The following is a 57,671-nucleotide window of genomic DNA, read 5'->3' as shown; positions in this document are numbered from 1 at the left end:
AACCACGAGCCTGTCAACAGTGCAGGCAGCCGGGCAGAATCCCACGGTATCGTTCAATGCGACACCTGTCAAGTACGCGCAGGTAAACGGGGTAACCCTGGGATACCGGGAGTTCGGGTCCGGCGAACCGCTCCTGATGATCGAAGGGTTCGGCGCGACCATCGACGACTGGAACGAGACGTTCATCGGGATCCTTGCAACGAACTACCATGTCTATACCTACGACAACCGGGGGATGGGATACAGCAGCGACAACAACGCGACACCCACCATTTCCCTGTACTCGGATGACGCTGCCGCTATGATGACCGCCCTTGGCTATGACAGCATGAACGTGTACGGGGCATCCATGGGGTCCTCGATATCCCAGCAGCTGGCAATCGACCACCCCGAACGCGTGCGAAAACTCATCCTGGATTCCAACACCTACAGCGTCCGTATTCCCCAGACACAGAAGCTTCTCGGGACCATTGAATCGGTAGCTGCCGACCCGGCGGCCACCCCGGGCGAACAACGGGAAGCCCAGGCCAACCTCGTGTGGAACGGGTCATGGGCCGGTCTCTCCGGCATCCACAAGGACGTGATGCTTGTCGTGGGCACCAGCGACGTCCTGACACCGGACGCAGTCTCGGTCCAGATGGCCGGGCAGATCAACGGATCGTGGCTCGTGCGGTTCCAGGGGCTCCCCCATACCGGGTACCTTTACGCCCCTGTCCAGTACGGGGAAAATGCGCTCAATTTCCTCGGCATGAACGAGTCGCCACTGGGCCCATAATTTTTTTTGCAGGATACCCGGGCAATACGAGGGTGCCGGATCCGGATTTCGGGAATCGCTCTTTTGAAGATCCGGGGCTCGTTATGCCGGGAGGTACATACACCATCAGGTTTGCAAAAAGTAATTTTCCCGGCATACGGAAACGTTCACTCAAGTATCCAAAACACATTCTTTATCATTCCGCTCAACCATCGGGTGAATATGGCAACAGATGAGAAACCGTATGGTCAGGAACGACGCAGGCACCACCGGCACGGCAGCTACATGCTGATCCCCGCCGGAGTCCTTTTGGGGCTCGGGATCGGGATGCTTGCCGGTTACCCGGGCTCCGGCGTACTGATCGGGCTTGGCCTGGGATTCATCGGGTCGGCAGTACTTGCACAGCAACGATCAGCCCAGGCAGGAGATGAGGAAGCACCCCGGCCCCGCGGGTTCCTTGCCGTTATCGGCGCGTTCCTCGTCATTGTCGGCCTCGGCGTCATCTGGGCACCGCTGAACTTCTGGCCGTACCTCGTGGCGCTATTCCTGATCCTTCTCGGGGTCTGGTTCCTGTACCGGGCCTTCAGCCACCGGTAAAAAGGGTAATTCACATCTCATTTTTCTGCTCTCTTATAGAAAACCCGTTTTTAAATTTGTGCGAGCCCCCCTTTTCGCGCCACCTGTCCCCCCCCCGGGGTGCAGGAAGCACATGCGATGCTCGTATTGCCTGTGCCGGGGGCTTGCCTGAGTACGGGTAATGCGGCACTATCGCAGAAACCGGGGGATGCCACAAGCGTGCGGGGGCGAAGGCAAAAAGTGCCGGAGACCCAAAAAGAAGCGTTCATACAACCTGCTCATGGATTTCTCCAGAGCACATTTTTCCTTACCGCGAACGAAGGCCGGGTTGACCGGCTTTTTTTCGAGAACGAAAAACAAACGGCCGGGGGGGATGGTCCTCCGGCAGGCAGCCGTAATATTATGGCCGGGTACGCGGCCGGAAGAATGCAAACAGGAGGACCGCACCGGCGCAGGCTCCGATCGTCACCGGCACCGGCAGGGGCGTGAGGTTCCCCGGTATCAAAGAGGCAGGCTTTGTGAGCGCAATCGTGCTCGTGACCGGCTGATCCGCGATCACCGTCACTTCGGTCTCGACCGGGACATATCCCGCAAGCGTTGCATTGACCGTGTGGTTGCCGGCAGAGACACCGTATTCTGTGACCGGGGAGAGGCCGACATTCATGCCATCAAGGGTTATATTTGCTCCCTCAGGAGTTGTGTTGATGGAAAGGGTCCCGGTCTTTGGCCGGAGCGTGGCAGTCACTTCCGTGGTCGCACCTGCCTCGACAGTTGCGGTGGTGGAGAGCAAATCGTAATTGAACCGGGAAACATTGACAAGATACGTGCCGGGAGGAAGGCCGGGGATGCTCAGCGGCGCCCGGCCCTGGTAGTTCCCGTTGACGACCACCGATGCATTGTCCGGGACAGAACTGACATTGAGGGTGCCCGGGACTATTACCGGGGCAAACGTGCTGCCGGGAGATGTGGACGCACTCACACTGCCGACACCGGGAACTCCCAGCGTAACGGAAATCGTACTGTACTCGGCATTGCTTAAACCGGACAGGTCGTTTGGACCGTCGACCGCCCAGACCGTGTAGGTACCGGCGTCCAGATTCCCGCCCAGCGAACCCGTGTTCCAGTTGTAAACCCATTGGTCGTTACTATCCACGCTGACCTCGGTAAACCCTCCCTGGTCAGCCCGGCTGTTGATGTTGTCCAGCGCCACACCGTTTGCCGGGAGGTTTGGCCCGGTCAGGAAGAGGTAGACGGTCGGGCTGGTATAGCAGTATCCCGAGAGCCTGACGGTATCGCCAATATACGTCTGTGTCGAACCGGATGCGGCTGCCACACCCGCGAGCATACAGAGCAGGAGCAGTCCTGCATACAGGTTCCGGCGCATCATAAAGGTATAACCCCAAAAAACTTTGTTGGTTTTTTCCCCTGTCGTTCACGCCCCGCACGAACGGGACACCATGACGATATCAGGCAGGTGCACGGTTACCCCATACTGCTCGTCAGGTGTACCGCGTTCGGGTCATTGGATGTTGTGACGTTGGATGTGGTCGCGTTGGATGTTGGGGACTGGGCGGTAACTGTCGTAATCACAGGGATCAGGGTCGGGGTCGGGGTCGGGGTTGCGAGCGCCAACTGCACGTCGATATTTCCATACGGCGTGGTTGTCGATGCCGTTTTTACCGTTTCGCCGTTATTGTAGACAACGACCTTCAACGGGTCGCCCGAACCATCCGATTTCTGGATGGCTATGGCGACCGTCCCGTCGCTCGTAGGAATCCTGTAGAAATGGTCGCCGGTGTCAGTTACCTGCACCTGGTTCCCCGGTGCGCCCACAAGACCGGTGTAGGTCTTGTCGTACGTGATCTCGGCCCAGACGCCGGTCTGCGGGATCACCGCCTGAACGGTCGTGGGCACGGCGATGGTTGTGACAGCGGTGGGAACATGGGTCGGCGTCGCGGTCAGTTTGGGCGTAGCAGTAGTCGGGACCGGGGTAGTGACCGGTGTTGTGACAGCAGTTTTGTTCAGGTTTGTCATCAGCACGAATCCCCCGCCCACAACCGCGAGGATGACGATAATAATAACCGCCACCGCGAGGGTTCTCCTGCTTTTCTTCCGGGGTGTTTCCGGTACAGGGGGGATCGGGGGGACGGGCGGTATGGCCGGTGCCTCCTGTCCTGTCGCTGCGATGGCTGCAGCCGCGGCTGCAAAAGCATCTGCCGGGGATTCGACCGGGGTCGCGGGCGCAGGCGATGGTTCTGCCGGGGGGACCTGTACGGGTTCAGGTACTGCCGGCGCTGCTTCCGTGCGGGGCACCGAGTCCTCGATCAGCGGTTCGATCGAGTGGATGATCTGCTCTATGGGCCGGCCTTTGCGGTCACCCGGCCCGGAAACGGGGGCCATGGCGATCTGCCCCGGTGCAGCAGAAACTGCCGCACCCTCTCCCGGGGCGACCACTTTGGTACCGCACCGGTTGCAGAATGTCGATCCTGGGGGAATCCGGTTCCCGCACCGGCCGCAGAAAGATCCCTCGGGAAGCGACGTGGTCTCGACCGGTTTTGGGGGCAGGTGGCTGGTGTCTACCGTGATCTTTTTTATGGGACGGGCAATCTCGATCTTCTTTTTTGTCCCCGGGGTACCGGTGTGTTCCTGCCTGGCCTCCCCGGTGACCGGCACATCCGTCGCCACATCCGCCGGGTTCGATACTGCTGCGGCGACATATTTTTTGAGGCTTTTCACCCATTCGTCAGCCTCGCGCCTGCGCTCGCCGGCAGTCTGCCGGACAAAGCTCAGCGCCATCTCGCGGGTATCCGCCGTATCGGTCAGGATGGTAAGCGTGATGACCGGGTCGCGGATTGCATTCTCCCCGACAGTAACGTTCCGTATGGTGACAAGAGAGATCTGCTGTGTCGGGACAACATTCTTCTCGCTGTCGATGATAATAAGACGACGATTTGTGAGCACCAGTTCGAACGGCACGGATTTTACCTTGACATGCTGTGCCGTAAGAACAATGGACTCATCGCTTTTCAGATCGGGATAGCCCATAATTACCACGTTCTCTACTATACTCTTGCATTGCCTTTGACAAATAAGTATTTATCAGGTATTTTTATTTTTGATAATAAAAGAGGGGTAAAAGAGAAGCGAACTCAGAGGTACTCACGGTCGTTCATATAGGGCCGGAGCACCTCCGGGACCGTCACCGATCCGTCCTTGTTCTGGTAGTTCTCAAGGATGCACCGCAGCGCCCTCGATGTTGCAATCGCCGTGGAGTTGAGGGTATGGACGAGCTGCTTGGATTCGAAGTTCTCCTTGTCCCGCACCCGGATATTGAGGCTTGCTGCCTGGTACGAGGTGCAGTTGGAGCAGGAGACGACCTCCCTGTACGCGTTTTCCCGGGGCATCCATGCCTCGATATCGTACTTTTTTGCGGCGACTGTCCCGATATCCCCGGTGCAGATATTGACCACATGGTAGGGGAGATTCAGCTTTGTAAAGACCTCTTCGGCATTTGCCAGCAGTTCCTCGTGGATCTGCCACGAGTCTTCGGGTTTGCAGAAGACGAACTGTTCGATCTTCGTGAACTGGTGGACGCGGAAGAGTCCTTTTGTATCCAGACCGTGCGCCCCGATCTCCCTCCGGAAACAGGGCGAGAGGCCGCAAAGGCGCAGCGGCAGGTCTTTTTCCTCGAAGATCTCGTCCTGGTACATTGCGGCGATCGGGTGCTCGCTCGTCGCTATCAGGTACGCATCGTCGCCATCGATTTTATACATGACCTTCTCGAAATCGTCGAGATCGGTCACCCCCTCGTACGAGCTGCGGTTGATCATGAACGGCGGGATGACCGGCATGAACCCTCTCTTTTCGAGAAGATCGAGAGCAAAGCGCTGGAGCACGAGATCCAGGAGGACGAGACTGCCTTTCAGGAAATAGAACCCGGCGCCGGAGATTTTGGCCGCCCGTTCGAAATCCGCCCAGCCCCGGTCGGCGGCCAGCTGCCCGTGGTTTTTAACCTCGAAATCGAACGTGCGTAGTGCGCCGACGCGCCGGATCTCCACGTTTGCGGTATCGTCGTTTCCCTGCGGTACGCTCTCGTGCAGGATGTTGGGGAGGCGCATGAGCCGTGTGCGGATGAGGCTTGTTATCGCATCCTGCTCGGTGTCGTTGTTCTTAATCTTTTGCGGGAGATCGGCCGCTTCTGCCATCAGCGGCGCCGGGTCTTTGCCCGCTTTGCGCGCCTCGTTGATCTCCCGGGCAATGGTGTTTCTCCGGCGCCGCAGCTCGTCGGTCTGTACTTTCAGCTCGCGGGAACGTGCATCTTTTGCCAGGATTTCGTCAACCCACGCGATCTTTTCCGGAGTATTTCGTTTGAGCAGGTCGGCTTTCACGATCTCCGGGCTTGCCCGTACAAACCTGATTTCAAGCATTTCAAGCGCACCTCGACAACAATCCCCTGTTTTTTTTAAAAACGGAGGGATGGATTTTTCCCGCTATGATATTCCTTGTATAAGTGTATCTTGTTGTACCTTATTATGCTTCAATGCACGCGGCCAGCAGGCCCGCGGGCGGGCAGGTGCACGCTGCCGCTTCACCGGGAGTATTTTGGTTTTAAATCGCCCGATCTGGTTTTCGTTTGCGTAAAAGCGGCAAAATTGCGCCAATGCAAAAAATTAATGGCCGATATAATCCCAAAAACCAAAAAAACGCCCGTCTGAAGCGATATTATTATATGAGCCCGGCGTCCATCAATTAGACATCAGGGGAGCAGGGGTTATGCCCGCACCTTTCAACTGCCATTCGGATCGAATGGGGGGATGACTGACACAATGCACTGAATAAAACCATGAGTTCGTAGGTGAGTTATGGATTTTTTATCGAGGTTCTATTTTAACTACCGGAGAATAATCAAGACCATCCAGATATACCTGTTGCTGGCCGGTCCCGGTCTTATCGTCATGATTGCGGACAACGATGCCGGTGGTATCACCACGTACGCCGCGACCGGGGCAAAGTTCGGGTACAACCTTATCTGGTTTTTGATCCTGCTCGGGCCCGTCGCCTATTTTGTCCAGGAGATGACCGTACGGCTGGGGGCCGTGACCAAGCACGGCCATGCCGAGGCGATCTTTTCCGCCTTCGGGTCATTCTGGGGCTGGTTCTCCCTTCTCGACCTGAGTCTCGTGAACTGGCTGACCCTCGTGACAGAATTTATCGGCATGACCGCCGGGCTCTCCATATTCGGCATTCCCCCGTTGCTCACCGTCATTATCGTTGTTGCCATCATGATGGCAATTGTCATCTCCGGCCGGTACTGGACCTGGGAAAAGATCACGATGGCGCTCTGCCTCGTCAACCTCATCTACATTCCCGCGGCATTCCTGGTGCACCCTTCGGTAGACCAGGTTCTCCATAACGGCGTCATCCCCAATTTCCCGGGCGGATTTAACGGGGAGTTGTTCTTCTTTTTAATGGCAAACATCGGGACGACGATTGCACCCTGGATGATCTTCTTCCAGCAGAGCGCGGTCGTGGACAAGCAGATGAAGGAGAAGGATATCCCGTGGGGAAAATTCGACACGGCAGTCGGGGCCGTGTTCACCGTCATTGTCGCGGTCTTCATCATCATCGTGACCGGGACGCTGCTCCACGGCATGGACGTAGAGAGCGCTGCACAGGCAGCAGCGATCATGATGGTCGCGCACCCGTGGGTGGGGACCCTGCTTGCCATCGGCCTCTTTGACGCAGGGTTTTTGGGAGCGCTCTGCATCGCGCTCACGAGCTCGTGGGCATTTGGCGAGGTATTCGGGTGGGCACATTCCCTGAATTACAAGGTAAAGGAAGCCATCTGGTTCTACCTCTTTTACTTCTTCGGACTCGTGACCGCGGCCAGTGTCGTCCTGATCCCCGGGGCGCCCCTCGTGCTCATCACGCTCTTTGTCCAGGTCGTCGCGGTCACCCTGCTCCCGGCGGCGATGGTCTTTTTGATCATCCTCCTCAACAACGAGGAGATCATGGGGAAATACAAAAATACCCTCTTTGACAATATTGCGAATATAACGATAGTCACGTGCATCATCGTCGTCTCCTCGCTGTACGGCATCAGCACGTTGTTCCCGAAACTGTTCGGGTAGGGCGGGTGAAGGTTCATGGCATTCAGTATACAAAACGGCATCATCGAACCGTTAAAGACGGTCTTTGCAAACGGCGCGGCTGCGGTTGTGGCCATCAACAGGAAGTATGCACATCCCAAGATCACCATGTCCCCGGCGGTGAAAGCCGCCCTCCTGCTGCTCCGGCTCTACCTGATCTTTCTCGTGGCGCTGCTCGCATACAAGTTCTATACGATCGTGACGGGGGCCTGAAATGGCGCAGAACGGAACTGCCGCCGGTACGGCAAAGACCACGGACCGGGAGATCTTCCTTTCCGAGATCCTGAATGTCCCGGTCATGATCAGGGGGAAAAAGACCGGCATCTTAAGCGACCTTATTGTCGTGGAAACCGCCCGGATCCCCGAGGTAAAATCGCTGTATGTTACGCGGTCGTTCGGGTACCCCGGCCTGATCATCCCCTGGGAGAACGTAGTGGATCTGGCCGGGCACCGTATCGATATCGATATCCCCGCTCTTGAACCGTACGAGGGAAAGCCGGCCGAGGATGCAATCCTCCTCAAGGACTACGTGATGGACAAGAAAGTCCTCGATCTGGAGGAGAGCGAAGTGGAGGTGGTGTACGATATACGCCTTCTCCAGAGGAACAAAAAACTCTACGTGACTGACGTGGACACGGGAAAGTCCGCACGGCTGAGGCGCTTTGGCCTCGGGAGGCTTGCAAAGATCGTCTCTCCCGATGCCAAGGACGACCAGATGATCTCATGGACCTATATCCAGCCCCTCCCCACGAACATCGGCAGTTTCAAGGGCGACGTGAAGCTCAAGGTCTTAAAAGAGAACCTCGCGGAGATCCACCCGGTCGACCTTGCGGATATCATCGAGGAGCTCGATCACGACCAGCGGGTGGCGGTCTTTGCCTCGCTCGAAAACGAGCACGCGTCAGATACGCTTGAAGAGATCGAGCCCAATGTCCAGCGGGACATCATCGCATCGCTCGATATCGCAAAAGTGGTCCCCCTCATCAGCACCATGACCCCCGGCCAGGCAGCCGATGTCCTCTCTGCCATCCCCCATTCGCAGGCAGAGGATATCCTTGAGGCCCTCAACCCAGATACGGCAAAGAAGGTGCGGGCAATCATGGAGAGGCAGGAGGAAAAGGTGATCCACTACACCACCCAGAAGATCCTCAAATTCCTGCCGGATACCGTGGTCGAGTACGTGCAGAACGATTACCCGAAGCATGCAAGGGGCAAGGATGTCATCATGTACATCTACGTGGTGGACGCAAGCGAACACCTGCTCGGGGTCGTCGACCTCAAGGAGCTGCTGATCGCCGATGACAAGGCATCCCTTGCCTCGATCATGTCCGAGAACGTGATCACCTTAAACACGGGGAGCACGCTCAAGGAGGCCTCGCAGGAGTTCGAGCGCTACGGCTTCCGGGCCCTGCCGGTCACCGATGACGATAACCGTCTTACCGGCGTCATCCCGTACCGCGATGTGATGAACCTGACCCACCACTTCCTCGAATAATTTTTGCCGATCGATGGCGGGGCTGTACAGGGAGGAGAGGGAGCAATTCTCGATGAGCCGGGACCGTGATGCGGACTGCTGGGAGAACGAGTATTCCCGGAAGGGGCGGGTCTGGGGCGGGGCAGTCCACCACCTGCCGCCGCTTGAGTGCGGCATGCACGTGCTCGAACTCGGCTGCGGGAACGGGAAGACCAGCCGCTCCCTTATCGAAAGGGGATGCGATCTGGTCGGGATCGATCTCTCGGCCTCGGCAGTCAGGCTGTGCCGGTCTCCCGCTTCCCGGCGTCCGGGCGGGCAGTTTGCCCTTGCCGATGCCCGGAGCCTGCCGTTTGCGGACGCCTCGTTCGACGCCGTCGTCGCCTTCCACGTGATCGGCCACCTGGCAGCGGAGGGGCGTGCCCGCTGCGCACAAGAGGCTGCCCGGGTGATGAGAACCGGGGGCACCCTGTACTTCTCCGGTTTTTCCGGCGAGGATTTCCGGGCAGGGACCGGGTGCGAAACAGAGCCGGGCACGTTTGAGCGCAGGAACGGGATCGCGACCCACTACTTCTCCGAAGAGGAGGTGCTCGCGCTGTTTTTCGGACTCAAACCCGGAGGGTGCACGACGCGGCGCTGGACGATGACGGTGCGCGGGAGACCGCTCCCCCGGGCCGAGATTTCAGCCACGTTTACAAAAACTCCCTGAAATTCCGGGTTATATTGCCAAATCCCGTTGTATCAAGAAGGAATTATTAAATGGCGCAACGACCTTCTTTTCTTCCTCACATGGAGTGATTGTATGAAGAAGTTATTCCTTCTTGTCCTGTTTGTATGCATCGCGCTGCCCGGCTGTGCCCTGGCAGCCGTAACGGACAGCAACCAGACGGTTGCCGCGAACACAACGACCGCACCCCAGCTCATCGGCGGCGACATGGGCACCTACCTTGTCACGGCTAACGTTGAAGGGGCAAACGTCTCCTTCGATTCGGATTACAAGGGTGTCATTACCGACGGCCAGCTCGCGGTACCCGTGTACACGACCGGCACACCCTACCGCACGGTCACCGTCCAGGCAGCCGGCTATGACGTCTATACGGCAAACATAACGCAGTACCCGGCAGCGAACCAGACCGTGGATATCCCGGTGACCCTTGTACCGCTCGCGGCAGCCGGCACCCCTGCGGTGCAGGGTAATGCGACCGCCCCGGCAGGCACGATGACCGAAATGACGACGGCCGCACCGGTCTCGCCCGCCCCGACCCAGTCAGGCAGCCTTCCGTTTGCCGCCTTTGGCGCCTTTGTCGTGCTCGGCATCTTTGCGATCCGGTCACGGCGCTAAAACATAATCTTTACTTTTTTTTGCTTTTGTAGAATATACACAAACAGACCGGGAAAAAATTGAAAATAATTCACCGTCGTTAAATGTATACATTTGACCAGGTGAACGTGCCCGGACCTTTTGGATTGTTCCCCTCCTCGCGAGACGGGTGTAGCGGTGCCACCCGACGAGCGCGAGGGGGTGGAGGGGGCGAGTCCTCGTTCTTCTGTCGTGTTCCACCACGAGCACGTGCGGGGGCTTTAGCCCCCGGGAGCGTACTTACAAATCACATTTTAGGATTTCTACGGAGCTTTTTTTTTACAAACCGGGTCTTTGGCCGTTTTCAGGTTTGACAGCCTGGCATCATACGGTACGGTGCAGGTCGTTTTTGGACTCCTTGCAAAAACACGCACTATAGGAATAGAAGTTCCCTGTTACGGGCGCCGGTGATGATGCAGCCGTACCCTGCAATTGAAGTCCATCCAGTTTAAAAACCGGATTTTATTTCCTGCGCCGGGCCGCCACGCCGCACCCGGCAAGAGCGACAGCGAAAAACACCGCTCCTGCATCCGGTGCGTTGGCTTTCCTTGTGGGTGTCGCAGCGGCGTCCAGCACTTCCGAAAGCGTCGTCGTTTCACTGGCATTTACCATGACCGTCTTTGTGAGCGTGAGATACCCGTCGGCCTCCAGCATGACCTCGTGCCCGCCCGGCATAATCCCGGTAAACGGTCCCGGACTCTCCCCTGCATAAGTACCATCGATATACACGCGCACGATCTCCGGGGAGGAATTGATCTCTAGTGCGCCCGTGGCCGACGCGTTCATGGCCGATGCGGCGGCTTTTGTTGGATCGATGACCGTGTGGGTAATGCTGGGCAGGACCGAAGAACCGGTGAGCTGGCTGGAATACCCGTCCGGGAAGGTCACCGATATGATCTTCGGTGAAAAATCGGCAGAGATGACCGTACTGACGGCGGAATTCTCAAGGGCGATCTGGGCTTTTTTGAAATCCATGGGAGCAGTCCGGTACTCTGTCCCGGTCGGCACATCGTTTGTTACGGCAAAATTTTTCAGGAGCAGTGTCGCCTCCGACTTGTCAAACGAGATGACCTGCGGCGGATCGGAACTGGTGGCAAGTCCCTTTACCAGCTGGTCCTGGAGGAGGGAGAGGGGGATTGCATTCTCGATCACGCCGTCAAGGGTGAACCGGAAGGAGGCAGTCGCATCGCCATTTGCGGCAACGGTGATGTTGAGGGAATCCGCCGTGAACGCCCCTGCCGGGGCAACGATGAACAATGCTATGCAGATGATGACGCACACCAACGCAGGGTGCAGGGTTCGGGCAGGAAACAGCATGGTGATCACGTGGCGCATAACGGGTACACTGGTACCCGGTTTGGTTTTTTATGATATAGGTTACACCATTGTTTCCCGGCTTTCGGGCAGGAACGAACCCGGCAGTGCCTCATGTTGATATAGGCAGTTTGTCCAATATCTGTACCATTCATGATTCAATCGCTTGTCGGCCTCATTTTTCACCTTGACCAGCACCTGTCTGCCGTAGTGCATGCGTACGGCCTGTGGACGTACCTGCTGCTCTTTGCCATCATCTTTTTTGAGACCGGCTTAGTCGTCACCCCGTTCCTCCCCGGGGACTCCCTGCTCTTTGTTGCCGGGGCGGTCGCGGCAGGCGGCATTTTAAACCTCCACCTCCTGATTGCCGTCTTCATCCTCGGGGCGGTCTGCGGGGACACGGTCAATTACTGGCTGGGCAGCTATATCGGGCTGCATGTTTTCAGGGAACGGTTCCCGAACTTTGTAAAAAAGGAATACCTCGACAAGACGTACTCATTCTACGAGAAGTACGGCGGTGCGACCATCTTTGTCTCCCGGTTCGTACCGGTTGTACGGTCGTTTGCACCGTTCCTTGCCGGTGTCGGGACGATGGAGTACCACCGGTTCCTCTTCTATAACGTGCTCGGCGCTGTCGCATGGACGCTCGCCGTGGTGCTCTCCGGCTATTACCTCGGCCGGCTTCCCATCGTAAAAGAGAACATGAACCTGCTTCTCCTTCTCGTGCTTATCGTGACAGTGGGCACGATCCTCGTCCTTCTCGCCGGGCTCGTCAATGCATACTGGCAGAAGAAAAAAGGCGAAACCCAGTAACGTTTTCGCATTTTTTCCGGGTTGTACCGCCCTGCCATCCCCGGGAAAAGACGGGTGAAAATTCAAAAAAAATGTGCTGGAGAAAACCTGTTTTTACATTTGTGCGAGCCCCCCTCTTCGCGCCACCTGTCCTCCGAGGGGGGCAGGAAGCACATGCGATGCTTCCCTATTACCTGCGTCGGAGGCATGCCTGAGTACGGGTAATACAGTGCTATCACAACCGGGGATGCCACAAGCGTGCGGCGGCGAAGGCAAAAATTGCCGGAGACCTGAAAAGAAGCGTTCATACAACCTGCTCATGGATTTCTCCAGAGAGCAAAAAAAAGCACTTCGGGCCCCCGTGCCTCACGGGGCGCCTAAGCCTGTTTTTCGCAAGGTAACGGTCATGCCGTTGTTGTCGACCTTTGTTGCTATCGCTATTTTGAGACCCAGAGGCGACAGGACCTTCTGGATCTCTTTTTTGGTTCTGGCAGTCACGATCGCAATCGACGGCCCGACCGAGCTCATGCCGACAAACTCGAGGCCGGCCTCGCGGAGCATGCTCATGTACTGGTAGATCCGGTAGCTGTGGTGTTCGACCTCGGCCCGCTTGGAACCCCGGAACTCTATCTCCCAGACGACGTCCCCGATCTTTTTGAGGTCGTTGTGTTCGAGCGCCGGGATAAAATCCATCATAAAGAGGTACGCCTTGAGCTCCCGGTCCCGGTAGTCAAGCGTCCTCGCCCGGTTCATGAGGAGGTCGAACTCCTTCGTGCCGGCCGACGAGATGTCGGTGGGCGGGACAACGATAAAGACGTTCTTTCCTTCCGCGAACGGGTGGTGGTACACGAGCACGAGCTCGTCGCCCATCACCGCCATGCCGCCATGGGTGCTGGCCGCCGGCCCGACCCCGGTCTCGAAGCCAAACGCGATGGTGCCCTCGGCGGTCTCCTCCACATAGTTGTGCCCGATAAGGGCCCGCAGCTCCGCGTTCGTGAGCGGAGAACCGACCGCCTCGTTCAAGGCCGTTGCCGCCGCGATCATCACGGTGCTCGTGGAGCCGAGACCGACATGCTTTCTCTCGTGGTCGGTCGCTTTGATCTTAAAACCGCCGGTGTAGCCGACGGCCTTGTTAAAGACGGCGACAAAGTTCTCGATGATGGCGGACCGGTCGTAATCGATAAAGAGGCCCTGCCGGGTGCATTCCACTTCGGCGGTGCAGTAGCACTGGATGGCAAAGCCGATCCCCCCGCCGCCGGCATGATCCGGGGCGAACCGGTTCATGTCAAGGACGGACAGGTGGATCCGGGCCGGTGCCTTTACCACGACTTTGCCCTTTTTCGGGCGCAGCCGGTAGGTATTTTTCTCAAGGCCGAGCGTTTTTGTGATCTCGCCGGGAAGGAATGTCCGGAACTCGTACTCCACAAGATCGAGATCGCCGCCTCGTATCATCATCACGGGCATTCTACTTCACCGTGCAGGGAATCCCTTCGAAGAAAGTATTCCGGTATCCGTCTTGCGAACAGTTTTGCCAGTTTTATCCAGCGTTGAGCGGCAATACATTTTTACACCCTCGTGGCATTATCCGTAAAACCGATACAACCTTTTTGCCCTCAGGCAAGGAACAACGGGAACCGGTAACACGTACCGGACTGGTATTCTCGCGTTCCCTAATCATAGTTATGGTAAGCAGATTGCCGGGAAAACCGTGGCAAAAGAAGAGCCTGCCGGACAGGAGAACCCGGGAAAGGCTGGTACCTGTCAAAAGGCGATAATGTTTGCTGATCGTAGTGATTTTGCGAGGATGCAGACTATTTCCTATGCCCTTTTCCCGAAGCGCGTATGCCGGAACTGCGGCCAAAATATGGTCGATGGGTTGCCGGATCCTTTTTTTTAGATTCTGATATATTGTTTCATGATGACAGGAGTCCCAAGCACCAACGGATAACGTGGGATTACCACCGTGCACAGGAAAGCGGCATGCCGGACATGAATGTGAAAAAATGTGTTTCATATTTTGAAAATAGTCCCTACCTATATCTGAACAGGGGATTGAGGGGAAAACCAAAATCTTTTCGGAGAGGTACTGCTATGTCTGACGATATAACAACTGCAATGGCGGCGGTCGAGCGGTGGCTTGGAAACCCGGTATCGCTTTCACTTCTGAATTTTGTTGCAACGAACGATGAATGCGGCAACCGCCTGTCAAACGCAATCGATGCATATCTTGGGACAGAAAAAGATCTCTGCTGGAAATGCCGGCTGGCCGGGAAGATCGTGGGGTATACCATACGCAAGAGCAGCCATCTGTTCGGGGTGAACGAGGCCGAAATCAGGCAGGGCCTCGCAGAAACGGTCTTCAAACGCGGACTTGTCAATGTCCTTGGCGGCATCGCGCGATATGGCATAACCCGGCCGCAAATCGTCAACGCACCGTTCCTGGTTGTCTGGGATTTTACCCACATGTGTAACCTGCAGTGCAAGCACTGCTACCAGGATGCGCAGAAGGCACTGCCCGGCGAGCTTACGACACAAGAGGCAAAGAATCTCGTCGATCAATTATCTGATGCAGGGGTAGTCGTTATCGCTTTTTCGGGGGGTGAACCCCTGATGAGAAAAGATTTCTTTGAGATCGCTCTCTATGCCCACCAGCACGATCTCTATGTCGCCCTTGCGAGCAACGGAACCCTTGTCACGCCCGAGGTGGCAAAAAAGCTGCACGATGCCGGTGTCGATTACGTGGAAGTATCCATAGACGGCATGGACGCTGCAAGTCATGACGCCATGAGGGGGATCAGCGGGGCATTCGACCGCAGCGTGGAAGGCATTAAAAATTGCGTGGCCGAGGGGATTTACAGCTGTATTGCAACCACGGTGACCCGTGAAAATTATGACCAGGTCGCCGAGATCCACGAGCTCGCCAAGAAACTCGGCGTGCAGCGTCTCATGTGCTTCAATTTTATCCCGACCGGTCGCGGCATTGAAATGGCCGATAAAGATATCACGCCCTGCCAGCGCGAGGATCTTCTCAGGTTTATCCTGACAAAAGACAAGGACGGGGCGATGCCGGAGATTCTCTCCACCGCACCGCAATTTGCCCGTGTGGCGCTCTCGGACGATGAGAGTAACGGCGTCCCGGTAGGCCATTTCCATTCCGGGAACGGCCTCCAGGGCCGCACGCGGATGCTGGCGGATTTCATCGGGGGATGCGGGGCCGGGAGGCTGTATTGTTCGATCGAACCGGACGGGGATGTGCAGCCGTGCGTTTTCCTGCCGGTTACGGTAGGAAACGTGAAAGAGAAAAAGTTCCTCGAAATCTGGCACGAGGCAGAGGTACTCCAGCAGCTCAGGGACCGCAGTTCCCTCGAGGGGCACTGTGCAACCTGTGAGAACAAGCTGGTATGCGGCGGGTGCCGTGCCCGTGCATGGGCGTACTACGGGAACCTGAACGCCCCGGACCCCGGGTGCATGAATAATCTTTCGTACTGGAATTCGGTCTGCATGCCTGCGCCGGTGCGGCCTTTGTTCGCCCGGCAGGAAGAACATATCCGGGAAACTGTTCCTCTCGCGGTCCAGGCGCGGTAGATCGGGGGATGTATGCCTCTTCTTTTTGATTTTTCACGCAATTTTTCCGTGTCGCATCCGGGGTTAAAAAGCAACTACGGTGCTGTTGTATCTGAGGTCGAGAACCACTCTCTGAAAGTGTACATGTTTTTCAAATCAACTGCTGATGTAACCGTCCAGACCAGATTATTGGCATGAAAGGAAAATACGTCCAAAAGGTGAATCGTCATGAGTTTTGTCGAAGTTGCAACAACAAGCGGGATCCCTCCCGGGACTATGAAACACGTCGAGGCCGGGGGAAAAGAGGTGTGTATCGTAAATGTTAACGGAAAGTTCTACGCAATCGGCGACCGGTGTCCCCATATGAACGCCTCCCTCTCCATGGGGACGCTAAAAGGGACGATCGTCACCTGCCCTCTCCACCTCTCGCAGTTTGATGTCACGACGGGAAAGAAGATCTCCGGGCCGGTTGAGGCTAAGATGGAAGGAGCAGAGAACCTTCCTCCCGAATTCCAGAAAATGATGGCCCGTATCGCGGAGATCATGGCACCGGTAAAAACGTACGATGCGCAGGTATTCCCGGTCAGGATTGACGGCACAGGGCTCTTTGTCAACGTCTGATGACCCCCTGCCTGTTGAAGACGGGATCCGGATTCCGGGCCGGATTTTTCTCAAGCGTTCCGGAGAAACGGGAAACTCCCCTGGAATTCTGGATCATTGCGACATTCCTTTCCGGATAAAAGGAAACCGGGTACATTTTTTGAGCACTAAGGGTGTTTTTATTTTTCAAACACTGCTAAAAATAAACATTTCAGGGGAGATTTGTTTATGTCGGCAGCATATTTTTCGCGGTTAAATGTACCCGCCGGATGCCACCCCGAAGGATCAGGTACCGGGGTTCACGGTTTTTCGCTTCCCCGGTTTGAACATGAAATATTTGACGAAATCATTTACCCCGAAACAGAAGACAACGGACATCCCTATAACCGTCAGGGTATCGATGATCGGAATAGGTTTGAGCCCGGGAATTCCGATGGTGACAAGAAATGTTACCGCGATCATGTCAAGGAGGGTTATGGCAAAAAGCGACATGCTCGGGAATGAGTTCCAGAAATGCCCTCTTTCCCTCACAATAAAGACGGTGAGCATGCCAAAGTAGAAAAGGATGGCAAAGGAGAACGTGTTGAGTGAGTCATAGTCTTTTGCAAGGCCAAGGGGCCCCAACCCGGTAAAAAGAATGGCGAGGGACTCCAGGACAACGAGTACACCCAGTACCAGGGAGGAGGTAACAAGACCCGATATATCCCACGTATCCGGTTTCAGCGACCCTCTTACATTATCCGTAGATATTGAGAGAGTTACGAAATCTATGACGAAGAGCAAAAGTACAACATCGAATACTGAAACGATGAACTGACCTGTCAGCAGAAATGCCACAACGACGAAAACAACTATCTGGAATGTCTTGACGACTTTGTTGAAGATCCACGTCAGTATTCTCTGGTGCATCATCCTTCCCGCGTGGACAAGATCGACAATATTTCCCAGTCCTTCTCCTGTTAAAACGGCACTTGCCGCACCTTTTGCAACATCTGTCGCACTGCTGACGGCTATCCCGACTTCGGCCTGTTTTAACGAGGATGCATCGTTGACACCGTCTCCCGTCATGCCAACGATATGGCCCTGTCTCTGCAGGCTTTTTACTATCGAATATTTATCGTCAGGATATATTTCGGCGAACCCGTCGCTCTTCTCGGCGATCCGTGAGGCCTTGTCCGGATCGGTTTCCAGCGTTTTTTCGAATTCCGCCGAGGTCGTTATGGCATCCGACAGGCCGACCTGCCGTGCAGTTTCTTGTGCTATCGGGAGGGCATCGCCGGTAAGCATCTTGACAGATATCCCGAGATCCCTGAGCTCGCCCAGCAGTTTTTTTGCATCTGGTCGTGGCTGGTCGTACAGTGCGACAAGCCCGACAATCTTTAAGGATTTCTCGTCGTCTCCCGTTGCAACAGCCAGTGTCCTGTACCCCTTCGACGCATATTCGCAGGTCTGCACACTGAGCGCATTCGCATCGGCCCCGGCGAGATCCGCGACAATGCGAACGGCTCCTTTTACAACCCTGAAGGTTTTTTCGCCCTTTTCTTCTACGACCGTTTCTGTCCTTCTCGTTTTCGGATCGAAGGGGGTAAATGACTTCTGGATGAAACCTTCCGTCGAAACGTTGCGACCGGCTGCCGCAGAAATGAACGCAAGATCTATCGGGTCGTGGTTTGCTTCCCGGGAGGCCAGGGCACCGTACTTCAGGACGTCGTTTTCACCATGCCCGTTCATCGGGATAATGCCGGCAACTGAAAGTTTATTCATCGTTATCGTGCCGGTTTTATCGGTGCACAGGGTATCCATCGTGGCAGCGTCTTCCGACGCACTCAGTCGTGTCACCAGCACGCCGCGTTTGACAAGGTCCATCGATCCTATCGCCATACTTATCGTGAACATGGCAGGCAGCGCGACCGGTATGGAAGAAGCCAGGAGCACCAGCGCAAGGGGGACGACATGTAACAGGTTTATCCCTGCCAGTGCAGACACGACGAACGCAACAGCCAGGGATATTCCCACGATGACAAGCAGCCACGTCACAATCTGGGATATGACCTCTTCTGTGTGGAGTCTCGGTCTCGCGAACGAAACGAGTTCTATCGTTTTCCCGAAATACGTTTTGTTTCCCGTCAACACGACAAGTGTATTCGCTTCACCGGATTTGACGACAGAGCCTGAAAAAAGCATACCGGACTTTTCTTTTATAACCGTGAGGGATTCACCGGTCAGGGCCGATTGATCGACTTCGATTTGTCCTTCCAGCAATTTCACATCGGCAGGGACAAAATCCCCGGCCCGTATCCTGACGATATCTCCCGGCACCAGATCTCTCGCAGGTATAATTTGCCAGGTACCATCCCGCAACGCCCGGGCATTTACTCTCAGTTTTTGTTTTAACGTATCTACAGCGCCCGATGCCCGCTGTTCCTGGAAAAAACCGAGTATGGCGTTTAAAAGCAGCAATGCCACGACGATGTATACATCGGGATAATTCCTCAGGACGAGCGAGAGTACCACTACCGCTTCGAGCATCCACGCGGTCGGGCCCCAGAATTTTTTTAAAAAACTGATATAAGGATTGGCTTTTTTCCCGGTTACCTCGTTGTATCCGTATTCCCGGACCCGTTTCCTGTAATCCGCTGCCGATAATCCGTTAGTGATATCTGCGTTCAGGATTTCGACCAGTTCATCGATTCCCATCTTCCGGTAATCGACTTTTGTTTCATGGAATCCTTTTTCTCCCGGCATCAGATCAACTTTTTTCTCAGGGTCTGATGCGTTGCCGGTCAGGATATAATTTATTGAAAGGATGGAAGAACCGATTGCCAGCCGCCCGGCATATCAGAGCCGGAAAGGGGGGAACAGAAAAGAAACGCATTCGGGGTTTTTAAGTTACCTTGCGGGCGGGAGATATAGTTTCCGGTAGATTTCACCCCGGCTTTTGCGATTCCCGTACCGGCCGGATTCCGGGAGAGGGATTGCCGCATCATAAAAATTAATATTCCGGATAACCCTCTTTGGACTATGGCTCCTTTGCATTTCTTTGCTCTGTCGGATCGGGGTGTCAGCGCAACCAACAATGACGCTTTCTGTGCCGAGAAAATTGGGAAATACCATGTCTTTGGGATAGCTGAGGGATTGTCGGATCCTGCCGACGGGGGTTTTGCAGGCGATATCGCTATTTCCAGCCTCAGGCAATCCGTGCAGGCTCAGGGGGATTCTCCGGCAGCAGCCATTATAGCGGCCCTGCATGAGAGCGATGCCAGGATCAGTGCGCATGCAACGACGTCACCGGGACGGTCCATGAACGGTACGTACCTGAGCGCCTGCCTCATCGACGATGCACTGGACTGCACGCTTCTCGATACCGGCGAAGGGTATGCCTGTCTTATCACCCCCGATGGTGTTTTTGCCCCCCGGGATTATCCGTTATCCGGCCGACCGGACGGCCTCGGGGTTCTCCTCGGAGACCCCGGCGAAGAGAGAAAACGGACGAACATGATCTCCCATACTCTGGGGGAACCGCGAATCCTGATGGAGTCTGAATTTGTTGCGGTAAATATGCGGGATATTTTCCTGCTCCTGAGTTCCGGCGGACTTCATGACCTTGTCGGGAAAGAACGGATCGCAGAGATCGTCCACGAGAACGGGGAGAATGTGGAGGCATCCTGTGAGCACCTGATGCAGGAGGCATTATCAGCCGGGAGCGAACAGACCATTACCCTCATTCTCGTTTGTGGCCATCCGAAGTGATCTTTTTTTGGGAAATACGCTCTTGGGGGCTGAAGCCCCCGCCGCTTTGGCATCCCCCGGCTGGCGATAGTCCAGTAGTACCTTCACCACAAAAAGGGAAAGATGGTTGTTTTTTTTTTGCAGGTAATACAAAGGCATCGCTTACGCCCCCGCTCCCCTTTGGGAGCAGGGCTGGCGCAAAGGGGGGCTGTATCTCTTAAAAAAAACGTTTTCTCCAGAGCAGAAAATTACCCTTATTTTTACCAGGTGTTCCAGCCCGGTAAAAAATTAGTCCCATTCCGGTTTACCATACCCGTTCTGGCTTTACCGATACTGTTTTTTCGATCAAACGAAGCGACAATCTTTTTTTCAGGAAAATGTCTGATAAGGTTATCGGACTTTTATAAAAAAGTCCGGCGAGGTTCGTGAAGATTTTGAAGGTATCCAGAAACACGGTTGTTTCAAATTATGTCTCAAAAGATGATAGTCGGGATAAATTCTATGATATGCCATGGTGAGTGCTCAATTGCAGGAGGGCGATTTCTCCCTGCGCAGGATCAATTTCGCATTCGACGAGCCAGTCGTACTTCTCTTAAAAACCCGGTTATTGAAGAGAAGACGACTGCGCCATGTGAAAAAATGGTAAACCTGACATGCATTTCAGGAAGAACCTTAAAAAAACCGGGGCGAAGAATCGTCATTGAAACGATTATTCCTGCTTTGAGTAACCGGAGGAAACTGGATCATGGTCACTGTAAAGAAGAGGGATGGCCGCAAAGAACTGTTCGTAGTTGAAAAGATCGTAGTGAGTGCCATAAAGACCGGTGCATCGCCTGATATTGCACGAACGATCGCCCATGAGATCGAGAAGAATGCCATTGACGGCATCTCGACCCGGGAGATCAAGGGCAAAGTGCTCACGATGCTCAAATCGAAAAATCCCGAATGGGAAAGGAACTGGATGGTCTTTGATACGGCCGTGAAAAAGAGACCGGAGTAAACTGCTGAAGATAAAGAGGAGGGATGATGTATGCCGTACCGATGGAAAACAAAGGTTGATGTGGATGAAGCTGTTGTAGTGATAATGAATGTCCTTGACAAGAACCCGGACCTGCCGAACTGGCTGATTGTCACCATCAATGGTTCCATAGCGGATTCAGACAAGAAAATTGTGAAGTATTTCTTCGAAGAAGTAAAAAACCATGTACCTGCAGCCCTGAAATATTTCGAATCGCGCGAGTAGGGAAAAAAGATCCACCTTCTTTCTCCCGCAAGACGGGGACGGACTGCCGGATAGCCGTCATAAAAACCGGGAGGGCATCCCTTCCCGTAGGTCGTTGAGGGTTTCCGGTGTATTGCCATGGTTTTTCTATGAAAACCAGAGCATATGCTGATGATGGGCCTTTAAAAAAAACGGGCAGATTTGTCGGGGTTTTTTTACGTGAAGAAACCATGAACATCCCGGGAATGCCCCGGGAACAGGAATATTTCATGTCGGGTTAATTCCCTCATGTCGAGGGGTTGTGGGTTATGCAGGACAGGATCAATGTCGGGATAATAGGCACTGGCAGCATGGGGCTGATCCGGAAAGCGATAGCGGAGAAACACCCGGCGCTGAACCTGGTCGCGCTCAGCGATGCCCACCGGCCGAACATACCGCGGACTGAGAACTATAGCTATTACGAAGATTACCGGAAGCTCCTCGATTCCGGTGTCGATGCGGTCTTTGTCGCTCCCCAGAATAAATACCGGCCGAGGGTCGTGATCGATGCCCTGAACCGGGGAAAACACGTCTTTTGCGAGATCCCTCCGGGCAGGTCGGTAAAAGACATGCAGGATATTATCGCGGCGGAAAAAAAGAACAAAGGACTCGTACTCAGGTTCGGGTTCAACCACCGGTTCCACGCGGCCGTGTTGAAAGCAAAAGAAATGACTGAAACCGGTACCTGCGGGAAAATCCTGTGGATGAGAGGAATTTACGGGAAATCCGGCGGCAGGGATTTCGAGAGCATATGGCGGAGCAACCGCGAATGGGCGGGTGGCGGGATCCTGCTCGACCAGGGAATCCACATGATCGACCTGTTCCGGTATTTTGCCGGCGACTTTACCGAAGTAAAGAGCTTCGTGTCCACCTCGTTCTGGAACATTTCCCTGGAAGACAATGCATTTGCCCTGCTGCGCAACCGCCAAAACCAGATCGCGATGGTCCATGCCTCGTCGACGCACTGGAAGGATACGTACACCTTCGAAATCTGTCTTGAGAACGGGTACATTATTGTCGAGGGATCCCTCTCCCCGACCGGCAGGTACGGGCCGGAAGAAAAACTGATCGTTGCGCGGCGGCACTCCGGGAACGGGAACAATGCTACCGGCAGTCCCGATGAATCGATCACCTCTTTTGATACGGATGCCTCGTGGGAACGCGAGGTTGACGATTTTATCGATTGCATCAGGAACGACGCAAAGCCACAAAACGGGACCTCCCACGATGCCTTGCAGGCAATGAAACTTATTGACAGGATATATCGCAATGATGCATCCTGGTATACCCGGTGGAAATCGACCGGCAAGTGACCGGGCCCGTCAAATCCCCGGTTTCTTTTTGTGCTCCGGAGAAATCCATGAACAGATTGTATAATCGCTTCTTTTCAGTTCTCCGGCAATTTTTGCCTTCGCCCCCGCATGCTTGTGGCATCCCCGGTTGTGATAGCGCTGTATTACCCGTACTCAGGCATACCCCTGACCCAGGTACTACGAAAAGCATCGCGTGTGCTTCCTGCCCCCCTCGGGGGACGCATTGGCGCGAAGAGGGGGGCTCGCACAAATGTAAAAACAGGTTTTCTCCAGAGCATTTTTTTTAAGAAACGAACGGGGTTATCCACGCCCGGGGATAGTGCAGTATGAAATTCCGGTGCGCTTATCTTCACCGGCAAAGGAATGCCCGCTTCAAAAAAGAGCTCGTTTTTCCAAAAATGAGAAAATCCATCAGCGGTTGTAGGTTGCGATTGCCTGGCCGCCGTATTGCACCATATGCCCCTTCATTGCATCCATGAGAACTTCCCTCTTTGAACCTGCCGGAATCCCGAGTTTCGCATCGAGCCCGTACACGTTGAAGTAGTAGGTGTGCGTCTCACCGGGAGGCGGACAGGGGCCCCGGTACCCGATCGTGCCGAAATCGTTTGTTCCCTGGACGGCCGGGAATGGCTCGGTGATCTCCGGGGTCTTAGGAATATTTTCCGGTATGAGAGCCCGGGGTTCGATATTCCACATCAGCCAGTGGGTGAAGCGTTCAGAAGGTCCGATCCAGTCATCGATAATGACCGCCAGGTACGCGGAATGGATCCGGTCGATATGGATCTGTGGGGAGATATCTTCACCATCGCAGGTGTTTTTTTTGGGGAAAATGCCCTTGTCAAAATCGATACTGATGAAAAGGTTCTCGTTTTCCATAATGTTGCTCCCGCCCTGATTTCTCAGAGGGCGCGACTGAATGCTGCTGTATCACTACGCTATCGTATAATCCTATGCCGTATTTACATGCACTGTGACAGTGTTTGAAAGATATAATCTCCGGTAACTGCCGGATCCTGTGCAGCCGGACGTATTCCGGGGAATTATTCCTGTCTTGCGGGTCCTGGAAATGTTTACGGGATTGTTTCTTTCTTTTCTTCCAGATAGCAGCGGGACAGCCGGGTCCCGGGCGGGCAATCTGGTTCCGCACGGGACATGGCAGGCGTTTTCATTTTCGTAAAGGCTCGCGTGGTTTGGATTCTGTTAACTTGTTGAGGGATCGTATATTTTTCAGATCATGGAAAAAATGATTGTCCCTGACAAGTTGACAGAGCCGACGGAACCTTAATTCGCACTATATCCCCTGATTGTGAAATTCCCTCCGGATGATAATTTTGATGGGATTGCCCGTGAAGTATTATTGTATACCATGGTTATTGAGAAACCAGGGAATGAACCAATCGGGCCGGTCACTGAACCGATAGTTGCATTATTATCGTCCGTCGATAGCGATGTTGTTCCGAAATCTGCGACCCCGAAATGAGCAAGATCATGCGTTTCTCCAACATAAGAAGGGTTTTCAAGTACCCATTCTGCGCTATCCATAGAGGAATTGTAAAGAAGGGTTCTTTTGTATTGCCAGTTTCGCGTGAGGTCTTTCAGGGATATATTCCATGTCCCTGGCTTTTCTTCATGAATCTCTGCCCGCATGATATCGCCCGGAAAAATAACGAAACCTGATGGGATCGGTTCGGAATAACCCGGGAGAAGTTCGATCCAGCCATAATTGTATTGCATACTATAAAGTCCGCCGAGACTGGACGCTGTTCCTGTCTGGATCAGGCTACTGGCATCTCCCGGAAAAAATCCCCCGATTCCTATCCACTGAAAAACCGACGTCATATCTGAAGTATTACCCGAAAGTTCCGGAACAATCCATGATCCTCCTACAGATGTCACAACTGACCGGGGATCGGTTATATTCGCTGCCGCTATATATCCCGCCCAGGAAGGCTCGAAATGAGAGAATTGAATGTCAATACTCCCCCTGTTAACATCAACCGGGCCGGAAGACGGTATTGCAGACATATTCACAGGTTTTTTCCCGAATTTCACAAGCGGGATTGAATAGGTATAGGATCCACTGATGCCTGAAAAACAAATTTCCGGTGTGGATGATATTTTCTCCAGCCGGGTTCCATCGTTATTAACCATGACAACCGACCAGTTCAAACCCGGTGGAAGTCCTGATTGATTAAAGGTGACAGTATATCTTTCGGCAAGGAACCTTTGCATGAGAGGGGGAACCTGCATCTCATGCAAAGATGGCGGATTTTCAGAATAACCTTGGAAAGGCTGGTTCTCAGCTATTGCCACACGTGTTACAGAAGGGGCGGGTTCGAGAAACAGGTTCGATAACAAGGCCCCCAGGTGTGTCCAGCAGCTGGATCCGGCAGCAACATATCTTTTTTTGAAACTGGTATGCCCCTCGTTATCCGAAATGAAAAGACTAACGGTATAGAGACCAGGTTCTGTATAGGTATGGCCCGGTTCCCGGCTATAGGAAAATGCTCCGTCACCAAACGTCCAGAACCACGTTGAATGGGGTCCTTTTGATAAATCAGTCATCTTTACATCCAGTGGTACAGTTCCTGATTCCGGGGTTATTGAAAAATCTGCGACAGGTAGGAGAACCGCCGGAACAGGATGGCAAAGTACAACTGATGCGAGGAACAGGAACAAAAGATACGATAAATAAGGTAAATATCGGGTCATTTAATTCAGAATCCTGTTTCGTAGAGGGGGTTCTGTTGCATCCGCGGTCGATGCAAAAGAGCAGCTGGCAGATGTAAATCAGATCCTATCAGGGAGGTTCATCCATTTATCAACGTTCGGTTTATCATGAGACGACTTTTTCATCTCGCTCCAGTGAGAAGTCGGAGAGAACAATGCGTTTCTCCGGTTCCTTCTGATGATGCTCCGTCATGACCTCAATCATATCGCGGTCAAGGGAGATGTCGTTTGGTGTCAGTATCCGGTTGAGCGTATAAATTACCGATACAAATTCGTCAGGACCCACTTCGTTTTCTTCACCAAGATTTCCTGGCACCAAGCGGGATATCGCCTGGATCTCATCAATTGATGCTTTGGATATGTATCCCATGATCCGGTAGGATTCGAGCATAATCTCAAGCCGGTCGTGACCGAATTTTCTGACCGACTGCTGAGTCCATTGGAAGAGATGATAGATCTTTTGAAGCCTCAGTGTCTCGTTTGCATAAGGGTATGACAGGGATTCCGGCTTATGAGGGGCGGCAATCCGGGAATTCGGCAGTGCAAACATCCGGTCATCAGGAACCTTCTTATTTCCGTTAACCGGGGGAGCTCCGTGTTCAGGCTGATTTTTCTGTGATTCATTCCGGGTTTCTGCATCCAATTTTGCTTTTGTCGCATCCATCTCCAATTCTTTGGCATCAAGAGCGGCTTCCCGTGCGTTTAATGCAGACTTCCGTGCATCGCTGATATCCACGTCAGGGTCCGGCGCCCCATCCGGGACAACACCGTCACTACCTGAACCGGCCAGGGTATACGGATTTTCGAGATCGTTCATCCGTTCCCGGATATCCATCAGGAGCCGCATGATGGAAGTTTTGATAATGTCAACTTCCTGCTCCAGGTTCTTAAGATTGGCCCCGTGACAGTCTCCGGATGCCGCACGTATCATGTTGTCAACCGGTTCATGAGTTTCCGCCATTGGCGTTACCTCTGTTAATTATTACATTTTACTTTTAATTAATAAATATTCCCATATTAAAAAATGGGTATATAGAACTATATAATGGAATTGACGGGCAAATAATGAGTTTTTCCCAAAGTTTTGCCAACGTATCAGACCACATGCACGAAACCTGCGAAAATCTCACGCTGCCCGAAGAGGGTCAAGCCCACGCCCCACCATTATTCGATCCTCTTAGCTGCTTCGGGGGGTGTATTTTCGTGACCTGCGTACGCATATTACCGAAAACCAATTGCCCGGTACGACAATTTTGAAAAAGAGAGAATTGAGAGAACCTTAACCCGGGAGTTTGTTTCACAAAAACCTGTTTTTTATCGGATGAAATTTACTCACAAGTGTTAGAGATTTGTTGAAAAAACAGCAAGATAGTTCCCTCGCGACTTCTTCAAGAACCCTCTCTTCTAATTTCCGAGCACCGGGTAATCCGTATATCCCTTTTCTTCACCGGTATAATACGTCCCTATGTCTTCCCGGTTCAGCGGGGCCTCCTTCCTGAACCGCTCGGGAAGATCGGGGTTCGCCAGGAACAAAACGCCAAAAGAGATCAGATCGGCAAGGCCGTCTTCAATTGCCGCGTTTCCGCTTCCCGCGTCGTAGCCTCCATTCAGGATGAGTGTCCCTTCAAATTTTTTACGAATGAGAGGGGCCATCGCCATCTCCGGTCGTATTGCTCCCAGCCTGCCCCCGATCGGCTCCACCAGGTGGATATAGCCGATGCCTATCCCGCCCAGTTCCTGTGCCAGGTAGGCAAAGGTTTCCCGGGGATGGGTATCGGACATGGCGTGGAGCAGGAAATGCGGCGAGATCCGGTATCCCACCCTTTTTGCACCCCAGACATCGGCCACTGCTTCGGTCACCATGAGGGGAAGGCGTGCGCGGTTCGCAAGATTTCCGCCATAGTTGTCGGTCCGCCGGTTCGAACCGTCCCTCAGGAACTGGTCCAGCAGGTAACCGTTCGCCCCGTGGACCTCAACACCATCGAAACCTGCTGCCTTTGCGTTTTCTGCCCCTTCCCTGAACTGGCGTATTATTCCCGGGATCTCTGAAAGTTCAAGGGCCCGGGGAACCGGAACCGGTTTTTTGCCCTGGGGCGTATGGATTTCCCCATCGACCGGAAGGGCCGATGGCGCGACCGGGAGAGCACCCCCGAGGAAATCGGGGTGCGACATTCGCCCGACGTGCCAGAGCTGGAGGTAAATTTTCCCCCCCGCACGATGAACTGCACCGGTCACCTCTTTCCAGCCGGAAACCTGTTCGGGATTGTAAATCCCGGGAGTCCGGTAAAAGCCGACACCCTGCGGGCTGACCTGCGAACCCTCGGTAATGATCAAACCGGCCGAGGCTCTCTGGGCATAATACGTAACGGATAACGGACCCGGGACACTGCCTTTAATCGCGCGGCACCGGGTCATGGGCGCCATTACCATCCGGTTCGAGAGCCGGATATCGCTCATATTGTAAGGGGATAATAAGCTCGTTTCGGTTCCTCCTGTTCCATTATCGGCGAAAGCGCCCCAGGTTTTTCCGTGTTTAACCTCACGCCGGATGTGCGGTTCCGGTCTTATCCGCCGACCCGCGCATAGGTGTCCGTCATCCGGTTCGCAATTGGGTCCCAGAGGAACTGCCGGTCCACCTTTGTCCTTCCCCGCCTTCCCCGCACCTGGGCATTCACGGGATCATCGATCATGGCGCTGATCCCCCATGCGAGCGAGTCCGGGTCCGGCTGTACCTTGATGCCGTTGACGAACGTGTCGATGTTCTCCGAAAGGCCCCCGACATCACAGGCAACCACCGGTTTCTCCGCACTCCACGCTTCGAGCAGCACAAGGCCGAACGGCTCGTTCCTGCTGGGGATGACGACAAGATCGCAGGCATTCAGAAGACGGATATATTCCGAATCAGGGATATAGCCCACGAAATTAACCGGGAGATCCCGTGCACGGTCCTGGAGGTACTGCCGCATACCCCCATCCCCGGCTACGATGATTTTTGCATCCCAGCGTTCACGGCATACCTTTCTTAATGCCTCGATGAGCAGGTCCGGGCCTTTCTGGTACACGAGCCTGCCGATGAACAGGATGAGGGGGGCATATGGATGGATCCCGTATGCCCGTTTCACATCACCGGCATCGATCTGGGCACGGTACTGCCGCGGCACGATACCATTGGGAACAACGTCGCATTTCCAGTCAGGCACGTTGTAGAGCTGCATGACCTCGTTTTTCATGACCGTGGAAACCGCAGTCACCCGCTTTGCGACAAGGCCCCCGTACCATTCCTTGCCTGAGATTTCCTTATACTCCCACCAGTCACCATACTGGTTGCCATTCCTGCCATATTCCGTGGAATGGAACGTGAGGATGGTGTCCCGGTCCTGCAGCCGGTGGAGCGCCGGGATCGGGTGCCAGTCGTGGAAGTGCAGGATATCGAATTTTTCCTTCTTGTCGTCCTTTCGGAATTGCTCCACCATCTGGTTGCTCATGTCCTCACAGTACTGTACGGTATTGCCTCCCTGAGGCCGGCAGTAATGGTACGAGACGTTATTGATTGTCTGATCCGGCATCCAACCCCGGGTGAAGTAATGTACCTCATGCTTCTTTGCCAGGGTTTCTGCGAGGTTGGTCGCTGCACTTGCAAGCCCCCCCACCCGCTCGGCATACATCGATTCCCAGCAGAAAAATGCTACTTTAAGCGACTCCATAACAATTCCTTTCTCTCGTTGATAACGGTAATCAGGTCCTGCCGGTCCGTGCGGCCAATGACGTCTTCGGCCAGCTTTTGATCGTGGAGCGTATGTTCGATCCACTGTGCAATGTCCCCGCGTTCCTGGTGGTATGCTATCGAATCGGCCGGCACCACCCGGAGCAGGTCGCAGAACTGGTCCAGGCTGTAGGCTGCGTACCCGACGAACCCGTACGGCGAGGCAAAATGAAATGCCTCTTCCGGTGTCAGTGTCCGCAGGGTCTTTGCGGATCGTTTGTTCTTCATGAACCGGATATTCCGGTTTTCAAAATCTGCAAGGATCGCCATATACGTCCTGAATGCATCCTCGGCCTCATGGTGGCTGAAGTAGTTGTGCACCTCCCCGCAGGTCCCGTACTTGGAGGCCATGTAATAGAAGTGGTCGCTTGTCTGGAGATACCGCCAGATTTCCTTGTCTTTGGCAAAGGCCGCCGCTTTCTGGATCGCCGAGTATGCAGTATGCTGCCGCTCGTTACCCATCCACGCGGATGCGTCCTTCTCGATATCGGCCCACGATATGGTATCGTGGACATCGATCGTTCCGACAGGCGGGTAATTATCAAGGGCTTGTGTGGGCAGGGTGGTACTGACGCCCCGTTTCTCCAGCTCCAGTGGGAGGTAGGAAAGGAAATTAAGGATCCCGGTCTCTTTCCAGAAATGCTCCCCGAAGGTCTCGTAATCGATAAAGATGTTGATGAGGTCCCCGGATGAGCCGGCAAGCCAGTCAGCATAGGTATCCGCAGTCAGCGGGTACTTGTCCCAGCCCTGGTTGCCAAACCGGAACGCGATATCATCGGAGAGCTGAGTATCACGCAGGAGAACGGGCATATCGTTACAGGTGTAAATATGGTGCGGGCTGCGCCAGTTGAGTACCCGGTCTACGCCTTCGGTGAATACACCGGCATATCCCATCTCTTTTACACAGGTGGCGATGTGGTTGTTGAACGTAAATTCAGTATTTTCAAAAACTGTCGGCCGGATCCTGAAAAGATCATACATCAGGTCCGTGTGCATCCCGGCCTGGTCGATAAATTCCGATTTGTCGCCAAAGCAGCCGGCGATGCTGTGGTAGTAGGTCTGCCCGAGCAGCTCGGAATTCCGGTGACGGGCCACCTGGTCGAAGAGGGACAGGACATCCGGCTGCCACTTCTCCAGCTGCTCGATAAGTGTTCCGGAAAAGGAGAATGCGCAATGGAACCCCTCATCCAGTTTTTCTAAAATAATCCGGGTTGCCGGCAGGTAGCACTTTTCCGAAACCCTTTCCAGCACTTCACGGTTCAGTTCGTCAAAATACAGCGTGCCCAGATCCTTTTCTTTCTTCTTTGGATCCGGTGAGAAGTGCCGGTTCAGCCGGAATGGCTGGTGCACTTCAAATCCGATACAGACTTCTGGCATATTTCTCGTCCCCGATTCTCATGGTATTTTTCAGATTGCAACTATCCCGATTATCCTCGTATTCTTCTTCATAACCGGCATTTCCCAGACCAGCACGCTCTTCTCTTCCCCGGATACGGTTCAAGGTCGTGGGTAGGGGAATACTCTTCAGATGTTCTTTCTATAGTAAAGGGTGTTAAATAGACTCTCTCCCGAAAATCAGATTTTGAAACAAGGTTTGAAACTCTGCGCCGGAAGTGCTAAAAAAGGGGGGGGTTATCGCATGAACGTATGTTCTGATACCCGAGGGATTCATTGACCAGAACAAGGGTGATGGCGTCCTTCATTTTTCTCGTGGGCAAGTATCACGCATTTGCCGATCATACCGGGGGTACCGTACGCCTTCTGTACCCGGATATTTTCGAGGAGGGCAGACATACATCCTGACCCCAGGAAGTGCGTCCACCCACGACAAGGATAAGGTGCCCTGCCGCAAATGGCCATGCGCCGACACGGCTTATCGCTTGCGTCACAGGCGACTTTCTCTCCGGTCCGGGCGATCGCATTTGAACGGGAAATGAAATATTCGGCGGTAACGGATTTCCTCAGCAGCTCGGCCCGTTTTACCGGGTCATTTTCGGCTGTGATTTTGGCGTGCAGGATATTCCAGCCGGACGCTCCTTCTGCAATGTGGTCCTCGAGCCCGATCTCAATGAGTGTTGTCGATGAAGCGGTCATCGCTTCGGCATGGGGCGGGATGATCTTCCTGACTGCTGCCAGTGCCTCACTGCCATCCGCCACAGAAATGACATTTACCCTTGCGTTTTTCTACCATTTCAATGGTTATTTCGACAATGCCCGGGGTCGGAAAACTGTTCCAGGTATCCGAATCCACCACTACTTCCGGGTAAAGATTTACCGCACTGTACCGGGTGATTCTGGTTATGCAGCCTCTTTTTGCTTAATCTGCCTGATACAATGTTAACCGTATTTTCAAAAAATGAAAACGAAAAAAATGCCTTGCAGGAATTACCGGAACTGCCGTGCACAAACAGAGACTGCTTCACCGGTAGTAGGAAATACGTGGTACATATCCGCGAGATCGTGGACGGTCAGAAGCCGGGTCACTGCGAGAACCGATGCCTGGATGATCTCGGTTGCGAGCGGTGCACAGATATGAACGCCCAGTACGCGTCTGTCAGGTTTATTCACCACAATCTTTGCCATCCCCCGGGGATCGCCCATCATGAAGGACCGTGCCATAGCGTCCATGCGGAGGGTCTGTGCCACCGGATCCAGGCCGGCCATACGGGCCTGGCTTTCGGTCAGTCCCACCCCGGCGACCTGCGGCATGGTGAAAATTCCGTGGGGAATAAGCGAGCGGTTAAAGGAGCGTTTCAGATCCGAAAAGGCGTTCATGGCTGCAATCTCTCCGCCGTACCGTGCAGCAGTCTCCAGCATCGGCTCACCGGTGACATCCCCTGCGGCCCAGATATTCGGTGCCGAAGTTTTCAGAGTGGCATCGACAAGCACAGCCCCTTTTGGACCCGTCTTCACCCCGGCCCGATCAAGCCGGAGATCTTTTGTATTGGGGGAGCGCCCGGCGGCAAGGAGCAGTCGTTCTGCAGAAAACACCTGTCCGGTTCCCTTGATGAGGGTGGTAACCGCGACTCCTGCCGCGGTCTTCTCTACGTTCCGGATCTCCACACCAGTATGGATATCGATGCCCTCTTTTCTTAGGTATCCGGCAAGGAGATCCGCTATCTCCGGTTCTTCGTCAGGGATGATGCGGGCACTCCGCTGAAGAAGCGTGACTTTTGTCCCGAGATGGGCATAAAGCTGGGCAAACTCGAGTCCGAGCGCCCTTCCCCCTATAACAATGAGAGATTCGGGGATGCGGTCCGGGCTCAGTGCCTCCACGTTCGTCATGAAAGGGACGGCAGTTATTCCCGGGACCGGTGGAATTACGGGAGATGAGCCGGTTGCGATAATGATACGGTCCGCGGTTATCTCCCGGCCGCCTGCCCGAATGTCCGTAGGGGACAGGAACTCTGCATTACCTTCGATAACTTCAATGTTAAGCCCGGTTATTATCCTGTCTGTTTTCTTCTGTTTCAGCCGCTCGATCAGCGCATCTTTTTCGGCAAGGGCCTCTTGCAGGAAGAAACGGCTGTCTATCCCGAGACCGTTATGGCCATGGTTTTTGTAATAGTAATACTCTGCAAGGGTGAGGAGGAATTTACTCGGGATACATCCGGTATTCACGCAGGTACCCCAGACAGGGCCCCGTTCGACAATTGCCACGCGTGATGCTCCCTTGTGAACCGCTGTAGTTGCAGCAGTTGCCCCGGTAGCACCGCTTCCAATCACGATCAGATCATACCTGGCCATACAAATTCTTCCATCACATCTCAATTGCGAAATAACCAGTGCGGAGACAACGATCTGCCGCCCCAGCCATGCATGCATCCGGATCCTGCTGAGCAGACTCATCTGCAGGATTTTTTTCCGACCGGAATTGTTCGATCACCTGGCCAAACGAGTCAGACGGGATTTTGTCCAAAGAACACCTGGCACGTCTCTTACGAGGTGTCGCAGCATAGATAATCCCTCTTCCTGCCCGCGCCGTACTTTCATCCCTGCACCCGCCTTATCCGGGCTGTCCTGCCTTCAGCGACCGGACAGGCTTTTTATATCGTTTTACCTGGTGATGATGACCAGACAACCTTTCCGGAACTGATTTTGCCTTTTTCCCGGTTCAGCGGTCAGCCAACCCGTTTTCCTGCAACGAACTCATCCGGTACTGGTAAATGATCTGGCGCATATCATGCAGGTTCATTTTCACGACAAGAAGGTTATTTTCCTTCAGCTTTTTCAACGCATAGCGTACAGTCCTGGGACGAAAGTGAGATTTTTCCACGATGTCCTTATGGGTCATTGCACCTTCGGTGCCAAGGATCTCAAGTACGATTTTTGATGATGGTGGTAACGGAGTCATGGTAATCCTCGGGTTTTTGGGTAATAGTTCAGTTGCAGCTGCTCCCGCAACTTCCCTCCTGTCCATTATCTGCTGCATTCTTGTCTGCCAGAATATGGTCGAGCGCTTTTTTCACAAAATCGTCGATCGTTCCCATCTCCCCCCAGGATTCTGCGAGGTAGGCATCGGAATTGCTTGGATCCGGCAGGATGAGGACATTGCCCCCCTCGTTGGGTCCGGAGACGTATCTTTTGCCGGTATGCAGGTTGTGAAACCCTTCCTTGCCCGTCGGGGTTCGTGCATCCACAATCCAGTAAGTCAGGGCATCTGTTGCACCGACGTAGATTTCGTGATCCTGCTCGAATTTTTTTAAGAGTTCCTGTGTTTTTTCCAGCATGATTTCACCTGTTGATTCTTTAGCGTTCATATCTCCGCTTCATTCGTGAGTCCGCGTTCCGGGTCATTCCGGTAAACGGGTTGACGTATTCCGGCATTTTTGTTCAGCTCCTTTGTTGAGTTTCTCATGGCAGTTCCGGTCCGTGAAGATGAAACGGACAGGCCGGCCCCGGTTTGGGCGAGTTTATTTCTTCAGGTGGTCGAACCGTTGTGCAACAGCATCCCAGTTCACGATGTTCCAGAACGAGTCGACAAATTTTGCCCGGTCGTTCCGGTAGTCAATGTAGTACGCATGCTCCCACACGTCAAGGACCATAAGGATATCGAAACCGGGAATTACGTTGGTGTTGTGTTTTTCGATCTGGAGGATGAGCGGCCGCCCGGTTTTCCTGCAGAATGTCAGGGCGGCCCATCCGGATCCCTCCGCGCTCACCGCTGCCTGGGTAAACTCCTTTTTGAACCGATCGAATTTTGAAAATTCACCGTTGATCGCTTTGGCCAGTTCTCCTTTCGGGACCCCGCCTCCCCCCTTTCCTGCCGGTGCCAGGTTTTCCCAGAACAGGTTGTGGAGCTTGAAACCACCGATATGAAACGACAGTTCCTTAAGGATGGCTTTCATGTCGGGATCGGTATTTTCCCCGCGTGCCTTGTCCAGCTTTTCAAACACTGCATTTGCGCCGTTTACATATGCCTGGTGATGTTTCTGGTGATGTATCTTGAGCTGCTCTTCAGAAATATGAGGCGCCAGGGCCGTATATTCGTACGGCAGTTTAGGCAATGAATAAAATCTGGTTTCATCCATGGTTCTCTCCTCGTAAAACAGGGAACCTGCCGGCCCCGGCAGGTTCCCCACCTGAAAGGAGGATAACTACCGTCAAGGTAAAGGCTCTTTTGTGAAATTCAGAATATGAGACAAAAATTGAAACTACGCCAGAGAAGGGACATCAGAAGGTACGTGTGATTTCCCCGTTGGCGATCGTGATCTTACAGACAGGTTTCGCTGTTTTTTGTAAGGGTCATTTACCATTTCACCCGGTAATATATTGAAAAACGGTTACGGCACGGACAATGCATGTTCCCGCATTCAGGTGTGCCATCGAGGAGTCCGGAGCCGCGACGGGTGCAGCTGCCGTACACCGCATAGTTTGTAGTTCGGGTCTGGCAAGCCGCAGTTCCTTTTCGTACCATTTCACCGGTTTTTACAAAACCGGGGGAAGATCTTTTGCATGACCGGTCTTTACATTTGTTGCACAGGATTTGTCCTCGTCAGTTTCAAGTACGGCCCCGGCGATTTTCCGGACATATTCATTCTCATCGCAGGAAGCGGCTTTGAGATAGGCCAGGCTTTTTTCAGTCCTGATTGCGGCAAGGGCGAGAGCTGCACCCATCCTCACTCTCCAGTCAGGATCTTTGAGGATCTCACTGATGCGATCAGCAGAAACAGGATCTGCAATCTTTGTCAACGCTGATATTACATGTCCTCGTACATCTGCGTTTTTATCTCTCAACTGGAGCAGCAGCGCATTGGTTGCCTGGTGTGCCCGGAGATTTCCCAGCGCCTCGGCTGCGCGCATCCGGACCGACCAGTCGCCATCCCGGAGGGTCAGGATGAGTTTATCGACCGGCCGTTTGTCTCCAATCTGGCCCAGCGCCCATGCGGCCCTCAGCCGCACGACGCTGTCCTTGTCATCCAGTGCGGCTATGAGCGGATCCACCGCTGCAGTCCCGATCCGCGCGAGCGCGTTCGCTGCACCCCAGCGGACATCCTTATTCCTGTGGGATAAATCCCTGATCAGTCCAGGGATTTTGTTTTGTAATGGGTCCGTCATTCCACCATCGACAACTTCATCGTCCATAATCCTGTATCTCCCTCCCTCGGGGATTTTGGATCCCTCTGACCAGGTATTATACAAGAATTTCGTCGAATTACAATTTTTGAAAAGCGGTCCCCGGCACCTTTGGGCCAACCGGGCTTTTGTCTCCAAAAAAACAGACTTTGGAACAATTTTTGAGATATAACAGCGATGGAACGGGAAACATTGCGTGCATTTCATCTGCAAATTGATATTACAAAGGCCGGTCAAGAATAATTTCCAGGACGCCGTCCTTGAATTTCTTTTCACTGATCCTTGAACCGTCGGGAACGATAATTTCCCGCATGACTTTCTCGTTTTGTTTCGAAGCGGATATGATGAGCCGCGTCCTCTCCAGATCGATCCTGATCTTCTCCTCAGGAATATCCGGCAACTGGCTTGTGATGCAGATCGATTTTCCGTTTTCAGTTACGCCGGTTGGCGGAACAATAATGGTTCTCTTGTTTTTTTTCCGCTGTTTTTTTATAGTACTCACATTGATCCCCCCCCTCCCGCCGGGATTGGGAAAGGTACGCGGATGTTTTACCGGTGCCCTGAATATCCGGTATACCCGGTCCGGTTGAGATGGAAACTATCACCGGAAATCCCCTCAAACCGGCGTTTTCTCCGGTCAGGCCCAAAAGCCATTTCTTTTCAGGTGTTTTTCCGGTGCGGGTCCAGGCATTGTTTACCAGGATATACGCGGAACGTCATTAACATCCATGTTCCTGACGACTTTCTTCCGGATTACGATACCGGTTACATGACTTTCAGCCACGTATGGCATTCCAGCCCCAGGTGCATGAGGCCTGTATGACCCCCTGTTACCACAGCCCATGAGAAATAGATATGCACGTATTTCAGAAATTGTCTCATGAATTGGAATAATTGAAATCCTAAAACCCCCCCGCATGGGGCGTTGCGAGGTTTTTAATTCTCTTTTTTAGCAGCCAGCTGCCCGCTTCTATCCGGGAGATCCGTTGAAGAATCATTCTTTCTTATCCGGGGTAGCAGATTCATCTCCCAGGATGTGCTGGAAGACAAACTGGAATTCGCTCAGCCGTTGCCGGATGTATTTTTTTCCGGTTTCCGTCGGAGAGTATAACTTTGATTTACCGGATAGTTTCATCTCAAGATATCCCTTGTGCTGGAGATCGTAGAGGTACGTATAAATCCGGGCCTGGGGGATAAGGACCTTATACCGGTTATGGATCTCGTGAACGATGTCATATCCCGAGATCGGTTTTTCGAGCATAGAAAGAATTACCGGCTCAAGCAGTTTTTTTACCACATCTTCAATGGTTGCCTGGGGGACGACCGTGATGGATTCTGAAGGGAACGTTGCACGGGCAAAGGAAATGGTCGTATCCCTGCCGGTCGATACTATGATCTTTGCTATGCCTTCCGAAAGCAGTCTGATGTGGTCATGATCGAGGTCCGCCATGTTGAGGGAGATTATTCCGGTGATGGGGACCCCCGCTTCCTTTTTTGCAAGAATCATGTTTTTTACTGATATGATATCGGCAAATTCTTCCGTGTCGGAAAAATCAAAGAGGATCTGGAGATTTCCTTTCGGATCATCGACGGGAAGGGTTGCCGTACATTTCTCAAGGATACGGGGCAGGAAAAAGAGTTCGCCTTTTTTAATCCGCCGGGTAAACAGTTCCCCTTTCCTGACTTCTCCAAGAAAATATTTTGGCAGTATGGAGTGGTGATATGCAAAGAAAACCCGGCCCCCCTTTTTTATTCCGGCTTCAATGGCGAATTTGAAAATCGGGTCTTTCACAGACGGATCCGCGTACAGGAAGAGGACAACATCGGAGAAGATATCCTTTAAGAGAACCGTTTTTACTTCGGGCGGGGCAAGATACTCTGTGTCCTGCATTCCTGCGGCACCCGGGGATGCGCCGGGCGGCACAGGGGTCCGGCCCGCACCCGCTTTCTTTTTCATCTCCTGTTCTGATGCCTTGCGGAACAGGGCTACCTCGATGGCAGCTTTTATTTCCAGTTCGTTAAAGGGCTTTACGATATAGCCATACGGCCGGACCTGCCGGGCTTTCTCGATAATTGCATCATCCGCATAGGATGTAACAAAAACCACCGGGATATCCAGCTCGCTTACTATGGCCTGCGCCGCTTCGATACCGTTCAGCCGTCCCGGCATGACAATATCCATCAGGATCAGGTCCGGCGAAAGCCGTCGTGCCTTCTCGATCGCGTCTTCACCGGACGCTGCCATCCCTGCAACCGTATACCCCATTGCATGCAACCGCTCTTCAAGCTGCATGGTAATGATCGCCTCATCGTCAACCACAAGAATCTTCGACATCACATCATCCTCCCGTCACCTCGTAAGAAGTCAATAGTCACGGTAGAACCCCGGTCTGAACTCTCAATCGTCAGGGTTCCCTGTAACTGCTGCACCAGGCTGCGGATCAGTTTCATCCCCAGACTCGAAGCCCGTTCCACATCCACATTCTCCGGTATACCCGTGCCATCATCCTGTACACAGATGTGGACATTTTCACCCTCATGCCGTGCAGTGATCATGATAGATCCATGCCTTCGCCCCGTAAAGGCATGTTTGAAGGAATTCGACAAGACCTCGTTTACTACCAGCGCACAGGGAATTGCCTGGCCAACCGGGAGAGAGAGATCCTCCGCATTTACCTGGCAGGTGATACCGGTTCCGGACTTTCCGTAGATGTTGGAAAGATCTGCTGCGATGTCACGGATCTGGCTGCCCATATTGATCCTGTCGAATTGTTTGCTCTCGTACAGCCGTGTATGGATCTGGGCCATGGTCTTGATCTTCAGCATCATGTCAGTTAATATACCCGCTGTTGCCGGGTCCTGGGCTCTCATCCTTGTCATGTCGAGCAGGCCGGAAATGATCTGGAGGTTGTTCTTGACCCGGTGATGGATCTCCCGGATCAGGATCTCTTTTTCCGCGAGTGCGGCAAGGGTTTTTTCATTAGCCTGTTTTATTTCGGTCACGTTCCTGAAATAACCGATGAGGCCGTCAATCTCTCCCCCATCATTCTTTTTGGGTACATACGATATATCAAAATAGTTTTTTTCACCACGGGCATTGATCATTGACATTTCGCTCCGAGCTGCGGTACCACTGGCCAGCACCTGCTTCTTGAGCCGGGTGATGTTGTCCGCATCCTCTTTCGAGAAAAGATCGTAATCCGTGTTTTTGATCATCTCCTGCTCTGTCAGACCCCACTGGGGATTGATTACCTGCATATACCGGAGATCCTTATCCTGCACCAGGATCTGGTCCGGGGTATGGGTAGCGATAATCCGGAAGTTTTCGAGGCTTTCCTGCAACGCTTCCTCGGCCTGCCTGCGCTCGGTAATGTCACGGTAGCTCCAGACCCGGCCTACGATGGTGTCAAAGATCTTCTGGGACTTGGAATACCGCTCGAAGATCCGGCCATCCCTGAGCCTGACCACATCATAACTCTCCCGTCCGGGATGCGCGTAGAGTTCATTTCTGCGGTCGACAAATTCCCGACAATCCGTTACCAGCGGGGTCATGTAGGAAAGCGCAGCCGCCTCCTCTGCACTATCGAGCAGATGTTCCGGGATACCCCAGATCACACAAAACTTCTTGTTGTAGCTGGTAATGTTTTTTGCATTGTCGACAACAAGGATACCATCGGCAGTGGCATCGAGGGCAGCATGAAGCAGTGAGGCGGTTTTTATGGCAGACTCTTCTGCGATTTTACGCTCCGTGATATCCTGCCCCTGGGCAATGGTGGATGAGATAGTGACACCGTCAGCATCGAGAAGGTTCGCCGAGTTCCAGAGCACGATCCTCGTTGCGCCGGAGATATGCTGTATGGGAATCTCCACGGATTCCCACCGTTCGCCGCTGCTGGTCTTCTGGATAAGTTCCATCGATTCAGAGCGGGATTTTTCCGGAAAAAGGATTTCGAGAGATTGTCCGATTACCGTATCAGCGGCCATTCCCGTCAGGAATTCAGAGGACCGGTTGAACCGCAGGATCCGGTATTTCGTATCCCATACGATGATCGGGGCATTCGCATAATTGATCAGGCTCTCGAGGTACTGGCTCGTGCTGCGCAGGGTATCCTCGATCTTCTTTCGCGCCATTGCCGTAGCCACGAGATCTGTCACTGCCCGCATCAGGTCCAGTTCATCATCCAAAAAGGAGGGCCTGTCGCAGGTCCCAAACGAGAGCGTCCCGATGGTACGCCCCTGGTAGATGAGAGGGTGGCACGCATACGCGTTTGTACCAAAAGAACGGATCAGGCCGGTCATTTCGTCATCCCTGTTGAGAATGCCGGAGACGGTCATACGCTCCGCGTTACGGGCCACCTGGCCGCAGACTGCTTCACCAAGGTTCAGAAAGTGAATCCTTTCCGCATCCTCTGGTGTGATACCGGCATAAGCATTCAGCTGCATCCGTTGCCCGCTCTCATCGATAAGATAATTGAAAAAAGTATGGCAGTGGAGAAACTGCATCACCTGTTCTCCCACGACATAGACGATGTGTTCGGGGTTTTCGGCGCTCATAAGCAGCCGGGCTGATTCTGCAAGGATGTTGAGTTTTCCGCCTTCCTCTCTCAATTTCTCTTCTGCCAGCTTCCGATCGGATATATCCTGGAACGTACCGATTACAGCGGTACGGGATCCCTCCGTCACCGGCCTCAGCCCCCGCAGTTCAGTCCAGACATTCTTTCCGGTGCCGGTCGTAACGAGGAGTTCAAGGGTAAAAGATTCGCCGGTGGCCAGGCATTTTTCAACACAGTTCCTGATGAGGGGCCGGTCTTTCCCGGAAAAATAGCTCAATCCCGCGGTAAAGCCCGGCGGGTAATGGAGGGGAGCTTCGATGATGTCGTAGAACCCGTCGGTCACCTGAAGATAGTCGGTCTGCGGGTTTGCCTTCCAGCCGCTGAGCTTTGCCAGTTTTTCTGTTTCCCTGAGGAACCGTTCGCTTTCGCGCAGGTCCCGTTCATTTTTCGTGAGCGCGTCAATATTCTGACGCAGTTCTTCCTCAACGGCCATGAGTTCCTCGTTGAGTTCACCAAAATCCTCATTCTTGTCCGCGAGCGCCTGTTCCGCTTTGTCAAGGGACTGACCAATCTCCACCGATAAACGCCCGACGATGATCGAGGTCACGATAATAAAAATAACCAGGCTTGCTGAGATCATGACCACATTGGAAAGAGAAAACCACGCAGAAATGATAGAAAAAAGAATAGTTTCACAAAAGGTGATGACAACCGTGAGAGAGACAAAGGTCCGTGAGAGCCTCGCCCGAATGGAATCTCCCATGAAATAGCAGGCAGGAGCGGTCGCAGGTCCTGCAGCTGCAATAAGCCCAAAACCGATAAAAAAGGCTGAGAGAGCTGAGAAAGCCGCAATGGGAATGACCGGTGTGCCATAGAGAAGTGGAGATCCATACAGGTAACTTAAGACCAGGGTGAAACCTGTGAGGCTGATGATGATCCCGGAACCGGCCGTTATTTCCCGCGATTTCTGACGTTGCGAAGACAAGAAAGCCGGATCGATACAAAAAAACATCCCCACTGCCGCGATTATGATAAGCCCGGACGCCACCGGGGATATCGGCGATGACAGCGGGCCGAAAATCATTGATCCGGTGGTAACAAACCAGGACTCTATGATAAAATGCGCTCCCTGCAGGATCAATATGATATCAATAAATTCAGTACATGCAATGATGAGAAGCACAGCCCTCAACAGGAAGAAAAAGAAACGCCTGAGCGGTTTTATTGATATATAGACCAGGACTGCACCAAAAAAGATCCAGGTGAGTGCGGCGCTCAATGCCAGCGTTTTGCAGCCCTGGCATACGCTACTGATGATGATAGTGTCGGAAATGTTCCCAATGAGCCCGGTAATGCTCGCCAGTATGGCAAGAAGACCAAAAATGAGGGTAAGTTTTTTGAACAGGCTTGCTTCTGCCCCGTTGCGGGGTACATCAGTATTACTCAAAGACGGTGGCAGAATCATTTATGTATCTTCCCAAAGAACAGTCCGGAATCCCGTAAAGCTAGAAATCAGGTATCATTATTTAAGGATTTCTCCATGTTTCAAAAAGTGAGATGAAAAAGAAAGGATACCTGCAATCATTGCTTCATGTTTTTAGAAGAAATAAAAAAAAAGAGATAATTAGTGGAAGATAACCGTGATTTTCTCTGTGAAAAACCTCTTCTTGTTTTCATCCGCTGAAAGCAGGACAACATTTTATCTGCACGTTCAATAATACCACGGGTCAATCCGGTTCACCGGAACAGGAGATGAAAAAATATTATGCACGAACATGGCATGAACCCCGGCATGGTGCAGCAGGAAATGCTCATCACGGAGCTGTGGGATACGCTGAATGAAGAACAGAAAAAGACCCTGATGAAGCGTATGCTCGATACGAAGATCATGATGAAAGAAGGGATGATCAAGCACTTCCAGTATAAGATCGAGACCTTCAAAATGATCAAAACAATGCTGGATGAATGCTGAACAACAGGGTTTCCCTAAAAAAACATTTTTTTACAACGTACCGGCACGACACAAACAGCCTGTGGAGGTCCGCCCGTACAGCACCCCTGTGATAAGGGTTACTTCTGTAGTACCCTGCCAACGATTTCTCTCACAAGGAAGGCGATCCCGGCGGCCGTGGACGTGGCACCAGGTGAAGATATAATTCCCCGCCAAACATCATATTCTGGTCGTATCCTCATGAGATTCTCACGGACAAATCTTTTATTATACCCGACCACTCAATGCTGCCATTAAAAAGAGGAGAGCACTATGATTGAAAAACTGCCAGAAAGTTCCGGAAACGTCATTGGATTCCGTATCCGGGGGAAACTGACAGAAGCCGATTATCTCGATCTTCTTGTTCCGGAGATGGAGAAGGCCATGAAGGAGTTCCCCAGGATCAGGGTCGTTTGGGTCATGGGGGACTTCAAGGGCTGGACGGTCGGCGGGGCATGGGAGGATTTCCTTCTCGGACTAAAGTTTTCGGCAGTCGAGAAGATGGCGACAGTCATCGATGATAACTGGGATGAATGGGTGACCCTGATGTTCAAGGCATTCACCACCCTGACCGGCACCGAACTCCGGTTTTTCAGGATGGAGCGACTGGCCGAAGCCTGGGACTGGATACGGGCTTAGGACCAAGGTGGGGGCCTCGGGTTTGGGGATTCTGATGTTTTCCCTCACATTCAGAATAATTATGGAACCGGGCACTCGTTTTCTGCACATGCAAGCAGGGAGGGGTAGTATTTGGTGACATACTCTTTGACCATACGGCGGGCTGAAAATGCTGCGCTGGTACTTTTTATGGTTTCTTTCATCTTCTTTACCCAGCCATGGGGTATTCCGTCGAGAGAGGCAGAGTAGTAAAGAGGCACCACTTCGTTTTCAAGCAGGGAATAGATCGCGGCCGCATCGGATGCATCCCGGGATTCTGGAGACGCTTCGCCTTCAAAAGCCCAGCCATTATTGCCGTTGTACCCCTCAATCCACCACCCGTCAAGAATACTCAGGTTGAGTACACCGTTTAGCGAAGCCTTCATGCCGCTTGTCCCGCATGCCTCCATGGGGGGGATGGGGTTGTTCATCCAGACATCCACGCCGTGAACCAGGTACTGGGCCATCTGTTCCCCGTAATCTTCGACAAATCCGATCCTGCCGCCGAATCCCGGCTGCTGGGCAAATTCGTATATCCGTTGCAGGATTTCTTTTCCTTCATTATCGGCAGGATGCGCTTTTCCGGCAAAAATAATCTGCACTGGACGCCAGGGATTGTTCAGGATCCGCCGGAGACGAATCTTATCGTGAAAGATCAGATCCGCCCGTTTATAGGTGGAAAAACGACGGGCAAAACCGATGGTGAGGACAGAGGGGTTGAGCATCAGGCCTTCGGCTACCAGGTTGCCCGGCTCGTTTAACTGGCTTTCCCATTTGATTCTCTTTTTTTCCCGGATCCTGTTGAGGAGTTTTTGTTTCAGCCAGATATGTTCCTCCCAGAGCGCTTTATCCGGAATCTCATCGACCATCTGCCAGATCTCCGGGTTATCCCGGTTCGTCTGCCACTGGGGGTCGACAGAGCTGAAATATTTTGAATACAGGCTGTCCATCCGGGGATTCAGCCATGTCGGTATATGAACCCCGTTGGTGATGTGGTCGATGGGGATATCCTGTACCTGGAGGCCGGGCCACAGGCATCGCCACATCTCGCGGGCAACCATGCCGTGTTTCTTCGACACTCCGTTATGGTACTGGGTGATCCGGAGGGCAAAAGCGGTCATGTTAAAGCCGGTTCCCGCCTCGCAGGGGTGGTGCCCGAGACTGAAAAACGTTGCCTCGTCGATACCAAGCTGCTGGCAATATTCGGAGAAATACCTGCTCATAAGATCAAGGGGGAAAATATCGTTCCCGGCTGGGACCGGGGTATGAGTGGTAAAAACGGCGGTTCCTTTTGCCTGGTTCATGGCAGTCTCGAAACTCATGCCGGTTGCCACCCGCTCCCGGATCCGTTCCAGCTGCGCAAACACGGGATGCCCTTCATTGAGATGCAGGGCGGAAAATTCTATGCCCAGATCGTTGAGCACTTTCCGTCCGCCGATCCCAAGGACAATTTCCTGTTTTAAGCGTTGTTCAGCCTGTTCTGCGTAAAGCCGGTGGGAGATGGTCCTGTTTTCAGGAAGGTTTGAAGGGATATCGGTGTCGAGCAGGTAGAGCGGTATCTTCCCCACGTTAACTTTCCATACTGCTACATGAATCGGGGGTTCGATGAAAGGTACCTGTATGACCATCTGTTCACCGGAAGCATTCAGGACCCTTATAATGGGGGCAGCATCGCGATCCAGCATTTCCTTGATATTGTCCTGCCAGCCATCGGGACGGATATGCTGGTGGAGGTATCCTTCTGAGTACATGAATCCCACGGCGACAAGCGGAACACCCAGATCGCTGCATTCCTTTAAGTGATCGCCGGCAAGAAATCCGAGGCCGCCGGCATAAAAGGGAAGTGAGTGGTGGAGGCCGTACTCCGCAGAGAAATAGGCAATGGTAAGAGATCTGCCTTTGGGGTACTGTTCCGAAAACCAGCCATTATGGTTGGCCATGTACCGCGAAAAACGGTTCATGATGATATCGTAACGGCGCAGATATTCAGGATTTGAAATAAGATTGACATAGAATTCGGCAGGGCTTTCCTGAAGTAGCTTAACAGGATTATGGATACTTTTTTTCCATGCCTGCTGGTTAATCTGCTTGAAGAGCACCCGGGCTTCCGGGTGCCAGCTCCACCAGAGATTGTATGCCAGGTCAACAAGACCGGATAACCGTTCCGGGACATGAGGGAATTTATCCATCAGTCGGTCAGTAGTATCGGCCATATGCACAAACCTTCCGTAACTCAGTTTGGATCATCTCATGATTAATGCTATGGGATGTTTTAGTCGACCCTGAAAACAAAGAACAGATCGCGGGGAGGGCATTCTTATTTTCCAAGCGTCAAATAAAGGAGGTGAGAGGAGACGTTTTGTGAATACCGGAATCTGGAAGAACCTGTACCAATCCCTGCAAAAACCGCAGGCAGGCCCGGTAGTTACCGGGTTCAATGCCAATATCGATCGGGTCATTCCGGTGACCCCCGATCTGCTGAGATCCCTTGAACAGCATACCGTTCCGGGGTCCGATGTCCTGCTTTCCCGGTTGGAACATTCAATGCGTTACTGTTCAGCCGATGAGATGTTTGTCAGTGATCCCTCCGTGTTCCATGAGCTTGCAGATTTTTTTTCAGACTCGGGGACGCTCACAATCGGGGGGCAGGCAGGGATTGCCGCGATCCAGATGCGCAGGCTCGGCATCGCATCGGTTACCTGTGCTGTGCCCGCTGCCGGCCCTCACACGCGTGACATACTCCGGAATGCCGGTGTCATTCCCCTGACCTTTGAACCAGAAGCCGACGATCATTCTGACCTCATCCATCTCATCTTCGAATATCCCCTGGGCCTCGTGCCCGTGGCTGACGGTGTTGTGCCCCGGAGCAACCGGTTTATCGTGTCACCGGTCCACGATCCATCCACGGTTATCGTCCCGAAAGAATTTGAGGACTCTTTTCTGGAACAGATTGCCACCTGCCGGCGTGCATTCCTGTCAGGCTACCAGTACCTGCAGGCAAAAGAGGAATTTATCACCGCAAGCCGGCAGATCCGGTTGATCCGCGACGTTAATCCCCTGATGCGGACGCATGTTGAATGCGTATCGGGGGCAGGCCGGCCTGTGCTGGATATGATGATCCGTTATATCCTTCCGAATACCGACAGCATCGGATTCAATGAGCAGGAACTGGGGATGCTGATGCATGCGCTCGGGGCACCCGGTCCGGTACCGGCTGCTCCATTCCCCACGTTGCCGGTTGCCATGGCGCGTGAAGCTATCGCTTTTGCAAATGCCACGGGTGTGCCCCGGGTTCACCTCCATACGTTCGGATATTATATTCTCGTTCTAAAACCCGGACTCGTGCAGCCGGAATTATCCCGGAATGCCCTGCTCCTTGCTGCACGGCTTACTGTCGATGCAGCGGAAGGGGATGACCAGATTTTATCACGGGAAGGTCTTTTGGCATACGCAGATGTCCGCGAAGCGTTTGGCCCGGATGAAGCGCCGGGAATTTTCCATAGTAATGATCGGGTAGTGGTGTTCATCCCCACCTGTATATCACAACAGGTTCGCAAGACGACCGGGCTTGGCGACATTCTTTCATCCACGGCGTTCGTTGCAGATCCGTTCTGATAAAAAAATCCTCCTGGTTTTGCAGGAGAAAGATTCTCTCTCTCAAAAATTGTAAACAGGGATCATTTTTATATCCTGTCTCTGAGATTTAACCAACTACTGATACGTATTCCGGAGGATATTGAAACGGCTCCCGGGTTCTATGGAATCACCCGGGGCCATAGTTATGAAAATGGGGATAGGCAGGAAGGAACCGGATTAAGAACATCTTCGCTGATGCGAGTCTGCTTAAGAAAATTTAAGGAGTGCACTGCACCAAAGGATTCAGTGAATCTGGTTTTTATGAGGAGGGAACGTCTTTGGAGTCACTTAAGATAGCTATTTTCTGCTGGGAATCACTCTATGCCGAGCGCGTGGGTGGACTTGCCCCTGCAGCGACACATCTTGCCCAGACTCTTGCGCAGCACCATGAGGTGCATTACTTCACCCGTGGCTGGATCCCGGACCAGACGATCAAGGGTGTTTCCTACCATTACTGCCAGCCCCAGGGGAACAACATCGTGGAGTACTGCAATAGTATGAGCCTTGCGATGGTGGAAAATTTCCGCAGGTTCGACGCAGGCCGGAAATTTGATTACCTTCATTTTAATGACTGGCATGCCGTGCAGGCACTTCATATCCTGCAGGACCGGAACACCGTTCTTACGTATCATTCAACAGAATACGGGAGGAGCGGAAACCATTTTGGCGACTGGTGGGAGTTTAAGGAGATCTCCGGCAAGGAGTGGTATGGGGGGCTGATTGCAAAACGGGTAACGGCCGTTTCAGCGGCGCTTAAAAATGAGGTCATGCAGCTCTATCATGTCCCTGACTGGAAATGTGACGTTGTTCCCAATGGTATCGTGCCCCGCGAATACCAGGCCCGGATCGATCCCGGGGAGGTAAAACGGGCATACGGGATCCAGCCGGCCGACCCGCTCATCCTCTTTATCGGCAGGCTGGCCTACCAGAAAGGTCCTGACCTGCTCATCGAAGCGATGAAAACCGTGAGCCGCGACCACCATGATGCACAATTAATTGTTGCCGGAGAGGGGGACATGCGCCAGGATCTGATGGAGCGGGCAAAAGATATGCCCGTTCATTTTGCGGGATACATTCCCGATTCGGCATATGTCCGTCTCCTGAATGCCTGCGATCTTGTCGTTATTCCCAGCCGGAACGAACCGTTCGGCCTTGTCCTTCTGGAAGCATGGAGTGCCGAAAAAGGGGTGGTTGCATCCAATGTCGGAGGCCTTTCTGAAAATATCGATTCGCTCGTTGATGGTGTGAAGGTCGAACCCGGAGCGGGTGCACTCGCCGGGGGGATGAACACGGTGATCGACACCCCTCAACAGGCGGTTGCACTGGGAAAACGAGGCAGGAAAAAAGTAGACCGCGTGTTCCGGTGGGGCCCGATTGGCGGGAAGATTCTCGAGACATATTCCCGGGTGGCAGCATGAAAATCGCTTATTTTGTCGATGAATTTCCTCCCTTTTTCCGGGGGGGGCTGGGGACGTATGCAAATGAGATGTCTCAGGAGTTCATCCGTAAAGGGCATTCCCTCTCGGTTTTCTCGCGAAACAGGGGAAGTGACCCGACATCGGAGATCTGGTCGGGTATCGATGTCCATCGCCCGCTGCTCATGAAATTTTCCGATATCTTTTCCATTGTTAACCCGGCTGAAGTGAAGACCTGGGATGAGAACGGGCAGGAATTTTTCGCTGAAACTCTCCTGTACAACCTGCTCTCTGCATCAAAACTGGTAAATTATCTTGTTCCAAAGGAGAACCAGCACTACGATCTGCTGGTTTCCCATGACTGGCTCGCGGCACTTGCCGGTATCATAGCCAGAAGAAATCTCGGGATACCGTTTGTCTTTCACTTCCATTCCACGGAACAGGGAAGAAATCCCCACGGGTCTCCGACTATCAAAGATATTGAACACCTGTCTGCCACCATCGCAGACCGCATCGTTACCGTCAGCTATGCCATGAGGGACGAACTGGTGAGCTATGGCTATCCCGAGGCAAAGATACGGGTCATCCACAATGGTGTCGATGAGAAGAAATATGACGCCACACGGTTTTCGCCAGGTGAGATCAAAGAATTCCGCGAAAAGATCGGGGTGGGGCACGCACCGATGATCTTTTTCATCGGCCGTCTCACCTGGGTAAAAGGTGTCGACACGCTCGTACGGGCAATGGTCCACATTAGAAAAGAGATCCCCGATGCAAAACTGGTCATCCTTGGCGTCGGCGACATGGACCAGATGCTGGAACATATGGTGCACAACCTGCACCTCGAAGAAAACGTTATTTTGCATTTCAGGATGGCACCGGAAGAGGAACGCCTCCGGTATTACGCCGCGTCCGATGTTGTTGTCCTGCCTTCAAAATACGAACCTTTCGGGATCGTCTGCACTGAAGCGATGTCTATGGGAAAACCGGTCGTTGTCGGGGCGCGGGGGACGTCGGGTTTTCGCGAGCAGGTAATTCCCAGCGGCGAAGGGATCTGCGGCTACCATATCAATCCGTACGATCCCATGGATATTGCAAAATTTGTCGTCGAAATCCTGAAACATCCTGACCTGGCTGAAACTATGGGTACGAATGGCAGGAACCGGGTAAAAGAGCAGTTCACATGGGACACTGCTTCAGAAAACACCCTGAGGGTGTACCGGGAACTCGTCAATATCTGAAAATTCACAATGGAGGCACTGATGGTGTTCCAGTACGGGAGGGAGATCCAGGTACCCGGTACCGCACGGATGCTTGAATTTTTAATGACATCGGACGATGGGTATTCTTCGTCGACTGCAGGTGGCAACACCAGAAGATATCATGGGCTTTTCGTTCAGGGGGGGCGCATGCTCCTTGCCGGGCTCGACGAAAAAGTAAACGGGATCCGGCTCTCCACCCAGCAGTACGAGAAGGCCTCCGATGATGAGGGGCTCCGGTACCTTTACGGGTTTTCGGTATACCCGCCATCGTGGGTTTACTGGCTTGATGATATCATCATCAAAAAGACCGTCTCGTTTGACGGCAATCTTTCGGTCGCGTACCAGATTTCCGGCGATGCAGACCTGTGGGTTCGTCCCCTTATCACCGACCGGCCGGTGCGTGAGCTTCTCAGGGCCCCTGCCCCGGCCTGCATAAATAAAAGGAATGGATTCGGGTGGAAGGAACTTTTTTTTGAGGGAGATCTTCCCTTTGAGTCCCATCCTGATACCTACCGGGATATCTGGTATCAGCGGGAACATGAGCGGGGATATGAAGCGGTTGAGGATCTTTATTCACCGGGCATTTTTGAGGGCCGCGTGAGTGATTCCACGGTTATGTTCCGGTGCACAGGGAATGCTCATAGTGCGCAAAACTCCCATCGCACACAGTCGCCGCAGACCTTCCCTGAATGGCTGGAATGGGCATCGGATGCGTTCTGCCACCGGGATGAAATAGTTGCCGGCTACCACTGGTTTTGCGAATCGTGGGGACGGGATTCTGCGATCAGTGTCACCGGCCTGCTCATCGAGCGCGGGCTGAAAAGTGAAGCACGTGCCGTACTTAAACGGCTTTCTGATATGAACCAGGATGGCGTGATCCCCAACAGGTTTCCCGATAATTACCACACCAGCGATGCCTCGTTGTGGTTTATCCACGCTCTCGCCCGGTACCGGCGCCGGTGGGGAGACGATCCCTTCATGGAGAAGATGAAACCTGTCATCGGAAACATTCTGGAGAACTACCCTTCTTCTCCTGTTGCCTCGCTGGACCATGAGCTGATCTCAGTCGTACCAAAAAGTACGTGGATGGATACAGAATTCACGCCACGGGGGGGAAAGCCGGTCGAGATCAACGCTCTCTGGATCGGTGCTTTGATGGAAGCGGAGGCCATGGGGATCCTGACGGCAGTCAGCCCTGATTCGGCACGCGAGGAATTCAAGCGGTTCTGGAATGAGACCGCACAGTGCCTCTACGATGTGATTGATCCCGTTGACCCTGCGATCCGGCCAAACCAGGTAATTGCAATCTCCCTTGGTCTTGTTAACCCGGAACAGGCAACCACGGCGCTGGACACGATTAACCGGCTCCTCCTGACGCCGTATGGACTTCGTACGCTTTCGCCCTCAGATCCGAAATACCAGGGATACTATACCGGTGACAGCAGTTACCATAACGGGAGTGTCTGGCCCTGGCTTACCGGCTGTTATGTGGAGGCACTCTTAAGAAACGATATTCCGAGGGAAAGGGCTGCGTGGGTCCTTGCCCCGGTGCTCCAGCATATACGAGAGGCGGGCATGGGGTACATTTCCGAAATATTTGATGGCAACCCCCCCCACCGTCCGGGAGGGTGCATAGCGCAGGCCTGGAGTGTGGCAGAAATTGCCCGGGCATACAAGCTGGTTTTTGAACCTGCCTGAACTTCTTACCCTGAACAAAGAGGATGCCGTGGACCTTGTCATGACAGGGCACCATATCCGGTCTTTGGCTTCCGGGCATTTGTGGGGATCAAGGCGGCAGCCGGGATGAGTGGTACGACCCCTGCTTCCCGCTGTTAACGGACGACCGGCGTATCGGTTTTTCCTCAACGGGTTGCAAATAAGGATTTTTTTTGAAATGAAAAATTGGTCGCCGGCTTCTGCCGTACCAGAGCCGGGCCGGGAAAAAGAACAATTACGTGGTTCTCTCTTTTTCCAGAAGCTCCTCCATCTCGACCACTTTAAGGGTAATCTTCATCACCGAGTCAGGGTTGAGGGAGATCGAATCGATGCCCTCCCTGACCAGGAACTCGGCGAACTCCGGGTAGTCGCTGGGCGCCTGGCCGCACAGGCCGGAATGGCGCCCGTTCCGCCGGGCACCCTGTATCGCCATGGATACGAATTTCATCACACCGGGATCCCGTTCGTCGAAATCGTGGGCAACTACCACCGAATCGCGGTCGACCCCGAGAGTCAGCTGGGTCAGGTCGTTCGAACCGATCGAGAAACCGTCGAACAACCGGCTGAATTCGTCGACAAGGAGGATGTTGTTCGGGATCTCGCACATCACGTAAACCTTCAGGCCGTTTTCGCCCCGTACAAGCCCGTTCTTCGCCATTTCGGCTAGCACCTTTTCACCTTCTTCAAGAGTCCGGCAGAACGGGATCATGATGATCAGGTTCGCGAGCCCCATCTCCCCGAGTACCCGTTTCATCGCACGGCATTCAAGGGCAAAACCTTCGCGGTACCTCTCATCGTAGTACCGGGACGCCCCGCGGAAGCCGAGCATCGGATTTGACTCCAGGGGTTCAAAAGAGCTCCCCCCGAGGAGGTTGGCGTACTCATTGGTCTTGAAGTCGCTCATCCTTACAACAACCGGCTTGGGATAGAAGGCGGCTGTAATCGTCCCGATGCCCTGTGACAGTTTCCCGATAAAATATTCTTCCGGGTTCTCGTACCCGTAGTTAAGTCCGGCAATCTTTGCCTTTACGCTCTCATCGGTGACTTTTTCCGGGTGGACCAGCGCCATCGGGTGGATCTTGATATAATTATTGATGACAAACTCCATCCGCGCAAGCCCGATGCCGTTATTGGGGATCATCGAGAGGGCAAATGCCTGGTCTGGTTCCCCGAGGTTCATCATGATCATCGTTTTCGGGCGCTTGAGGCCCTTGAGGGATATTTTTTCGACATGGAACGGCAATATCCCGCCGAACACGACTCCCTCGTCCCCCTCCGAACAGTTGACGGTGACTGCCTGGCCGGTCCTGATATTTTCTGTTGCATCGTTCGTCCCGACGACCGCCGCAACGCCGAGCTCCCTGCTGACGATCGCGGCATGGCAGGTCCGCCCTCCCCGGTTGGTCACGATCGCAGCGGCAGTCTTCATGACCGGTTCCCAGTCGGGATTCGTCGTATCTGCGACCAGTATCTCCCCGGGCCGGAACTCGCCGAGGTGGCTTATATCGGCGATCACCCGCGCTGTTCCGGTTGCGATCTTTTCACCCACGCCCTTTCCCTTCGCAAGCACCGGCCCCCGTTGCTCCAGGTGGTAGGTCAAAAGAACATCCCTTGCCTCCTGTGAGTGGACAGTCTCGGGCCGTGCCTGCACGATGAACAATTCCCCGGTGACGCCGTCTTTGGCCCATTCGATATCCATCGGCACGGGCTGGTGTGCTTTCTCCGAGTAATGATCCTCAATTTTGATCGCGTCGTTTGCCAGTTCGAGGATTTCGTCATCCGTGATACAGAACCGCCGGCTGTCCGATTCCGGGACATCCACGTTCCTTGTCAGGACCTTCGACGTGCCCTGCCCGTAGATCATCTTGATCTTCTTGTCGCCAAGGTTTTTCCTGACAATGGCCCGGTGCCCTGTCCGTAACGTCGGTTTGAAGACGTAGAACTCGTCCGGGTTGACGGCGCCCTGCACGATGTTCTCACCAAGACCGTACGAACCGGTGATGAAGACAACATCCCGGAACCCGGTCTCGGTGTCGAGGGTAAAGATCACCCCGCTCGACGCCATGTCGGAGCGGACCATCTTCATGACACCGATAGAGAGGGCGACCTTGAAATGGTCGAAATTCTGGTCGATCCGGTAGGATATCGCCCGGTCGGTAAACAGGGATGCAAAACATTTGCTGCATGCCTCCCTCAGCGCATTATATCCCCGGATGTTGAGGTAGGTCTCCTGCTGGCCGGCAAAAGAAGCGGTGGGGAGGTCTTCGGCGGTAGCAGAGCTCCTGACCGCCACATCAGTATCAGGGCCGTACTCTTCGCAGAGCCGGTCATAGGCCGCGCGTATCTCGTTCCAGATATCATCGGGGATTCCGGCGCCGAGGATCAGATCCCGTGCTTTTTTCCCCCGGCCTTCAAGATTGGTGACGCTGGTCTTATCGAGATCGGCCAGGGTTTCCCTGAGCCGGTCGATGACGCCGCCGGTCTTCACGACCAGCCAGTACGCGTCAGCGGTGATGGCAAACCCGTTGGGTATCCTCACCCCCACTTTTTTCAGGTCCTGGTACATCTCGCCAAGCGAGGCATTCTTGCCCCCGACACTGGCGACATCTTCGTTCCTGATCTCCGCAAACCAGCGGATATATTTTGCAGCGCTCATACCCGGGCCTCCGTATGCACATCAGCAAAGACTGAAGGTACCAGCGCGTTGTTGTCATGCCCCTTACAGCTATTCAGCTTGTTCACATCACTGTTTTTGGGGGCAACACCGGCACCGTGTAAAGGATGCATCTTTAAGGGCAGCGTCACTGCTTTTTCCTGTAGGTCAATGACGAGGTCGGCTATTGTTGATATATCTCCATCTGATTCCGGCATTGTATCACCATGGGAGCATAGGGTGCCGGGCGCTATTTATTACCTGTGGTAAGGGCAGGTCAAAGTTTTTCGGCAACCGCGACCGATACGGTGACAGGCCCCGGTAAAAAACAGAACCTACCGTTGCAGGAGCGTCGTAAGGATCAAAAGACCAAGGATAATAGTGATAACCATGAGGCCGAGAGTGATGCGCCCAAGCCAACGGTGGCTCACCCGTATAGTGTTTTTCGATTTTTTTGCGCGTTTTATGCAAATACCAAGAGCAATCGCGACAATTACCAAAAGTCCTGTTGTCACCCCGAATATCTCATGAATATTTCGCAGCGGGGGAAAGCCGGAAAGGGCGACCATGTAGATGCCGACAACCATGCCGGCAATGATGCAGGCGCCTCCCGCCGCTTCAAGAATTTTATGGGCATTGTACCAGTTCCCGGTTTTGTGATACCTCGCGATAATAAAACCGGCAGCGATGAGAACAAATCCTGCTGACATGAGCAGGACATGATAAGGCCAGTATATCCCGATACCCTGGTTAAACTGTCCGGCAATGGTGCCCGAAGGCGGGGTGGACAGGGCGGAGGCAGACCCGCACAGGATCGCCAGAATGACAGGTATGAGGAGGCCAAAGGGAATTTTTCCTGGCGCCCTGTCGGTCGGGCCGTTTGCCTGCGGTAACGTTACAGGGTTATTCCGGGAGATCCTGTGGAGTGGCAGCATATCCTGAATAATTGCACTATACACTATACCGGTATTTATCTCTTGAGAAAATTGCGGGTGCAGGTTATCCTGCCGGATTTGAATTTCCCGAATCAGCGGTGATGATCCCCGGCCATGGCTTTTTTGTGGTTTTCACGGAAAGAAAAGTTCCTGACGTATTTATATTAGAGTACCGGGTAACCGATGGTACGTAAACAGGATGTCTTTGTCAGTAAGGGGTGGGAGGAGGAAAAACGGATGCAGAAAAAAACGGTGAGAGATGTGGATGTTGGCGGAAAACGGGTACTGGTGAGGGTCGATTTTAATGTGCCCATGGACCAGAGCGGAAAAATCGAAGACGACAGCCGTATCCGGGCCTGTCTTCCCACGATCACGTACCTGGTCGATCACAGCGCCCGGGTCATCATCTGTTCCCATCTTGGCAGGCCTCACGGCAGGGTGGATGACCGTCTCCGGATGGGTCCGGTTGCCCGACGCCTCTCGGAACTTTTAAAGAAACCGGTTGAATCTCTGCAGAAGGTAACGGGGTCTGTGGTTGAGCAGGCGGTATCCGGCATGAAGGACGGGGATGTCATCCTTCTGGAGAACCTGAGATTCTGTCCGGGCGAGGAGGAGAATAATCCCGGATTTGCCCGGGATCTCTCCCGGCTCGCAGATATTTTTGTCAACGATGCATTTGGCGCGAGCCACCGGGCGCATGCGTCGACAGTCGGGGTGGCCGGGTATCTTCCGTGCGTCGCCGGCCTCCTTATGGAAAAGGAGATCGAACAGCTGAGTAAACTCCTTGAGGATCCCGCCCGGCCGTTTGCCATCATCCTCGGCGGGGCAAAGGTGGGCGAGAAGATGGGGATCCTGGAATATATTATTCCCAAGGTGGATCTTGTCCTTATCGGGGGAGGCGTGGCCGCCACGTTTCTGAAAAGCAGGGGTCACAATGTAGGAGTCTCGGCCGTGGAACCCGACAAGATGGAACTGGTCGAAACGATCCAGCAAAAGGCGGGGTCTCGTGGTGTCCGGGTCCTGCTACCGGAAGATGTAGTTGTGGCCGAAAAACTGGAACCCGACGCGGCCTTTCTGGTAGTGAGTGCAGACCGGATCCCGGCTGATAAAAGGATCGCGGATATCGGACCCCTGACCGTTGCGTTGTATACCAAAGAACTTAAACAATGCCGTACGGTCGCATGGAACGGTCCGATGGGGGCATTCGAGATCCCGCAGTTTTCAGATGGGACAAAATCCCTTGCGGCGGTGCTTGCCGGCCTCAGTGCAACAACAGTTATCGGAGGCGGATCCACGGCTGAAGCGGTGACGCAGCTCGGGCTCGCTGGGAAAATGACCCATGTCTCCACGGGCGGGGGAGCTTTCCTCCAGTTCCTGTCGGGAAAAACCCTGCCCGGGGTAGCGGTTCTGGCCGACATGTAGGAGAATTCGCCATTACACATCCTCCCGGTATCGTGCATCCGGGGACACTCGATAAGGTCATATCCCGGGGCACTCTCCCTTTGACCACGTTTATGGGAGTTTTCCGGTTATCCGGTTTCAATTTCCATTGACGGATCGGTCTCCCTGATCACCTTCAGGACCTCTGCCATCATGGTATCCCTGCGTCCTTTCGTATCGGCCTCGAGGTTAAGCCGTACGACCGGCTCGGTATTGGACGGTCTCAGGTTAAACCACCACAGGGGATATTCCATGGTCAGCCCGTCAAGGTGGTCGGTCTTTGCATCAGAAAACGCGGCCCCGAGTGCAGCCATGACCGAATCCCGTTTGCCTACCCGTATATTGATTTCCCCGGTCGAGAAGTATTTTTTGAGGGGCATAATGAGCCTTGAGAGAGGCAGGCCCTGTGCCGAGAGGAGGTTTACCATCTGGGCCATGGCAAAGATCCCGTTGTCGCAAAACCCCATGTCCCGGAAGTAGTAATGACCCGAAAGTTCACCGGCGAACAGGGCGTCATTCTCCCGCATCTGTTCCTTGATGAATGCATGGCCTACGCGGCAGCGGATCGCCCGCCCGCCGAGGCGTGTAATAGTCTCGGCAACTACCCGGCTCGAACGCAGGTCGTAGAGAAAGGTCGCCCCCGGTGTGGCGGTGAGGTAATACCCTGCGATCAGGGCAGTGATAAGGTCGGCGGGGATCCGTTCGCCGAGCTCGTCGACGAAGATACACCGGTCCGCGTCCCCGTCGAACGCAACCCCGAAGTCCGCATTCGCATCCTTCACCGTTTCCTGGAGTTCACTGGTTGCCGAAGGGAGGAAGGGGTTTGCACCGTGATGGGGAAACCGGCCATCGGGTTCGAGGTGAAGGGTCACCGGTTTAAGAATCGGAAATTTTAAAAAAAGCCGTTTTACCTCCGGTCCCGCCATACCGTCCCCGGCATCGACTGCGACAGTGAGGGGTTTTGGGTCATGGATAAAACCAGCCACATCATCAATATATGAACCGGTCAATTCCCCTGTTTTGTACGAACCGGCTGCCTGCTGACCCGTCCATTGCCCCGGACCCCCGGGCATCTCCCCGACCATGTGCTGGAGAGCCGGCAGTCCCTCGTCACCGGACAGGGGAATCGCATTCTCACGGCAGAGCTTAATGCCGTTCATTTCCTGGGTAAGGTGAGAAGCGGTGACCATGGCTCCTCCGTCGAACTTCCCTTTTATTATTGCATAGTACAGGAGGGGGGAGCTGGTCAGGCCGAAATCGGTCACGTGACCTCCTGCCCCGACAAATCCCCGGATAAAAGACGATGCAAGAGATGGCGAGGAGAGACGGGCGTCCCTTCCCACCGCAATCGTGCCGTATTTCATGATGCGGGCAAACGCCGATCCGATCCGTTCGGCAGATTTTTCGTCCAGTTCGCCGGGATATGAACCCCGGATATCGTAAGCCTTGAATATTCCGGTCA

The 57,671-nt window shown here is 53.6% G+C and carries 47 protein-coding genes (1 of these 47 running past the window's edge); 21 read left to right on the top strand and 26 right to left on the bottom strand.

Going from position 1 to position 57,671, the window contains the following annotated elements; genetic code table 11:
• On the top strand, positions 1-775 hold the 3' portion of the coding sequence (locus ACLQMU_RS07220) for an alpha/beta fold hydrolase (RefSeq protein ID WP_422148666.1). 80 nt of this gene lie to the left of the window's left edge; 775 of the gene's 855 nt are visible here — the last part of the coding sequence; its start codon lies off the left edge, out of view; it ends in the stop codon at positions 773-775.
• A 201-nt stretch (positions 776-976) separates the two neighbouring features.
• Positions 977-1,351: a hypothetical protein gene (locus ACLQMU_RS07215; protein ID WP_422148665.1), complete on the top strand. Its 375-nt coding sequence runs from the start codon at positions 977-979 to the stop codon at positions 1,349-1,351.
• A 379-nt stretch (positions 1,352-1,730) separates the two neighbouring features.
• Here the strand turns inward: ACLQMU_RS07215 and ACLQMU_RS07210 are convergent, their stop codons facing one another.
• The 3 genes from ACLQMU_RS07210 to serS all read right to left on the bottom strand — a co-directional run bounded on the left by ACLQMU_RS07210 (position 1,731) and on the right by serS (position 5,757).
• Positions 1,731-2,717 carry a PEGA domain-containing protein gene (locus tag ACLQMU_RS07210; protein WP_422148951.1) on the bottom strand — a complete coding sequence of 329 codons (987 nt, stop codon included), beginning with the start codon at positions 2,715-2,717 and terminating at the stop codon, positions 1,731-1,733.
• A 95-nt stretch (positions 2,718-2,812) separates the two neighbouring features.
• On the bottom strand, positions 2,813-4,375 hold the full coding sequence (locus tag ACLQMU_RS07205; RefSeq protein WP_422148952.1) for a zinc ribbon domain-containing protein: 1,563 nt from the start codon (positions 4,373-4,375) through the stop codon (positions 2,813-2,815).
• 104 nt (positions 4,376-4,479) lie between these two features.
• Positions 4,480-5,757, bottom strand: a complete 1,278-nt coding sequence (gene serS, locus ACLQMU_RS07200; RefSeq protein WP_424040732.1) for a serine--tRNA ligase — start codon at positions 5,755-5,757, stop codon at positions 4,480-4,482.
• Between the two features lie 435 nt (positions 5,758-6,192).
• On the opposite strand from serS, the gene ACLQMU_RS07195 reads away from it, so the two are divergent.
• From ACLQMU_RS07195 to ACLQMU_RS07175, 5 genes are all read left to right on the top strand, one after another.
• Entirely contained in the window at positions 6,193-7,461 is a 1,269-nt protein-coding gene (locus tag ACLQMU_RS07195; RefSeq protein WP_422148954.1) for an NRAMP family divalent metal transporter, read from the top strand.
• A gap of 15 nt (positions 7,462-7,476) precedes the next feature.
• Positions 7,477-7,692 carry a hypothetical protein gene (locus tag ACLQMU_RS07190; protein ID WP_422148955.1) on the top strand — a complete coding sequence of 72 codons (216 nt, stop codon included), beginning with the start codon at positions 7,477-7,479 and terminating at the stop codon, positions 7,690-7,692.
• Between the two features lies 1 nt (position 7,693).
• Positions 7,694-8,974 (top strand): magnesium transporter MgtE N-terminal domain-containing protein, encoded by a 1,281-nt coding sequence (locus ACLQMU_RS07185; RefSeq protein ID WP_422148956.1) that lies wholly within the window; start codon positions 7,694-7,696, stop codon positions 8,972-8,974.
• 52 nt (positions 8,975-9,026) lie between these two features.
• On the top strand, positions 9,027-9,659 hold the full coding sequence (locus tag ACLQMU_RS07180; protein WP_422148957.1) for a class I SAM-dependent methyltransferase: 633 nt from the start codon (positions 9,027-9,029) through the stop codon (positions 9,657-9,659).
• 93 nt (positions 9,660-9,752) lie between these two features.
• A complete protein-coding gene (locus ACLQMU_RS07175) occupies positions 9,753-10,292 on the top strand; it encodes a hypothetical protein (RefSeq protein WP_424040729.1) in 540 nt (179 codons plus the stop codon).
• 480 nt (positions 10,293-10,772) lie between these two features.
• On the opposite strand, the gene ACLQMU_RS07170 is transcribed toward ACLQMU_RS07175, so the two are convergent.
• Entirely contained in the window at positions 10,773-11,591 is an 819-nt protein-coding gene (locus ACLQMU_RS07170) for a PEGA domain-containing protein (RefSeq protein ID WP_424040727.1), read from the bottom strand.
• Positions 11,592-11,777: 186 nt separating this feature from the next.
• Here ACLQMU_RS07170 and ACLQMU_RS07165 point away from each other — a divergent pair, with 186 nt between their 5' ends.
• Positions 11,778-12,437, top strand: coding sequence for a VTT domain-containing protein (locus tag ACLQMU_RS07165; protein WP_422148960.1), 660 nt, complete (start codon positions 11,778-11,780; stop codon positions 12,435-12,437).
• Positions 12,438-12,782: 345 nt separating this feature from the next.
• Here ACLQMU_RS07165 and ACLQMU_RS07160 read toward each other — a convergent pair whose 3' ends face one another.
• Entirely contained in the window at positions 12,783-13,880 is a 1,098-nt protein-coding gene (locus ACLQMU_RS07160; RefSeq protein ID WP_422150258.1) for a GHMP family kinase ATP-binding protein, read from the bottom strand.
• 627 nt (positions 13,881-14,507) lie between these two features.
• Between ACLQMU_RS07160 and ACLQMU_RS07155 the strand changes: the two genes are divergently transcribed.
• Together ACLQMU_RS07155 and ACLQMU_RS07150 are read left to right on the top strand one after the other, a co-directional pair.
• A complete protein-coding gene (locus tag ACLQMU_RS07155) occupies positions 14,508-16,001 on the top strand; it encodes a radical SAM protein (protein ID WP_422150101.1) in 1,494 nt (497 codons plus the stop codon).
• A 207-nt stretch (positions 16,002-16,208) separates the two neighbouring features.
• Complete coding sequence (locus ACLQMU_RS07150; RefSeq protein ID WP_422150100.1) at positions 16,209-16,601, top strand: Rieske (2Fe-2S) protein; 393 nt, start codon at positions 16,209-16,211, stop codon at positions 16,599-16,601.
• Between the two features lie 264 nt (positions 16,602-16,865).
• Here the strand turns inward: ACLQMU_RS07150 and ACLQMU_RS07145 are convergent, their stop codons facing one another.
• Positions 16,866-19,325, bottom strand: a complete 2,460-nt coding sequence (locus ACLQMU_RS07145) for a plasma-membrane proton-efflux P-type ATPase (RefSeq protein ID WP_424040724.1) — start codon at positions 19,323-19,325, stop codon at positions 16,866-16,868.
• 276 nt (positions 19,326-19,601) lie between these two features.
• Between ACLQMU_RS07145 and ACLQMU_RS07140 the strand changes: the two genes are divergently transcribed.
• The 4 genes from ACLQMU_RS07140 to ACLQMU_RS07125 all read left to right on the top strand — a co-directional run bounded on the left by ACLQMU_RS07140 (position 19,602) and on the right by ACLQMU_RS07125 (position 22,883).
• Positions 19,602-20,330, top strand: coding sequence for a PP2C family protein-serine/threonine phosphatase (locus tag ACLQMU_RS07140; RefSeq protein ID WP_422150098.1), 729 nt, complete (start codon positions 19,602-19,604; stop codon positions 20,328-20,330).
• Between the two features lie 724 nt (positions 20,331-21,054).
• Positions 21,055-21,309: an ATP cone domain-containing protein gene (locus ACLQMU_RS07135; protein WP_422150097.1), complete on the top strand. Its 255-nt coding sequence runs from the start codon at positions 21,055-21,057 to the stop codon at positions 21,307-21,309.
• Positions 21,310-21,339: 30 nt separating this feature from the next.
• On the top strand, positions 21,340-21,552 hold the full coding sequence (locus tag ACLQMU_RS07130; protein WP_422150096.1) for a hypothetical protein: 213 nt from the start codon (positions 21,340-21,342) through the stop codon (positions 21,550-21,552).
• A gap of 287 nt (positions 21,553-21,839) precedes the next feature.
• The gene (locus tag ACLQMU_RS07125; RefSeq protein ID WP_422150095.1) at positions 21,840-22,883 is read left to right on the top strand and encodes a Gfo/Idh/MocA family protein; all 1,044 of its coding nucleotides are present in this window, start codon (positions 21,840-21,842) and stop codon (positions 22,881-22,883) included.
• Between the two features lie 411 nt (positions 22,884-23,294).
• Here ACLQMU_RS07125 and ACLQMU_RS07120 read toward each other — a convergent pair whose 3' ends face one another.
• The 15 genes from ACLQMU_RS07120 to ACLQMU_RS07050 form a co-directional block, all read right to left on the bottom strand.
• On the bottom strand, positions 23,295-23,759 hold the full coding sequence (locus tag ACLQMU_RS07120) for a YbhB/YbcL family Raf kinase inhibitor-like protein (RefSeq protein ID WP_422150094.1): 465 nt from the start codon (positions 23,757-23,759) through the stop codon (positions 23,295-23,297).
• Positions 23,760-24,164: 405 nt separating this feature from the next.
• Complete coding sequence (locus ACLQMU_RS07115) at positions 24,165-25,595, bottom strand: G1 family glutamic endopeptidase (RefSeq protein WP_422150093.1); 1,431 nt, start codon at positions 25,593-25,595, stop codon at positions 24,165-24,167.
• Between the two features lie 124 nt (positions 25,596-25,719).
• Positions 25,720-26,574 (bottom strand): hypothetical protein, encoded by an 855-nt coding sequence (locus ACLQMU_RS07110; RefSeq protein WP_424038955.1) that lies wholly within the window; start codon positions 26,572-26,574, stop codon positions 25,720-25,722.
• 443 nt (positions 26,575-27,017) lie between these two features.
• Positions 27,018-28,163 (bottom strand): alkene reductase, encoded by a 1,146-nt coding sequence (locus ACLQMU_RS07105; protein ID WP_422150103.1) that lies wholly within the window; start codon positions 28,161-28,163, stop codon positions 27,018-27,020.
• Between the two features lie 14 nt (positions 28,164-28,177).
• Positions 28,178-29,317, bottom strand: coding sequence for a glycosyltransferase family 4 protein (locus ACLQMU_RS07100; protein ID WP_424038956.1), 1,140 nt, complete (start codon positions 29,315-29,317; stop codon positions 28,178-28,180).
• Complete coding sequence (locus tag ACLQMU_RS07095; protein WP_422150090.1) at positions 29,299-30,753, bottom strand: alpha-amylase; 1,455 nt, start codon at positions 30,751-30,753, stop codon at positions 29,299-29,301. Before ACLQMU_RS07095 ends, ACLQMU_RS07100 begins: the two co-directional genes overlap by 19 nt.
• 291 nt (positions 30,754-31,044) lie before the next feature.
• On the bottom strand, positions 31,045-31,539 hold the full coding sequence (locus tag ACLQMU_RS07090) for an LUD domain-containing protein (protein WP_422150102.1): 495 nt from the start codon (positions 31,537-31,539) through the stop codon (positions 31,045-31,047).
• Between the two features lie 222 nt (positions 31,540-31,761).
• Complete coding sequence (locus ACLQMU_RS07085; protein WP_422150089.1) at positions 31,762-33,123, bottom strand: dihydrolipoyl dehydrogenase family protein; 1,362 nt, start codon at positions 33,121-33,123, stop codon at positions 31,762-31,764.
• Positions 33,124-33,490: 367 nt separating this feature from the next.
• Positions 33,491-33,730 carry a MarR family transcriptional regulator gene (locus tag ACLQMU_RS07080; protein WP_422150088.1) on the bottom strand — a complete coding sequence of 80 codons (240 nt, stop codon included), beginning with the start codon at positions 33,728-33,730 and terminating at the stop codon, positions 33,491-33,493.
• A 28-nt stretch (positions 33,731-33,758) separates the two neighbouring features.
• The gene (locus tag ACLQMU_RS07075; RefSeq protein ID WP_422150087.1) at positions 33,759-34,106 is read right to left on the bottom strand and encodes a hypothetical protein; all 348 of its coding nucleotides are present in this window, start codon (positions 34,104-34,106) and stop codon (positions 33,759-33,761) included.
• 183 nt (positions 34,107-34,289) lie between these two features.
• Positions 34,290-34,907 carry a superoxide dismutase gene (locus tag ACLQMU_RS07070; RefSeq protein ID WP_422150086.1) on the bottom strand — a complete coding sequence of 206 codons (618 nt, stop codon included), beginning with the start codon at positions 34,905-34,907 and terminating at the stop codon, positions 34,290-34,292.
• A 397-nt stretch (positions 34,908-35,304) separates the two neighbouring features.
• A complete protein-coding gene (locus tag ACLQMU_RS07065) occupies positions 35,305-35,961 on the bottom strand; it encodes a HEAT repeat domain-containing protein (RefSeq protein ID WP_422150085.1) in 657 nt (218 codons plus the stop codon).
• 211 nt (positions 35,962-36,172) lie between these two features.
• A complete protein-coding gene (locus tag ACLQMU_RS07060; protein ID WP_422150084.1) occupies positions 36,173-36,454 on the bottom strand; it encodes a hypothetical protein in 282 nt (93 codons plus the stop codon).
• Positions 36,455-36,946: 492 nt separating this feature from the next.
• A complete protein-coding gene (locus ACLQMU_RS07055) occupies positions 36,947-38,287 on the bottom strand; it encodes a response regulator (protein WP_422150083.1) in 1,341 nt (446 codons plus the stop codon).
• Positions 38,287-41,952 (bottom strand): PAS domain S-box protein, encoded by a 3,666-nt coding sequence (locus ACLQMU_RS07050; protein ID WP_424038957.1) that lies wholly within the window; start codon positions 41,950-41,952, stop codon positions 38,287-38,289. The genes ACLQMU_RS07055 and ACLQMU_RS07050 overlap by 1 nt, the downstream gene beginning before the upstream one ends.
• A 345-nt stretch (positions 41,953-42,297) precedes the next feature.
• Between ACLQMU_RS07050 and ACLQMU_RS07045 the strand changes: the two genes are divergently transcribed.
• Positions 42,298-42,477 carry a hypothetical protein gene (locus tag ACLQMU_RS07045; protein WP_443673631.1) on the top strand — a complete coding sequence of 60 codons (180 nt, stop codon included), beginning with the start codon at positions 42,298-42,300 and terminating at the stop codon, positions 42,475-42,477.
• A gap of 291 nt (positions 42,478-42,768) precedes the next feature.
• Positions 42,769-43,134: a SpoIIAA family protein gene (locus ACLQMU_RS07040; RefSeq protein WP_422150080.1), complete on the top strand. Its 366-nt coding sequence runs from the start codon at positions 42,769-42,771 to the stop codon at positions 43,132-43,134.
• Positions 43,135-43,193: 59 nt separating this feature from the next.
• Here ACLQMU_RS07040 and glgP read toward each other — a convergent pair whose 3' ends face one another.
• On the bottom strand, positions 43,194-45,365 hold the full coding sequence (gene glgP / locus ACLQMU_RS07035) for an alpha-glucan family phosphorylase (RefSeq protein ID WP_443673630.1): 2,172 nt from the start codon (positions 45,363-45,365) through the stop codon (positions 43,194-43,196).
• A gap of 148 nt (positions 45,366-45,513) precedes the next feature.
• Between glgP and ACLQMU_RS07030 the strand changes: the two genes are divergently transcribed.
• From ACLQMU_RS07030 to ACLQMU_RS07015, 4 genes are all read left to right on the top strand, one after another.
• Positions 45,514-46,767, top strand: coding sequence for an ADP-dependent glucokinase/phosphofructokinase (locus tag ACLQMU_RS07030; protein WP_422150078.1), 1,254 nt, complete (start codon positions 45,514-45,516; stop codon positions 46,765-46,767).
• A gap of 299 nt (positions 46,768-47,066) precedes the next feature.
• The gene (locus ACLQMU_RS07025) at positions 47,067-48,206 is read left to right on the top strand and encodes a glycosyltransferase family 4 protein (protein WP_422150077.1); all 1,140 of its coding nucleotides are present in this window, start codon (positions 47,067-47,069) and stop codon (positions 48,204-48,206) included.
• The gene (locus ACLQMU_RS07020) at positions 48,203-49,444 is read left to right on the top strand and encodes a glycosyltransferase family 4 protein (RefSeq protein ID WP_422150076.1); all 1,242 of its coding nucleotides are present in this window, start codon (positions 48,203-48,205) and stop codon (positions 49,442-49,444) included. Before ACLQMU_RS07025 ends, ACLQMU_RS07020 begins: the two co-directional genes overlap by 4 nt.
• Positions 49,445-49,453: 9 nt before the next feature.
• Entirely contained in the window at positions 49,454-51,163 is a 1,710-nt protein-coding gene (locus ACLQMU_RS07015; RefSeq protein ID WP_443673629.1) for an amylo-alpha-1,6-glucosidase, read from the top strand.
• Positions 51,164-51,416: 253 nt separating this feature from the next.
• On the opposite strand, the gene ppsA is transcribed toward ACLQMU_RS07015, so the two are convergent.
• The 3 genes from ppsA to ACLQMU_RS07000 all read right to left on the bottom strand — a co-directional run bounded on the left by ppsA (position 51,417) and on the right by ACLQMU_RS07000 (position 54,769).
• On the bottom strand, positions 51,417-53,837 hold the full coding sequence (gene ppsA / locus ACLQMU_RS07010) for a phosphoenolpyruvate synthase (RefSeq protein WP_422150074.1): 2,421 nt from the start codon (positions 53,835-53,837) through the stop codon (positions 51,417-51,419).
• Positions 53,834-54,052: a hypothetical protein gene (locus tag ACLQMU_RS07005; RefSeq protein ID WP_422150073.1), complete on the bottom strand. Its 219-nt coding sequence runs from the start codon at positions 54,050-54,052 to the stop codon at positions 53,834-53,836. Before ACLQMU_RS07005 ends, ppsA begins: the two co-directional genes overlap by 4 nt.
• Positions 54,053-54,169: 117 nt before the next feature.
• Positions 54,170-54,769 (bottom strand): hypothetical protein, encoded by a 600-nt coding sequence (locus tag ACLQMU_RS07000; RefSeq protein ID WP_422150072.1) that lies wholly within the window; start codon positions 54,767-54,769, stop codon positions 54,170-54,172.
• 183 nt (positions 54,770-54,952) lie between these two features.
• Between ACLQMU_RS07000 and ACLQMU_RS06995 the strand changes: the two genes are divergently transcribed.
• On the top strand, positions 54,953-56,191 hold the full coding sequence (locus tag ACLQMU_RS06995) for a phosphoglycerate kinase (protein ID WP_424040904.1): 1,239 nt from the start codon (positions 54,953-54,955) through the stop codon (positions 56,189-56,191).
• A 107-nt stretch (positions 56,192-56,298) separates the two neighbouring features.
• On the opposite strand, the gene ACLQMU_RS06990 is transcribed toward ACLQMU_RS06995, so the two are convergent.
• On the bottom strand, positions 56,299-57,671 hold a 1,373-nt coding region (locus ACLQMU_RS06990; protein ID WP_443673628.1), incomplete at its 5' end, for a phosphomannomutase/phosphoglucomutase.

It is taken from the genome of Methanoregula sp., from assembly GCF_052325125.1.
Classification (GTDB): Archaea; Halobacteriota; Methanomicrobia; order Methanomicrobiales; family Methanospirillaceae; genus Methanoregula.
This window is presented reverse-complemented; position numbering and strand designations above follow the sequence as displayed.

Excerpts from the sequence above, each read along its gene's own strand:
- ACLQMU_RS07125 (WP_422150095.1), top strand. The coding sequence starts at position 21,840 with ATGCAGGACAGGATCAATGTCGGGATAATAGGCACTGGCAGCATGGGG.
- ACLQMU_RS07070 (WP_422150086.1), bottom strand. The coding sequence starts at position 34,907 with ATGGATGAAACCAGATTTTATTCATTGCCTAAACTGCCGTACGAATAT.
- ACLQMU_RS07100 (WP_424038956.1), bottom strand. The coding sequence starts at position 29,317 with ATGGAGTCGCTTAAAGTAGCATTTTTCTGCTGGGAATCGATGTATGCC.
- ACLQMU_RS07075 (WP_422150087.1), bottom strand. The coding sequence starts at position 34,106 with ATGCTGGAAAAAACACAGGAACTCTTAAAAAAATTCGAGCAGGATCAC.
- ACLQMU_RS07080 (WP_422150088.1), bottom strand. The coding sequence starts at position 33,730 with ATGACTCCGTTACCACCATCATCAAAAATCGTACTTGAGATCCTTGGC.
- serS (WP_424040732.1), bottom strand. The coding sequence starts at position 5,757 with ATGCTTGAAATCAGGTTTGTACGGGCAAGCCCGGAGATCGTGAAAGCC.
- ACLQMU_RS06995 (WP_424040904.1), top strand. The coding sequence starts at position 54,953 with ATGGTACGTAAACAGGATGTCTTTGTCAGTAAGGGGTGGGAGGAGGAA.
- ACLQMU_RS07140 (WP_422150098.1), top strand. The coding sequence starts at position 19,602 with ATGGCTCCTTTGCATTTCTTTGCTCTGTCGGATCGGGGTGTCAGCGCA.
- ACLQMU_RS07155 (WP_422150101.1), top strand. The coding sequence starts at position 14,508 with ATGTCTGACGATATAACAACTGCAATGGCGGCGGTCGAGCGGTGGCTT.
- ACLQMU_RS07160 (WP_422150258.1), bottom strand. The coding sequence starts at position 13,880 with ATGCCCGTGATGATGATACGAGGCGGCGATCTCGATCTTGTGGAGTAC.
- ACLQMU_RS07210 (WP_422148951.1), bottom strand. The coding sequence starts at position 2,717 with ATGATGCGCCGGAACCTGTATGCAGGACTGCTCCTGCTCTGTATGCTC.
- ACLQMU_RS07145 (WP_424040724.1), bottom strand. The coding sequence starts at position 19,325 with ATGCCGGGAGAAAAAGGATTCCATGAAACAAAAGTCGATTACCGGAAG.
- ACLQMU_RS07000 (WP_422150072.1), bottom strand. The coding sequence starts at position 54,769 with ATGCTGCCACTCCACAGGATCTCCCGGAATAACCCTGTAACGTTACCG.
- ACLQMU_RS07055 (WP_422150083.1), bottom strand. The coding sequence starts at position 38,287 with ATGTCGAAGATTCTTGTGGTTGACGATGAGGCGATCATTACCATGCAG.
- ACLQMU_RS07085 (WP_422150089.1), bottom strand. The coding sequence starts at position 33,123 with ATGGCCAGGTATGATCTGATCGTGATTGGAAGCGGTGCTACCGGGGCA.
- ACLQMU_RS07130 (WP_422150096.1), top strand. The coding sequence starts at position 21,340 with ATGCCGTACCGATGGAAAACAAAGGTTGATGTGGATGAAGCTGTTGTA.
- ACLQMU_RS07040 (WP_422150080.1), top strand. The coding sequence starts at position 42,769 with ATGATTGAAAAACTGCCAGAAAGTTCCGGAAACGTCATTGGATTCCGT.
- ACLQMU_RS07165 (WP_422148960.1), top strand. The coding sequence starts at position 11,778 with ATGATTCAATCGCTTGTCGGCCTCATTTTTCACCTTGACCAGCACCTG.
- ACLQMU_RS07205 (WP_422148952.1), bottom strand. The coding sequence starts at position 4,375 with ATGGGCTATCCCGATCTGAAAAGCGATGAGTCCATTGTTCTTACGGCA.
- ACLQMU_RS07215 (WP_422148665.1), top strand. The coding sequence starts at position 977 with ATGGCAACAGATGAGAAACCGTATGGTCAGGAACGACGCAGGCACCAC.
- ACLQMU_RS07180 (WP_422148957.1), top strand. The coding sequence starts at position 9,027 with ATGAGCCGGGACCGTGATGCGGACTGCTGGGAGAACGAGTATTCCCGG.
- ACLQMU_RS07195 (WP_422148954.1), top strand. The coding sequence starts at position 6,193 with ATGGATTTTTTATCGAGGTTCTATTTTAACTACCGGAGAATAATCAAG.
- ACLQMU_RS07175 (WP_424040729.1), top strand. The coding sequence starts at position 9,753 with ATGAAGAAGTTATTCCTTCTTGTCCTGTTTGTATGCATCGCGCTGCCC.
- ACLQMU_RS07005 (WP_422150073.1), bottom strand. The coding sequence starts at position 54,052 with ATGCCGGAATCAGATGGAGATATATCAACAATAGCCGACCTCGTCATT.
- glgP (WP_443673630.1), bottom strand. The coding sequence starts at position 45,365 with ATGGCCGATACTACTGACCGACTGATGGATAAATTCCCTCATGTCCCG.
- ACLQMU_RS07115 (WP_422150093.1), bottom strand. The coding sequence starts at position 25,595 with ATGACCCGATATTTACCTTATTTATCGTATCTTTTGTTCCTGTTCCTC.
- ACLQMU_RS07185 (WP_422148956.1), top strand. The coding sequence starts at position 7,694 with ATGGCGCAGAACGGAACTGCCGCCGGTACGGCAAAGACCACGGACCGG.
- ppsA (WP_422150074.1), bottom strand. The coding sequence starts at position 53,837 with ATGAGCGCTGCAAAATATATCCGCTGGTTTGCGGAGATCAGGAACGAA.
- ACLQMU_RS07065 (WP_422150085.1), bottom strand. The coding sequence starts at position 35,961 with ATGGACGATGAAGTTGTCGATGGTGGAATGACGGACCCATTACAAAAC.
- ACLQMU_RS07015 (WP_443673629.1), top strand. The coding sequence starts at position 49,454 with ATGGAGGCACTGATGGTGTTCCAGTACGGGAGGGAGATCCAGGTACCC.
- ACLQMU_RS07135 (WP_422150097.1), top strand. The coding sequence starts at position 21,055 with ATGGTCACTGTAAAGAAGAGGGATGGCCGCAAAGAACTGTTCGTAGTT.
- ACLQMU_RS07150 (WP_422150100.1), top strand. The coding sequence starts at position 16,209 with ATGAGTTTTGTCGAAGTTGCAACAACAAGCGGGATCCCTCCCGGGACT.
- ACLQMU_RS07095 (WP_422150090.1), bottom strand. The coding sequence starts at position 30,753 with ATGCCAGAAGTCTGTATCGGATTTGAAGTGCACCAGCCATTCCGGCTG.
- ACLQMU_RS07120 (WP_422150094.1), bottom strand. The coding sequence starts at position 23,759 with ATGGAAAACGAGAACCTTTTCATCAGTATCGATTTTGACAAGGGCATT.
- ACLQMU_RS07020 (WP_422150076.1), top strand. The coding sequence starts at position 48,203 with ATGAAAATCGCTTATTTTGTCGATGAATTTCCTCCCTTTTTCCGGGGG.
- ACLQMU_RS07110 (WP_424038955.1), bottom strand. The coding sequence starts at position 26,574 with ATGGCGGAAACTCATGAACCGGTTGACAACATGATACGTGCGGCATCC.
- ACLQMU_RS07045 (WP_443673631.1), top strand. The coding sequence starts at position 42,298 with ATGGTGCAGCAGGAAATGCTCATCACGGAGCTGTGGGATACGCTGAAT.
- ACLQMU_RS07190 (WP_422148955.1), top strand. The coding sequence starts at position 7,477 with ATGGCATTCAGTATACAAAACGGCATCATCGAACCGTTAAAGACGGTC.